This window comes from Joostella atrarenae (assembly GCF_021764745.1).
Taxonomy (GTDB): domain Bacteria; phylum Bacteroidota; class Bacteroidia; order Flavobacteriales; family Flavobacteriaceae; genus Galbibacter; species Galbibacter atrarenae.
Map to the genome: position 1 here is coordinate 57672 of NZ_JAETXX010000012.1, position 48499 is coordinate 106170.

The 48499-nt window shown below is 34.4% G+C and carries 42 protein-coding genes and 3 tRNA genes (1 of these 45 running past the window's edge); 11 read left to right on the top strand and 34 right to left on the bottom strand.

What is annotated here, in order from left to right; translation table 11 throughout:
• A protein-coding gene (locus JM658_RS14880) for a hypothetical protein (RefSeq protein WP_236960075.1) crosses the window boundary here: on the bottom strand, nt 1-421 show its 5' portion. It extends 224 nt beyond the left edge of the window; only the first 421 of its 645 coding nucleotides appear in the window; it begins with the start codon at nt 419-421; its stop codon lies beyond the left edge, outside the window.
• A gap of 164 nt (nt 422-585) precedes the next feature.
• Nucleotides 586-1167: an NUDIX hydrolase gene (locus JM658_RS14885; protein WP_236960076.1), complete on the bottom strand. Its 582-nt coding sequence runs from the start codon at nt 1165-1167 to the stop codon at nt 586-588.
• A gap of 7 nt (nt 1168-1174) precedes the next feature.
• Here JM658_RS14885 and pyrE point away from each other — a divergent pair, with 7 nt between their 5' ends.
• Both pyrE and JM658_RS14895 read left to right on the top strand, forming a co-directional pair.
• On the top strand, nt 1175-1816 hold the full coding sequence (gene pyrE / locus JM658_RS14890; protein ID WP_236960077.1) for an orotate phosphoribosyltransferase: 642 nt from the start codon (nt 1175-1177) through the stop codon (nt 1814-1816).
• 7 nt (nt 1817-1823) lie between these two features.
• Entirely contained in the window at nt 1824-2219 is a 396-nt protein-coding gene (locus tag JM658_RS14895) for an SRPBCC family protein (protein ID WP_236960078.1), read from the top strand.
• A 76-nt stretch (nt 2220-2295) separates the two neighbouring features.
• On the opposite strand, the gene JM658_RS14900 is transcribed toward JM658_RS14895, so the two are convergent.
• The 9 genes from JM658_RS14900 to porV all read right to left on the bottom strand — a co-directional run bounded on the left by JM658_RS14900 (nt 2296) and on the right by porV (nt 11946).
• Nucleotides 2296-3765, bottom strand: a complete 1470-nt coding sequence (locus JM658_RS14900) for a DUF389 domain-containing protein (RefSeq protein ID WP_236960081.1) — start codon at nt 3763-3765, stop codon at nt 2296-2298.
• Nucleotides 3766-3773: 8 nt separating this feature from the next.
• Complete coding sequence (locus JM658_RS14905; protein WP_236960083.1) at nt 3774-4847, bottom strand: mannose-1-phosphate guanylyltransferase; 1074 nt, start codon at nt 4845-4847, stop codon at nt 3774-3776.
• 3 nt (nt 4848-4850) lie between these two features.
• Nucleotides 4851-5450: a SprT-like domain-containing protein gene (locus JM658_RS14910; protein ID WP_236960085.1), complete on the bottom strand. Its 600-nt coding sequence runs from the start codon at nt 5448-5450 to the stop codon at nt 4851-4853.
• A 14-nt stretch (nt 5451-5464) separates the two neighbouring features.
• Nucleotides 5465-6145 (bottom strand): SDR family NAD(P)-dependent oxidoreductase, encoded by a 681-nt coding sequence (locus tag JM658_RS14915; RefSeq protein WP_236960087.1) that lies wholly within the window; start codon nt 6143-6145, stop codon nt 5465-5467.
• Between the two features lie 44 nt (nt 6146-6189).
• On the bottom strand, nt 6190-7158 hold the full coding sequence (locus JM658_RS14920; RefSeq protein WP_236960089.1) for a M28 family metallopeptidase: 969 nt from the start codon (nt 7156-7158) through the stop codon (nt 6190-6192).
• Between the two features lie 180 nt (nt 7159-7338).
• On the bottom strand, nt 7339-8985 hold the full coding sequence (locus JM658_RS14925; RefSeq protein ID WP_236960091.1) for a pyruvate dehydrogenase complex dihydrolipoamide acetyltransferase: 1647 nt from the start codon (nt 8983-8985) through the stop codon (nt 7339-7341).
• Between the two features lie 5 nt (nt 8986-8990).
• Nucleotides 8991-9989, bottom strand: a complete 999-nt coding sequence (gene pdhA, locus JM658_RS14930; protein WP_236960093.1) for a pyruvate dehydrogenase (acetyl-transferring) E1 component subunit alpha — start codon at nt 9987-9989, stop codon at nt 8991-8993.
• A 162-nt stretch (nt 9990-10151) separates the two neighbouring features.
• On the bottom strand, nt 10152-10643 hold the full coding sequence (gene cdd, locus JM658_RS14935; RefSeq protein WP_236960095.1) for a cytidine deaminase: 492 nt from the start codon (nt 10641-10643) through the stop codon (nt 10152-10154).
• A gap of 136 nt (nt 10644-10779) precedes the next feature.
• Nucleotides 10780-11946 carry a type IX secretion system outer membrane channel protein PorV gene (gene porV, locus JM658_RS14940; RefSeq protein ID WP_236960097.1) on the bottom strand — a complete coding sequence of 389 codons (1167 nt, stop codon included), beginning with the start codon at nt 11944-11946 and terminating at the stop codon, nt 10780-10782.
• A gap of 345 nt (nt 11947-12291) precedes the next feature.
• Here porV and gldJ point away from each other — a divergent pair, with 345 nt between their 5' ends.
• Together gldJ and JM658_RS14950 are read left to right on the top strand one after the other, a co-directional pair.
• Nucleotides 12292-13935, top strand: a complete 1644-nt coding sequence (gldJ, locus tag JM658_RS14945) for a gliding motility lipoprotein GldJ (RefSeq protein WP_236960099.1) — start codon at nt 12292-12294, stop codon at nt 13933-13935.
• A 68-nt stretch (nt 13936-14003) separates the two neighbouring features.
• On the top strand, nt 14004-15281 hold the full coding sequence (locus JM658_RS14950; RefSeq protein ID WP_236960101.1) for a UDP-N-acetylmuramoyl-tripeptide--D-alanyl-D-alanine ligase: 1278 nt from the start codon (nt 14004-14006) through the stop codon (nt 15279-15281).
• 58 nt (nt 15282-15339) lie between these two features.
• On the opposite strand, the gene JM658_RS14955 is transcribed toward JM658_RS14950, so the two are convergent.
• The 3 genes from JM658_RS14955 to JM658_RS14965 form a co-directional block, all read right to left on the bottom strand.
• Nucleotides 15340-16170 carry a ferritin-like domain-containing protein gene (locus tag JM658_RS14955; RefSeq protein ID WP_236960103.1) on the bottom strand — a complete coding sequence of 277 codons (831 nt, stop codon included), beginning with the start codon at nt 16168-16170 and terminating at the stop codon, nt 15340-15342.
• Nucleotides 16171-16251: 81 nt separating this feature from the next.
• Nucleotides 16252-16980 (bottom strand): ferritin-like domain-containing protein, encoded by a 729-nt coding sequence (locus JM658_RS14960; RefSeq protein ID WP_236960105.1) that lies wholly within the window; start codon nt 16978-16980, stop codon nt 16252-16254.
• 283 nt (nt 16981-17263) lie between these two features.
• A complete protein-coding gene (locus JM658_RS14965; RefSeq protein WP_236960107.1) occupies nt 17264-19897 on the bottom strand; it encodes an MGH1-like glycoside hydrolase domain-containing protein in 2634 nt (877 codons plus the stop codon).
• A 350-nt stretch (nt 19898-20247) separates the two neighbouring features.
• Here JM658_RS14965 and JM658_RS14970 point away from each other — a divergent pair, with 350 nt between their 5' ends.
• On the top strand, nt 20248-21534 hold the full coding sequence (locus tag JM658_RS14970; protein WP_236960109.1) for a chloride channel protein: 1287 nt from the start codon (nt 20248-20250) through the stop codon (nt 21532-21534).
• A gap of 61 nt (nt 21535-21595) precedes the next feature.
• On the opposite strand, the gene JM658_RS14975 is transcribed toward JM658_RS14970, so the two are convergent.
• From JM658_RS14975 to JM658_RS15020, 10 genes are all read right to left on the bottom strand, one after another.
• Nucleotides 21596-22522 (bottom strand): ketopantoate reductase family protein, encoded by a 927-nt coding sequence (locus JM658_RS14975; protein ID WP_236960111.1) that lies wholly within the window; start codon nt 22520-22522, stop codon nt 21596-21598.
• A gap of 87 nt (nt 22523-22609) precedes the next feature.
• Nucleotides 22610-22687 (bottom strand) — tRNA-Val (locus tag JM658_RS14980).
• A gap of 67 nt (nt 22688-22754) precedes the next feature.
• Nucleotides 22755-22832 (bottom strand) — tRNA-Val (locus JM658_RS14985).
• Between the two features lie 69 nt (nt 22833-22901).
• Complete coding sequence (locus tag JM658_RS14990; RefSeq protein ID WP_236960113.1) at nt 22902-24110, bottom strand: bifunctional folylpolyglutamate synthase/dihydrofolate synthase; 1209 nt, start codon at nt 24108-24110, stop codon at nt 22902-22904.
• Nucleotides 24111-24203: 93 nt separating this feature from the next.
• On the bottom strand, nt 24204-25121 hold the full coding sequence (locus JM658_RS14995; protein WP_236960115.1) for an energy transducer TonB: 918 nt from the start codon (nt 25119-25121) through the stop codon (nt 24204-24206).
• Nucleotides 25122-25123: 2 nt separating this feature from the next.
• Entirely contained in the window at nt 25124-25510 is a 387-nt protein-coding gene (locus JM658_RS15000; protein ID WP_236960117.1) for an ExbD/TolR family protein, read from the bottom strand.
• 175 nt (nt 25511-25685) lie between these two features.
• The gene (locus tag JM658_RS15005; RefSeq protein ID WP_236960119.1) at nt 25686-26375 is read right to left on the bottom strand and encodes a MotA/TolQ/ExbB proton channel family protein; all 690 of its coding nucleotides are present in this window, start codon (nt 26373-26375) and stop codon (nt 25686-25688) included.
• 55 nt (nt 26376-26430) lie between these two features.
• Nucleotides 26431-27795, bottom strand: a complete 1365-nt coding sequence (gene nhaD, locus JM658_RS15010; protein WP_236960121.1) for a sodium:proton antiporter NhaD — start codon at nt 27793-27795, stop codon at nt 26431-26433.
• A gap of 33 nt (nt 27796-27828) precedes the next feature.
• Nucleotides 27829-29055: a Glu/Leu/Phe/Val dehydrogenase dimerization domain-containing protein gene (locus JM658_RS15015; RefSeq protein ID WP_236960123.1), complete on the bottom strand. Its 1227-nt coding sequence runs from the start codon at nt 29053-29055 to the stop codon at nt 27829-27831.
• Between the two features lie 64 nt (nt 29056-29119).
• The gene (locus JM658_RS15020) at nt 29120-30178 is read right to left on the bottom strand and encodes an anhydro-N-acetylmuramic acid kinase (RefSeq protein ID WP_236960125.1); all 1059 of its coding nucleotides are present in this window, start codon (nt 30176-30178) and stop codon (nt 29120-29122) included.
• Between the two features lie 85 nt (nt 30179-30263).
• On the opposite strand from JM658_RS15020, the gene JM658_RS15025 reads away from it, so the two are divergent.
• From JM658_RS15025 to JM658_RS15050, 6 genes are all read left to right on the top strand, one after another.
• The gene (locus JM658_RS15025; protein ID WP_236960128.1) at nt 30264-31406 is read left to right on the top strand and encodes an acyl-CoA dehydrogenase; all 1143 of its coding nucleotides are present in this window, start codon (nt 30264-30266) and stop codon (nt 31404-31406) included.
• 350 nt (nt 31407-31756) lie between these two features.
• Complete coding sequence (gene gltB / locus JM658_RS15030) at nt 31757-36280, top strand: glutamate synthase large subunit (RefSeq protein ID WP_236960136.1); 4524 nt, start codon at nt 31757-31759, stop codon at nt 36278-36280.
• A 1-nt stretch (nt 36281) separates the two neighbouring features.
• Nucleotides 36282-37742: a glutamate synthase subunit beta gene (locus tag JM658_RS15035; RefSeq protein WP_236960138.1), complete on the top strand. Its 1461-nt coding sequence runs from the start codon at nt 36282-36284 to the stop codon at nt 37740-37742.
• A 186-nt stretch (nt 37743-37928) separates the two neighbouring features.
• Entirely contained in the window at nt 37929-38318 is a 390-nt protein-coding gene (locus tag JM658_RS15040; RefSeq protein ID WP_236960139.1) for a hypothetical protein, read from the top strand.
• An 81-nt stretch (nt 38319-38399) separates the two neighbouring features.
• Nucleotides 38400-39665 (top strand): DUF819 family protein, encoded by a 1266-nt coding sequence (locus JM658_RS15045; protein WP_236960141.1) that lies wholly within the window; start codon nt 38400-38402, stop codon nt 39663-39665.
• A 49-nt stretch (nt 39666-39714) separates the two neighbouring features.
• Entirely contained in the window at nt 39715-40449 is a 735-nt protein-coding gene (locus tag JM658_RS15050; RefSeq protein ID WP_236960143.1) for a DUF4369 domain-containing protein, read from the top strand.
• A 37-nt stretch (nt 40450-40486) separates the two neighbouring features.
• Here JM658_RS15050 and JM658_RS15055 read toward each other — a convergent pair whose 3' ends face one another.
• The 10 genes from JM658_RS15055 to JM658_RS15100 form a co-directional block, all read right to left on the bottom strand.
• Entirely contained in the window at nt 40487-40924 is a 438-nt protein-coding gene (locus tag JM658_RS15055) for a hypothetical protein (RefSeq protein ID WP_236960145.1), read from the bottom strand.
• Nucleotides 40925-41000: 76 nt separating this feature from the next.
• On the bottom strand, nt 41001-41438 hold the full coding sequence (locus JM658_RS15060) for a hypothetical protein (protein WP_236960147.1): 438 nt from the start codon (nt 41436-41438) through the stop codon (nt 41001-41003).
• A gap of 147 nt (nt 41439-41585) precedes the next feature.
• A tRNA-Thr gene (locus JM658_RS15065) sits at nt 41586-41662 on the bottom strand.
• A gap of 78 nt (nt 41663-41740) precedes the next feature.
• Complete coding sequence (locus JM658_RS15070) at nt 41741-42016, bottom strand: hypothetical protein (protein ID WP_236960149.1); 276 nt, start codon at nt 42014-42016, stop codon at nt 41741-41743.
• A gap of 34 nt (nt 42017-42050) precedes the next feature.
• On the bottom strand, nt 42051-43019 hold the full coding sequence (locus tag JM658_RS15075) for a type I phosphomannose isomerase catalytic subunit (RefSeq protein ID WP_236960151.1): 969 nt from the start codon (nt 43017-43019) through the stop codon (nt 42051-42053).
• A 57-nt stretch (nt 43020-43076) separates the two neighbouring features.
• The gene (locus tag JM658_RS15080; protein WP_236960153.1) at nt 43077-43484 is read right to left on the bottom strand and encodes a 6-pyruvoyl trahydropterin synthase family protein; all 408 of its coding nucleotides are present in this window, start codon (nt 43482-43484) and stop codon (nt 43077-43079) included.
• A gap of 2 nt (nt 43485-43486) precedes the next feature.
• Entirely contained in the window at nt 43487-44017 is a 531-nt protein-coding gene (idi, locus tag JM658_RS15085; protein WP_236960155.1) for an isopentenyl-diphosphate Delta-isomerase, read from the bottom strand.
• Between the two features lie 157 nt (nt 44018-44174).
• Complete coding sequence (locus JM658_RS15090) at nt 44175-45134, bottom strand: PorP/SprF family type IX secretion system membrane protein (RefSeq protein ID WP_236960157.1); 960 nt, start codon at nt 45132-45134, stop codon at nt 44175-44177.
• Nucleotides 45135-45137: 3 nt separating this feature from the next.
• Entirely contained in the window at nt 45138-47429 is a 2292-nt protein-coding gene (locus tag JM658_RS15095) for an Ig-like domain-containing protein (protein ID WP_236960166.1), read from the bottom strand.
• 30 nt (nt 47430-47459) lie between these two features.
• Nucleotides 47460-48499 (bottom strand): hypothetical protein (locus JM658_RS15100; protein ID WP_236960168.1); only part of this gene is annotated, 1040 nt, incomplete at its 5' end.

Consider the following 48499-nt stretch of genomic DNA (forward strand, 5'->3'; position numbering starts at 1 on the left):
AATTAGAAAAATTTTCAAAGTAAGTAGTGCCTTTATTTAAAGTTTTATCATATGTAAGCTTCAGAACAACTTCCCATTTACTTTTCAGATTTAACCTATCTAAATTATCTCTATAATATCTTTGTCCAAGACAACTACATCCTATCTCATTAATTAATGCCTCATAAAAAGTATTTAACATGACAATTCCTTGAATAGACTTCTTCTGAATATTACTAATCAAAGAAAAAATCTCCTCACCCTTAAAATCAACACTTTCACTGGTAAAAGGATTCTTTATTGTTTTAGAAATGGTCATTAAACTATTATATCTCTTTCTACTTTTCTCTATATTTAAAAAGTTATCAATTACAGCTTCAAGAAATAGTTCTATATTCCCTATTCTAGTTTCTCCACTAAAGTCATTATAAATTTTTGACATAATATTTCTTAAAATTTGTTTTTAATCAATAACAAAGCTAATTTATAAAAATATCATGCCCTTAACATTGATACATGTCATAACCTACTCATTTACCAAGCACTTTCAAGCTCTAAATAACAGTCCTAGGAATAGCATAATAAAAGTATTACTTATTAACTTTTTTAAAACAAGGTTTTTATATTCTCATAGGAGTTTTCCATAAGTTCAGAAAGATCTTTCTCTGGACGCCATTCTGCTAGTTCTATATTTTCTTTACACTGAGGAACGAGTTCCCCCTTGTATTTACTATACATTAAAAACCAATGTGTTTCTTTGAGTTTGTAAACCCCATTCCTTTTAAAAATATGGTATGTTTTTTTTAGAAAAGAATCTATTTTTAGTTTTTTAACTCCCGTCTCCTCTTCTACTTCTCGAACAGCAGCATCTTCAATAGTTTCTCCTTTATCTACTTTACCTTTTGGCAAATCCCATTTCCCATTCCTAAAAATAAATAGAATATCGTCTTTCTTATTCTTAACTAGTCCACCTGCAGCTACTACTAATGGTATTTTTTTTAAAAATTTTTTCAATAACACCTTTTCGTCTTCATAGTAAATATGAGCGCATTTTATCTTCCCCTTGTTTAACTGACTAATGACATCTTCGATATCTACAGTTTCCATTAGGAATAATTTAAAATCCGTTTCTTTTTCGATTCGGTTAGTTAAAATAATACGATGTTCATTTACAAAAACTTCATACATTTGCATCATGGTTTTAGATAAAGATACCGCTAAAAAGACAGCAGAACTTTTATTGCAAATTAATGCAATAAAGTTGAATCCAAAAAATCCTTTTACATGGGCTTCTGGTTGGAAGTCTCCGATTTATTGTGATAACAGAATTGTATTATCCTTTCCTCCTATTAGAAATTACGTTCGGGAGCATATGGCAAAGCAACTTGAAGAACTCTATGGTAAGCCAGATGTAATTGCTGGGGTTGCTACTGGAGCTATCGGAATAGGAATGCTTGTTGCAGAAGTGCTTAGTCTTCCTTTTGTTTATGTTAGGCCTGAGCCTAAAAAACATGGTCGAGGAAACCAAATTGAAGGTTTCCTAGACAAAGGACAGAGCGTAGTGGTTATAGAAGATCTAATTAGCACAGGAAAGAGTAGTTTAAACGCTGTTAAAGCTCTAAAAGAAGAAGGTGCCGTAGTAAAAGGAATGATCGCTATATTTTCTTATGGCTTTGATATCGCCGAAGAAAATTTTAAAGAAAGTAATGTTTCTTTACACACATTGAGTAATTATGAATATTTATTGCAACAAGCAGTAGACACAAATTACATCAATGAGAAAGAATTAAAGACGCTTCAGGATTGGAGAACAGACCCTGGAAATTGGAACAAATAACAATATCATGAAGTTAGAAACAGAAAAAAAATCCGTAAACAAATCTGCTGAAGAATTATATAATTTTTTAGGAGACGTAAAAAACTTTGAAAAATTAATGCCAGAAAGCATTAGTAAATTTGAAGTTTTAGAAGACGATAAGTTTCTTTTTGCTTTAAAAGGAATGCCAGAAATCGTTTTAAAAATGAAAGAAAAGCAACCACATAACAAAATAGTATTGGGAGCAGCAAGCGAAAAATTACCGTTTACACTTACTGCAGATATTGATAGTGTTGGAGAAGATAAAAGTGAAGCTAAATTAACTTTTGAAGGTGAATTTAACGCAATGATGGGAATGATGATAAAAGGCCCTATCACAAACTTCATCAATACACTAACAGATAATATGGGGAAAGTAGCATAATTACCTTCTTTATAACGCATAAAAAGAGGCTATCTATATATTATTTTAGATAGCCTCTTTTTTATTTTCAGGGTAATTAATCTAAATGCTTTACCTCTACTTTTTCATTTTTCATTCTTGCTCGAAGCCACTTTGTTAACTTTTCTGACTCTTCCTTCGTTTTATTAGAAGATAATTTCTTATCCCATCTTACAATAAAAATAGGAACAGTGTCTATCTTTTCAAAGTCTGTTTTTATTTCATTTCCAAAACCAAACTCACTAATATCACTATAGTTAATTTTAACTTCCTTACTAATATCTTCAAAAGGCACTTCGTTATAAGCAAACCTACTTAAACGATGAATCTCCTTTTCTAAAACTTGTATTTTCTCTTCCTTAGTTGCTATTTCTTGTTTCTTAGCCTCATATAGCTCGTTAACATATTGAAATTTATCATCAGAATCGCTTTTCTCACCACCCATCACAACTAACTCAGTTCCTCTAAGTTTAGAATACGATTGCATTTGCATCTTCCAAGTTTCTTCAATATTCTCAGGAATAGCTTCATCCCCCATAAAAACTAATTCTATTTTCGGATTCACCCCTTTATTATATTCAACAGTAGAATATTTATCTAGTAAAAATCCGCCACCAGCAAACTTGTATGTTTTCACCTCTTCAGCAATAAATTTATTTGCCTGATTTTTAAAATTTGACTCTTGAAGTACATCATAAAATGTTTTCCCTGCAGGAATCATCACTAAAATAGCAAATACAGAAGCTATTTGTGCAATACGTTTTCTCTTCTTAGAGTTTACATATTTCACCATTGGGAACTTCAGTATTTTCAATACTAAAAATGTTGCTAAAGCGATAAAAATGGTATTTATAAGGAATAAGTACATGGCCCCTAAAGCATAGTCCATATTTCCTTTTGCCAACCCAAAACCTACTGTACACAAAGGAGGCATTAAAGCTGTAGCAATAGCAACCCCAAAAATAACACTCGCTATTGTCCCCTTTTTAGCTCTCGCTATAACTAAGGCAGTTCCACCAAAAAAGGCTATTAATACATCTCGAATATCTGGTGCTGTTCTAGCCAAAAGTTCAGAAGATTCATCACGCAAAGGGAATATTTTAAAGAACAGAAAAGCGGTTAGAATACTTAATACCACCATTACTGCAAAGTTTTTTAACGACCTTCTTAACGTATCAATATCGTTGATTGCCAAAGACATTCCTATCCCAAGAATAGGACCCATTAATGGCGATATTAACATGGCTCCGATTACAACAGCTGTAGAGTTTGCATTTAACCCTATCGATGCTATAAAAATTGAGCAAATTAAAATCCAAGAAGTGTGCCCTTTAAAAGGAATATCGTTAATGATACTCTCTTTAGTAGCTTCTTGATCTGTATTACTTCTGATATCTAGTAACTCTGAAAAAAATTGTTTTAAACTCCCCATAAACCCAGAGAAGTCTTTCTTCATTTTTTCCTCACTAGAATTATCAGTTGGCGTAATATTATCTTGCCCTAAACCGTTTTTTTTATTTTCTTCCATCTTTTAAACTATATATTACCAAACTTGGTATTCATTTTTTTAAGAAGCTCTTTTATCTCTTGCTCTTTCTTCTTCGGATAAATTAGTAGTTTATCTTTCTCATCAATTACAATATAATTTTTAAGACCTCCAATCACTACTTTTTTATCTTTTGAAGTATGAACTATATTTCCCTTACTGTTTTCTAAAAGCACTTTTCCTTTTACAACAGCGTTTTTATTTTCATCTTTAGGAAGTTCATCATAAAGCGCTCCCCATGTCCCTAAATCATTCCAGTCAAATGATGCTGGCAACACAAAAATATTTTTTGATGGCTCCATAATAGCATAATCTATCGATATATTTTCCATTTCAGGATATGCTACATCTATGAATTGCTTTTCATTAGCGGTATTAAAGTCAGAAAAACCACTTAAAAACTGATTTAACATCTCTGATTGATACCTTTCAAAAGCTTTAATAACACTATTTACATTCCAAATAAAAATTCCTGCATTCCACAAAAAATTTCCCTTTTTTATAAAAGATTTTGCTGTCTTATAATCTGGTTTCTCACAAAACTGAACTACTTCTTTTATCGCGACATCTGCATCTTTTTTATGGTGTATATAACCATAACCTGTATTCGGAAAAGTTGGTTTAATACCTAAGGTAATAAGGACATCCTTATCTTTACAAGTATCAAAACAAAGTACTACATCTTTTATAAAGCTTGCTTCATCTTCAATCCAATGATCACTTGGTGCTACTATTAATGATGCATTAGGATTCTTCTTTTTAATTTTTAGTGATGCATATAAAATGCAAGGTGCTGTATTCCTCATTGCAGGTTCTAAAACAATCTGCTCTTCATTTACATTTGGCAGTTGCTCCATCACTAAATCACCATACTCTTCATTCGTTAAAATAAAGATATTTTCTGTAGGTATAATTTTATTTAACCTATTAAAAGTCTTTTGAATGAGCGTTTCTCCCGTCCCCAGAATATCATGAAATTGCTTAGGCAGTTCGACTGTACTAACAGGCCAAAAGCGAGAGCCAATACCCCCTGCCATCAATATCGCATAGTTATTTTTATTCATCAATCAATCATTTATTAACTCAACCTCTGCATTTGGTTGAAAAAGATACACTCTTCCTGTATTGGCTTCAATACACTCATACCTTTTTACTCTTTTATTTCCTTTCTTAAATACCTTCCCATTATGAATCCTAAAAACGCTTCCTATTGGGAGTTCAAATATATAATTTTTATCGTTTTGAGGATCAAATTCTTTTAGTGCCACAGAAAGATATGCATCGGTATCACTACTAGCTTTCGGGTTTTTAAAATGCCTTGCTAAAACAGGCAATAACGAACTAGGAAACACCTCTGGACGAATAAATGGAAGCATTAATTGCTGAAAAGTATGTTTCCATTCTACTCCGTGAGGTTTTATAGATCTACCATATTTTGTGAAAGCAATTAAATGTGCTATTTCATGCACCAATGTGATAAGGAATCTATATTTATTTAAATTCGCATTCACTGTTATTTGATGGCTTCCATCTGGCATCCTCCTATAATCCCCATGCCTTGTTACCCGCTCATTTACTATCTTTAAATGAACATAATTTAGCTTAATCATTTCAAGACAAGGTGCTACAGCATTTTCTGGTATATATTTCGAAAGAACCTCTCGCATTTCTAGAATTATCTTTAAGGAGTACTATTACTAACTTGTAATAATTTACCGTTATAAAACTTATGTCCATTTAAAGAGAACTCTGCAATATAATCTGCCATTTCCTCTGGAGTTGTAGGAGCTTTAAACCCAGGAAAGGCCTCCTCCAACATTTCCGTCTGAACAGCTCCTAAAGCCAACACATTAAATGAAGGTCCGCTTTCTTTATATTCTTCCGCTAACAACTCCGTTAAAGTTATAACAGCCCCTTTAGAGGAACTATAAGCTGATAATCCGGGGAACTTCATACTTCCTTGAACTCCACCCATACTACTCACAGTAACCACATGACCATTTTCTGACATAAAAGGAATTACAAGTTGTGTTAACCCAACAACACCAAAAACATTTACATCGTAAACATCTCTAAAGTCTTGCATTGTTATCTTACTAAAAGGCTTATTAACTATACTTCCAGCATTATTAATAAGCACATCAACCTTTTGCCACTCCTTTTCTATAAATCTCCTAACTTCCGTTAAGCTATTTTCATTACAAATATCACAATCAAAAGCAGTTACATTATCTAATTCTAATTTGTTTACTGGTCCGCAGTTACGAGAAAGTGCTAAAACTTGATGTCCCTGTTTTGCCAAAAGCTGCACCAATTCATATCCAATTCCTCTACTTGTTCCAGTAACTATTATGTGCTTCATCTCTCTTCTTATTAATATTTTTAAATAAAATAAAACTATTAGTTCTAGTTCATTTTAACTTCTTTGGTTGGAGCATTCGCCAACTTTTCTAAAACAGGAGTCATTGTATTTACCACTTCTGCAATATGATCAAAATCCATTTCACTAGCCTCATCTTTTACATGATGATAATATGGATAGTTTTCAAAGTCGAAAGTACAAATAGTTTGCGCTGGCACTTTAAATTCATTGTAAAAAGGGTAATTATCAGATCTCTTAAAAAGGTTATATTCTCCTGCTTTTGGTAAAAAACCAACTACATTCTCTCCAGCATATCCATTCATAATTTCGGCCATATTACTTTCTTTATAACCTGTAAGATATGTTAACTCCTCTCTTTCCATAGGTACTCCTATCATCTCAAAATTCAACATTGTATAGAGATTAAAATTTTGAGCCTTTAATTTTGCAGCCAGATGCTTTGATCCCAAAAGCCCTTTCTCCTCACCAGAAAATAACACAAAAAGCAAACTTCTCTTATTTGTTTTATGAGTTCCAAAATATTTAGCGAACTCTATAACAGCACTTGTTCCAGAAGCATTATCATTAGCTCCATTTGCAATAATGTCATCTCCATCTGCTTTTCCATTACCTATATGATCATAATGTGCCCCAATAACTACAAATTCATCTTTCAATGCAGCATCATTTCCTTCAACCATCCCAACAATATTATAGGTTGGCTCATCGTAATTTGTTAATGTATCATGGTAGCTTTCAAAATAAGGTTTAACCCCGTTATTCTTAAAAATCGTTTCTATATATGCAGCCGCAGTATTAATCCCTTCTGTTCCAGCTTCTCTACCATTTAATTTATCTGAAGCTAAAAAAGTTAAATTCTTCTCTACGGAGGAAGCACTTGTAATATTTTTTACTGCTGAATTCACTACTGTTGAAGTAGATTCGGAAACTGGGGCTGTAGTAGATTTACAAGAAAGAGCTAATACAGATAAGGCTAAAATATATTTTTTCATATGATTAATTTTCAAAAGTGAATGAAGCTCATAAGGAGAGTTTCACATGTTGGATAGATAAAAATTGATTAAACGATTACTAATAAACACCTCTAAGGATCGCTCGGAAGTAGTTTGTTTTAAATATACCAAAAATCCCGCATATAGCGGGATTTTGATACAATATAACAATAGATTTTCCTACGCTAACATAGTCACAGGATTCTCTAAAAATGCTTTTAATGTTTGTAAAAACTGAGCTCCAGTTGCACCATCAACAGTTCTGTGATCACAAGCTAAAGTCAACTTCATTGTATTCCCTACAACGATCTCACCATTCTTAACAACTGGCTTCTGTGTAATTGCTCCCACAGATAAAATTGCTGAGTTTGGTTGGTTTATGATAGAAGTAAAAGATTCTATCCCATAATTACCAAGATTAGAAACTGTAAAAGTACTACCCTCCATTTCTTTAGGCGTAATTTTCTTACTTCTAGCTTTACCAGCTAAATCTCTTACCTGAGCACCAATTTGGGTCATACTCATTTGGTCTGTAAATTTCAATACAGGAACTAAAAGACCTTCATCGATAGCCACTGCAACCCCTACATGAACATGGTGGTTGTATACAGTAGCATCATCTTTCCATGAAGTATTTACTTGAGGATGCTTTTTCAATGCCATCGCACAAGCTTTTACAATCATATCATTATAAGATATTTTAGTATCTGGCAATGCGTTTATATGACCTCTAGAAGCAATTGCATTATCCATATCTATCTCTACATTTAAATAATAATGTGGAGCTGAGAATTTAGATTCTGATAATCTTCTAGCAATAGTTTTACGCATTTGAGAATTCTTCTTCTCTTCGCTACTCTCTTCACCGGCAGCTACAAATGGCATTGCTGTATTTTGAGGAGCGTCTTGAGCAGGAGCTGCCGCTGAAGTTTTAGCTTCTGCTGGCTGCTGCTTATAATTCTCTATATCTTTCTTAACAATTCTACCATTCTCTCCTGATCCAGTTACGTTAGCTAATTCGATCCCCTTATCCTCAGCCATTTTCTTAGCCAATGGAGATGCAAAAATTCTTCCGTCTGTAGCAGTTTTATTGGTAGTTTCTTTCTTTTCTTCTGGTTTTGCTGTTTCCTTTTCAGTAGCTTTCTCTTCAGAAGCTTCTTTTTTAGCAGGAGCAGCCCCACCACCTTTAGAGGCAGCTAATACAGCATCAACATCCGTTCCTTCAGGACCGATAATTGCTAATATATCATCAACAGGAGCAGAAGAACCTTCTTCAAGTCCTATGTAAAGTAATTTCCCACTGTAGAAAGATTCGAATTCCATTGTCGCCTTATCTGTTTCGATTTCAGCTAAAATTTCACCTTCTTCTACATCATCACCTACACTTTTAAGCCAAGAAGCAACAGTACCTTCTTCCATAGTATCACTAAGGCGTGGCATTGTTACTACCTCAACTCCTTCTGGAATCTCAGCAGCTTCAGTCTCACCTTCTTCTACTTTCTCTTCTTTTTTAGGCGCCTCTTTAGCGTCCTCTTTTTTAGAATCAGCAGAAGCACTAGCTCCATCTATAAGTCCAGAAATATCTTCGCCTTCTTCTCCAATAATCGCTAATAGCGAATCTACTGGGGCTCCATCGCCTTCTTCTATCCCAATATAAAGTAAAGTCCCTTCTTGAAAAGACTCAAACTCCATTGTTGCTTTATCAGTTTCGATTTCAGCTAAAATATCGCCTTCTTCTATTTTGTCTCCTACTTTCTTTAACCACTTTGCAACGACTCCTTCTTCCATGGTGTCGCTCAAACGCGGCATGTTAATGATTTCTGCCATTATCTTTAAAGTTTATGCTGTAAAAATGGGTAATCTTCTTGATCGTAAACTACGTCGTACATAACATTCTTGTCAGGGAAATCTGACTCCTCAGCGAATTTCTCACATTCCTTAACTAAATCTTTAACTCGTTTATCGATTTTACTAATATCGTCCTCTTTCGCGTATTTCTTATCTAAAATAATACTTTTCACCTGAGAAATAGGATCTATTTTTTTGTACTCTTCTACTTCATCTTTTGTTCTGTAGTGTTGAGCATCAGACATAGAGTGACCTCTATATCTATATGTTTTCATTTCTAAGAAAGTTGGACCTCCACCAGAACGAGCTCTTTCTACTGCTTCACTTACAGCTTCTGCTACTTTAACTGGATTCATTCCGTCTACAGGACCACAAGGCATATCAAAACCAAGTCCTAACTTCCAAATTTCTTGTTCTTTAGATGTTCTTGCTACTGAAGTTCCCATTGCATATCCGTTATTCTCACAGATAAAAACTACAGGTAAGTTCCATAACATTGCAAGGTTAAAAGTTTCGTGTAAAGATCCTTGACGAACTGCTCCATCTCCCATATAACACAAAGTAACACCATCTCTTTTGAAGAATTTATCTGCAAATGCAAGTCCAGCTCCTAGAGGAATCTGACCTCCAACAATACCGTGACCTCCATAAAAATTATGCTCTTTTGAAAAGATATGCATAGAACCTCCTAAACCTTGAGACGTTCCTGTTGCTTTACCATATAGTTCTGCCATTACTTTTCTAGGATCTACTCCCATTCCGATTGGCTGAACGTGATTACGGTATGCAGTAATCAGTTTATCCTTTTTAGGATCTATTGCATGTAAAGTACCTGCTAAAACAGCTTCCTGTCCGTTATAAAGGTGAAGAAAACCTCTTACCTTTTGCTGGATATAAACAGCTGCCAGCTTATCTTCAAACTTTCTCCAAAATAGCATGTCTTCATACCATTTCAAGTAAACTTCTTTTGTAACTTTTTTCATCTATATTTTTCTTTTTGCCAAAAAATTCGAATGTCCACACTTAACAAGTTTAACACAAATACAAACCTGACTACTAAGTAATGTTTTTTTCTAACGAAATACAAAAGTAGCGTTTTAAGTAAAAGTGTAAAAATGAAAAAGTGCTTTTATATAAGATTTTTGTTAAATATTATTCAAAGTAGCTTTTCCAAAGGTAAGAGGCAACAAATCCTTTACAGAATCTGCCTTTACAACTTTCCCTGTTTCTCCCATAAAATAGATTTCTATAGGACGTTGCAAATTCTCTTCATATTCAAACATAGACTGCCTACAAGCGCCACAAGGTGGGATAGGAGTAATAACATTAAATATGTCTGAAGAAGCAGAAATCGCCATCATTTTAATGGGTTCTTTTGGATATAAAGCTCCAGCCTGATAAATTGCCACACGCTCTGCGCATAATCCTGAAGGGTAAACAGCATTTTCTTGATTATTCCCAACAACAATTTCTTCATTTTCCAACTGAAGTGCTGCTCCCACTCTAAATTTTGAATAAGGGGCATATGCATTTTTTCTAGCACCAATAGCTTTCATCATCAATTCTTTTACTTCCAACGGAAGCTCTTCAATAGTATCATAAACCGAAAGCGTGGTGGTTATTTCAATTTTCTTCATATAATATTCTACACATTTAGTAATGTATATGCAAAATACAATAATTATATGAATATCTAATGAGCATTAAATCCTTCAGAAGAAACAATAGAAGACAGCTCTAAAACAATTACTAAAAGCAAATAAACCCGTAAACTTAATTTACATATTCATCTCCCAAATTAAAAGTTAGCGAGAATCGCAAAGTATTTTCTAATGGATTCTTAACTTTAGATGTAGAGAATAAATATGAGAAATCTATGTTGGTTGATTTAAAACTAAATCCTGCTCCAAGAGTAAAAAACTTACGAGAACCTTTTTCTTCACTTTCATGGAAATAACCTGTTCGCAGTGCAAAAGAGTCATTATATACATACTCCGCTCCCAAAGCCCAAGTTATCTCTTTAAGCTCTTCACTTAATCCATCTGGTGCATCAGCAAAAGAAGTAAACATTCCTGTAAAAAAACTTTCTGTATAAAAATCATCTTGAGTATCAATAACACCATCTCCATTAGAATCACTAGGAGTAGGAACTAATAGTTTATTAAACTCTGCATTTAAGGAAAGTTTGTTCAAGGCATCAAAAATAAAATCAAATCCTCCTCCAACTTTAAGGTTTGTTGGCAGCGGACTTTCTCTTCCTTCTTCGTCATACTTAATTTTAGGTCCAATATTAGAAATATTAAATCCAGCTTTCCATACACCATTAAAATTATTATAAACAAGCTCTTTAGAAGTATAAAAACCTGCCACATCTACGGCAAAAGAACTTGCAGCAGAAGCATCTATACTCTCACTAGGGATTTTTAAATCTGACCTTAAATACCTTCCTGCGACGGCCATTGAGAAAGTTTCGCTTAATTTCAATGAATAAGAAGCATCAATAGCCAATTCATTAGGGCGTTCTATTATAGGTGCTAAACCTTGAAGCGCTTCATTCTCTGTAATTGTTTCTATATCTCCTAAACTAAAATAACGAATACTTGTTGCCCAAGCACTTCTTTCATTAATCCGACTATAAAAAGTTGCATTTATCAAAGCTATATCATTAACTAACTGACTTAAATATGGCGTGTAGCTGATTCCAACTCCATATTGTCTACTAGCAAAAGCATATTTAGCGGGATTCCATTGTTGAGAAAATACATCTGTAGAAGTAGTAGCCCCAAGTTCTCCCATTCCTCCTCCTCGCGCATCCGAAGCTATTGATAGAAAAGGGACAGCAGTAGTTATTACTCTATAATCTTCTGGTGCCGACTGCGCCACCAATGAGCCTGAAAAAAGCAGAAATAAAAAAATAGTAGGGTAAGAAAATAATTTCATTATTAGCTTGGGTTGATTTATAAACAAATATAATTTATTATTATAATTCGACAACATCTGTAAACTCTAATTGTGACAATACAGCATTAACGAATCGTTAACAAATATAGTATATAGAAGAGTTGATTTTTAATAAAAAAATAGAAAATGGTTTAAATGAAATGATTTTTTTCGCTAAGATTCGCAAAAATCCAAAGCCATAAATAATAAAATTGGCATTTAAGCGTTTTACAACAGCGCAGTAGACTTTGACAACATTATACGCACAATTTCTATGAAAAAAATTGAATTAAAATACTTAATTACTATATTGCACACTTATTTAAGACAACTCAAATCTTAACTATGAAGAAGTATCTTTTTAACCCATATGTATTATGCTTGGTTGCGTTTGCGAGTTTTACTAGCTGTAACAACTCTTCTAAAAACACTTCCAGAGCTACAGGTTGGGAAATCAACTCTAAAGAAGGTGGTTTCCAATACAATACAAATTTCAAGGAGCAAGAAACGGCTCCTGGCCTTGTATTTCTAGAAGGTGGTACCTTTACTAGAGGTAAGGTACAAGATGATGTAATGCACGACTGGAACAACACACCTACACAACAACACGTTCAGTCTTTTTACATGGATGAAACAGAGGTTACAAACAAGATGTACATGGAGTACCTTGATTACCTCAAAAGTGTATATCCTCCAGACGATCCAGCTTATGCCAACATATACAAAGGCGCTCTTCCAGACACATTGGTTTGGAGAAATAGACTGGGTTACAACGAAGTAATGACCAATAACTACCTAAGACATCCTGCATACGCAGAATATCCTGTTGTTGGTGTTAACTGGGTTCAAGCTGTTCAATTTTCTGAATGGAGAACAGACCGTGTTAATGAATTACTTTTAGAACGTGAAGGGTATCTAGCCAAAAACAGCAAATACTCTGCTGTAAATGGAGAAAGCGATGGGACTTTTAGTACAGAGACCTATTTAAATAGTCCTGAAAATGTTTATGGCGGTCAAATAGATTCTTTACAAGGGAAGGTAAAAAGAGATTCTACTAATGTTTTTGCTAAAAGATCGAGCGGTGTTATTATGCCATCTTATAGATTACCTACAGAAACAGAATGGGAATATGCTGCTGCTGCTCTTGTTGGAACTAGAGAATACAACAACTATAGAGGTAGAAAAAAATATCCTTGGGAAGGTGAATACACTAGATCTGGGAAAAGAAAAAACCGTGGAGATCAACTTGCTAACTTTAAGCAAGGAAAAGGAGATTACGGTGGTATTGCAGGTTGGTCTGATGATAGCGCAGATATTACAGCTCAAGTAAAATCTTATGCTCCAAACGATTGGGGATTATATGATATGGCTGGAAATGTTGCAGAATGGGTTGCCGATGTATATAGACCGATTGTAGATGATGAAGCAAACGATTTTAACTACTACCGAGGAAATGTATACATGAAGACTTCTATTGGAGAAGACGGAAAAGTACAGATTGTTGGTAGAGACGGAATTAAATACGACACTCTAAGTAACGGTAGAATTGTTGCGCGTGATCTTCCTGGAGAAATCGCTATGGTTCCTATCGATAATAACGACACTTACCTAAGAACAAACTTTGACACTAGTGATAACAGAAATTATCGTGATGGTGATAAAGGTTCTACAAGATATTACGATATGTTCAGTGATGAAGATAGTGAGGATGATTCTAAGAGAATGTATAACGCTCCTAAAAATAAAATCGTTAGAGATTCTTTAGGAAACATTATGAAACAAATAGATGACTCTAATACAAGAACTACTCTTATTAACGACGAAGTTAGAGTTTACAAAGGAGGTTCTTGGAAAGATAGAGCTTATTGGTTAGATCCCGCACAAAGAAGATATTTACCGCAATATATGGCTACAGATTACATCGGTTTCCGTTGCGCAATGTCTAGAGTTGGTTCTAAAGCAAAAGAAAAAAAGACACCAAGACACTAAAAAAGTCTACACAATATTTTAATAAAAAAGCTCTGAAAATTTCAGAGCTTTTTTTATACTTTTAATTTATGAAAATAGAAGAACTACACAGCATATTCCTAACTACATCTGGAGTTGTTACAGACACAAGAAAAATCGAAGACAATTCTATATTTTTTGCTTTAAAAGGCGAAAATTTTAACGGTAATTCTTTTGCTGAAGAAGCCTTAAAAAAAGGTGCATCTTATGCTGTTGTAGATGAAAAAGAACACAAAACTTCTGACGCTATAATCCTAGTCGAAAATTGCCTAAAGACACTTCAAGAACTAGCAAAATTCCATAGGAATTATTTAAACATTCCAATAATATCACTTACTGGAAGTAATGGAAAAACAACAACTAAGGAATTAATCAATGCTGTTTTATCTAAAAAATTTAAAACAGTTGCTACAAAAGGAAACCTAAATAATCATATTGGTGTTCCGCTCACCTTATTATCTATGGATAAAACCACAGAGATAGGGATTGTGGAAATGGGCGCCAATCATTTAAAAGAGATTGAAAACCTCTGTAAGATAGCCCTTCCAGATTATGGATACATCACGAACTTTGGGAAGGCACATTTAGAAGGATTTGGAGGAGTTCAAGGAGTGATAAAAGGAAAAAGTGAGCTTTATAATTTCTTAATCGAAAACAGTAAAACTATATTTTTTAACGGAGATGATCCGATACAAGTTGAAAAGCTTGATACATACAGTAAAAAGATTGGATTTAGTGATTCTAACAATACTACTTATAAAATTTCATTAGAAAGCGCTGCCCCATTTGTATCTGTTAACTACAAAAACCTCAGCATCAATTCTAATTTAATTGGCACATACAACTTTACCAACATTGCAATTGCTGTCACTATTGGGAGTCATTTTGAAATAACCCCTGAAGCTATTAAAGAAGCTATAGAAAAATATACCCCTAGCAATAATAGATCTCAAATAATAAAAACTAAAGATCATCAAATTATTTTAGATGCATATAATGCAAACCCTTCGAGCATGAAGGTTGCCTTAGAAAATTTTGATCAATTAAAGGAGTCTTCTAAATTAGTTATTCTAGGAGACATGTTCGAGCTTGGAAATGAAGCTGAAGAAGAGCATCAATACATAGCTGAGCTTGCAGAAAAACTAAGTTTTAATACCATCATTCTAGTTGGCGAGAATTTTTATCAAACAGAGACTAAAGCCTTAAAATTTAAATCCTTCGAAGACCTTAAGGAGTACGTAAAAACTCACAAACCTTCAGAAAAGCATCTCTTAATAAAAGGGTCGCGAGGAATGGCTTTAGAAAGAACATTAGACTATTTGGCATAAAAAAAGGTCGTTTAAGGAATTGCACTCCCTAAACGACCTAAACAACCAACTTAAAAAATTATTCTTCTACTATAAATAAGCTAGCGATAGACACTGCATCATCTCCAGATAATGCTTCGTCGTATGCTTCTGTTGAAGCATCCATACCAAAAGCAGCTCCTGTTCCTAATGTAGTAACATCCAATCCACCTTGCATTACATTATCCTCTCCATTATAAACTGCTTGTGTAGCCTCTGGCATTCCTGCACCTCTTTCATTTCCAGTAATCCATCCTTTTAAGCCTCTTAACCTTCTAATTTCTGAAGCATGCCTAGCTTCGACAGAATGAATCTGTAAGGCTGCAGTTAAAAACGGGGAACCTAATAAATTTCCTGCTTGCCCTTTGTAAGCTCTCACCCCTGTATCTTCAAAAGCTTGCGCTAATGCCAATAACTGTGCGTAAGCTGTTTCTTGCCCTACTCCATTATCATTAAAAGGATCGAAAGCGCCGCCTACAGTAAAATCAAACGTTGGTTTTGATACTGGAGTAACTCCTGCTCCTTCTAATCCTGCTATTAAGAAATCTACGTGTGCTTGTTCATGTTTAGAAATCTGCATATAAACTGTTTCTGGCCTACCTGAAGGCAATACTCCAGATTGTAATGCTAGATCGTAAAATTCATCTTCTAAATATTCTAAGGTTAATGCCAATTGTAAAGCTCCAACTGGATCTGTATCCATAGATTGTGCGTAAGTTTTTTTAGGCATTGCTGCCAATCCAAAAGGCACAGCTGCTATAGCTGCTTTTTTTCCTAAATTACCTAATGTTCCAAATATATCTCGTCTTGATGATGTTCCTTCTAAAATATTACTAGTAGTAAAATCATCTAAAAAATTTATAATATTCATAGTTTTCAATTTTAAAGTTAAGTCAGCTTTTTACTGCTGAAAATAAATTATGTTATTTATCAATGTGTGAAGTCCTTATAATTAAGGCAAGTTATTAGCTGTAAATTCAGTTTTAATAAACCCAGTTTCACCTACCGCTGCCAAAATCTCTGATGGGCTTAGTGCAGCGTCCAATCCTGTATCTACAGTTACAACATCATCTCCTGCAAAATCTGCAGAACCAGGATTAATCAATGTTCTTATCGCTGATGCATGTCTAGCTTCAACGGAAACAATTTTTCCTGCTATTAATAAATAATCTGGATTAGAAATTAAACTTCCAGCACCATTATAAGCTGCAACTCCAGTATCTTCCAACACCTTTGCAGTTCCTAAAACTTGATCTCTGTTATTAAAATCTAAACCTCCATAATCAAACTCTAAAGTTGGTAGTATAAGTTCTGTATTTCCATCTACAGCAGCAGAAATTGCAGCTTGGAAAAAATCTCTATGATTTACCTCATGGTAATATAAATCTGTAAGCACTTGTCTCTCTTCGTCAGAAATATTAGCATAAAAAGAATTAACAACCTTGGTATAAAAATCTGCTTCTAGCTGCTCTAATGCATAAGCATAATTTAAAACTCCAAGATCACCTTCTCCAAGATCGAATATACCATCGGTAGGCGGCATCATCATATCTTGATCGTCATCGTTATTACAAGCTAATAATAACCCTGTACCCGCGACAGCCAATCCACTCAATTTTAAAAATTGTCTTCTTTTATTAAAGCTCTTTGGCTGATGAACTTTTATTATCTCTTTTTTCATAATTGATGTTTTAATGATTAATCTTCACCTATACTAACGAAGAAAAAAGGAGAGCGGTTTTCTTAAAGCTGTGTTAAATTCATTTTATATGATATTCATATGATGATTTGCAACCCAAAAAATCTGTAAAACCCTATAAAACATAGGATTATAGGAAAAATATTTTTTGAAAATAAAAAATCCACGCTTAGGAAAAAGATTCCCAAGCATGGATTTATAGTCACTTTATTTTATAAATAATCAATCGTTATTTCAGCGAAACTGAAGTCATAAAAACGACTAACTAAGATATATCGTCTATTAAATTTGCTACTAAACTTGTCCAACCCGTCTGATGAGAAGCACCCAAACCACGTCCGTTATCTCCATCAAAATACTCATAAAACAAAATCAATTCATCAAATAGAGGATCCTTATATTTCTCTGGATGATTTGCATTTATTGGTCGGTTTCCATTTTCATCCTTTTCAAACATTTTAATTAAACGCTCACTGAGGTCATTGGTGATATGAGAAAGCTCTTTTTTAACCCCACTCCCACTAGGAAACTCAAAGCTTAAAGCCCCCATATTATGACTTTCATATTCTTTTAAAGCTTGTATGAATAAAAAATTAATTGGCATCCAAATTGGACCTCTCCAATTAGAATTCCCTCCAAAGAGATGAACTGTAGATTCTGCTGGCTCATAATTAATGCTATAATCTATATTTTCGATACGAATATGATAAGGCTCTTCATGTGCTTTGGATAGCGATCTAATTCCATAATCGCTTAAAAATTCTTTTTCATCTAAAAAACTTTTCATTAACACCAATAAACGATCTTGTGGGACTAACGATAATAACAAATCCTCTCCATCTACAAAAGACTGGATTACTGGATATTTAAATGTCTCCTTCCTATATTCTTTAAACCAATTAACACTACGTTCAAATTTTGGAAGCTTACTCAACACCTCCTTTTTAATATTTAACACCGCAGTCATCGATAACAATCCTGCTATAGAACGCACTTTTATGGGCGTAGATTCTCCAGAAGGAAGCGTTAATTTATCATAGAAAAAACCTTCTTCCTCATCCCAAGTTCCCTTAGAATCAATATTAATTTTATTTAAAGCTTCAGCAATAAAAATAAAATGTCCAAAATATTTTACTGCCATATCCTCAAAAGCATCATCCTGTAAAGAAACTTCAAGACTCATCTCAAGCATACTCAAACAATATAGCGCCATCCATGAAGTACCATCAACCTGTTCTAATTTCCCATTCCCTGGAACGCCATAACTTCTATCAAAAACACCTATATTATCTAAGCCTAAAAACCCACCTTCAAAAATATTATTGTTATTGCTATCCAATCTATTAACCCACCACGTAAAATTTAAAGCGAGCTTATTTAACATCTGCTTTAAAAATTTTATATCTCCAGCACCATTTTCTTTCTTATCTAATTTATAAACTTGCATTGCCGCCCAAGCTTGGACTGGAGGATTAACATCACTAAAAGACCATTCGTATGCTGGAATCTGACCGTTTGGCGCCATATACCATTCTTTAGTAAAAAGAATAAGTTGATTTTTAGCAAATTCTGGATCCACCTTTGCAAAAGACACACAATGAAAAGCAGAGTCCCAAGATGCATACCAAGGATACTCCCATTTATCTGGCATCGACATTATATCGTGATTACGTAAAGTTTTCCAATTATTATTTCTTCCTGAAAGTCGCTCGACAGGTGGAATAGAGACTTCTGAATCTCCTTTAAGCCAAGTTTCTACTTCGTAATTATAGTACTGCTTTGTCCATAACAACCCAGAATATGCTTGTCGCTGAATAGATTTACGCTCTGGTGTGCTCCCTTTGGTTACCGAATCATAAAAATGATCACACTCCGCTATTCTTTTATCAAAAACAACATTAAACTGCCCTCCAAATGGATCTTGCAATCGATCTTTACTGAGTCTTAATTTTATAGTCCTCGATTCTCCTCCTTGAAGGTTTAATTTATAAACAGGAGCAAATTTAGTACCCTCACTTTTTGCGGATGCTAATGAAAGATCACCGTTAATTAAAGAGGTATGAAAGAGGTCCTTTTTATAAGGATGATTGTTTTTTTTATTATAAAGCACCTCATCATTGGTTTCATTTTCCGTAAAAAATAATAGATCAGCCTCTTCAAAATACAAATTATATTTACCCACATAAATATGATCTATAGACACAAAATCCCCACTTTGACTATGCTCTTTTTTTATGGAAGGTTTCTCTTCCATATCTACAAAACTCCAAAAATTACGAATCCAAAGCGTAGGTAACAAATGTACTGACGCTTCTTTATCAGCTACATTCTGTACCGTAATTTTAATAAGCATATCTTCATTATCTGCCTTTGCGTACTCTGTAGTAACATCAAAATATTCGTTGTTTTTAAAAGCATCAGAATCTAATATTTTATATTCGAGTTCGTGCAGTCCTCGTTTCCTATTTTCTTCTACAATCTTTTTATAGGGAAATTCATTCTGTGGATATTTATAAAGATGTTTCATATAAGAATGAGAAGGTGTATTTTCCAAATAATAATACAGCTCCTTTACATCTTCACCATGATTTCCTTCAGGACCTGTTAATCCAAAAAGTCTTTCTTTTAAGATGGAATCTTTTCCATTCCATAGAGAAATTCCAAAACATATATTACAATAACGGTCGCTAATTCCTGCAATTCCATCTTCCCCCCAGCGGTACGTCCTACTTCGAGCATTATCGTGTGTAAAATAACCCCATGCATCACCATTAGCACTATAATCTTCACGAACTGTCCCCCATTGCCTCTCACTCAAGTAAGGCCCCCACTTAAGCCAATCTTTCTTCTCTGAATAATTTTCTTGTAATCGCTCGTGTTCTTTAGTATTAACCTTCATATGCTAAAAAATTTCTATTATAATTTAATGCTTTTATAACTACTGAAAAAGCCCCTTGACCTACAGACTCATAAAACACTAAATTTCAAGTAAATAAAATTATTGAATATAAAGCACACTATGCAAATTTTGGATTGTTTTATCATGGAGCACTCTTGATTTTTGATGATTTTTCAAAAAGAAGCTATTAATTAATTCAAATTAGAGGTTAAATCAAAAAAATAAGAGAGTTAAACAATAACATTGTATTATAAAAGCAAAAGGCAGTAATTATGATTTTATGAGATCTACAGCTTTATTTTTTATAATTTTGCATCCTTAAATTTAGTTGAAGAGAGGAAGTTAACTCCATGAAAAAAGAAACCATTAAAAAAAGTTACTACGGATTAATTACAGGATCAATTATTGTCGGACTCCTTGCTACAGCTTTAGGTTATACTCTGAAATTAATTACTGAGCTTTTTGAAGAACATCTTTTTGAAGGTCTCAAGAAACTACCCATACTTTATATTATAGTGCCTTCAATTGGAATTACACTTATCTATTTTACTCGAAAATATCTTTTCAGAGGAAAGAAAAATAAAGGTATTGCTGAAATCTTTCACACTTTAGACCATAGAAAAGACGAACTCCCTTTTTACAAAGTTCCGTCCCATTATATTAACGGATTTCTCACTGTTATTTTTGGCGGCTCTACAGGGATTGAAGTATCTACAGTAGTAGCTACGGCTGCTATAGGAGCTTCTGTCCACAGAAAGGATGGCGTTGCAAACATCTATAAAACGGAACTAATTTGTGCAGGAGTAGCTGCTGGTATAACCGTTTTGTTTGGAAGCCCTATTGCTGGAATCCTTTTTTCTATTGAAGTAATCTCAAGAAAAGTAACCAAAACTATTCTTTTAAGTTGTAGCATTACTGCTTTATTAGCTTGGACTTTTGTGCATTTTTTTGATAAAGGACCTCTTTTTAACTTAGAAGTTTCTTTTTGGAATACAAGCGCTATTCCTTTTATGATTATACTGAGTATCCTTGCTGGATTAATGGCTGTTTATTTCACTAAAAGCGTCATTTTTATAAAAGAAAAATTCTCTAAAATTGAAAATAATTTTATCCGTGTAAATCTTGGTGCACTGCTCGTTGGGATTTCTATTTTCTTCTTCCCAGCATTATATGGAGATAGTTATCACGGGGTAATAGAACTATTAGCCCCCGACCATTATATCCAGTTTTCATTAGGATTTATTGCTACACTATTTTCCATTATCATCCTCAAACCATTGGCGGCGTCCTTAACTTTAGGCGCAGGTGGTGATGGTGGAGTTTTTGCTCCTAGCATTGTTACAGGTGCTATTCTTGGTATTTTTGTTGCTACCTTTTGTAATCATTATCTGCATACCGATTTAATCGTATTGAATTTTGCCTTAATTGGTGCTGGAGCTATGCTAAGTGCTGCAATCCACGCTCCTTTAACCTCGTTATTCTTAACATGTGCTATTGTAGGTGGAGGTTTTCAACTATTTATTCCTATATTGATTGGTGTGTTTATCGCTAAATATGTTGCTAAATATTTATGTAATTACACCGTATATACTTATCAACGTAAAAAAAGCAAGCTATCTATTCAATTAAAACGTTAGTTAGAGCTTTATTTTCAATAGAAAGAAAACAACTACCGATACAATTTCTTACCAAAAACTATCATTTACTTCTGGATTTTGTTTCCATAGGCTTCAAACATTCATAAATAAATTCATTTACTGGTGTAGCCACGTTTAAACGAGCTCCTTCTTTAACTATATACCCATTAAAATTTTCAAGCTCTGAAGGTTTTCCTTCCATAATATCACGTTGTGTAGAGGCTGTACTTTGTGGATCTAGTTTATCTATTGTTTTAAATACATTTTCTACATCTTTAACTGTCAAATTTATTTGTTTTGCTTGTGCTACATGCAAAATCTCATTCGCAATCTCTTCCATTTTCTTATACAAATACGGACTTGATCTAATTGCTCCAATAGGCACGCGAGTAAGTCCCCCAATGGCGCTTATGGTAGCTATAAACATAAATTTTTTCCAAATTTCACGATGAATGTCATCAGCAATAAAACTTACAATTCCAGCTTCATTAAAAACTGCATTTATAGCATTCACTCTATCTGACTTATTATTATCAATCTCTCCAAAAGTTAGGGTTGGATGAATCGCAAAATGACAAATTACTCCCGGAGATTCAATATAACTTATTAAATTACAAAGACCCGTTAATACTTGCTTCTCAGACAAACATTTTAAAAGCTTACCGTGGTTATCTGCTCCATTCTGCAACGGTAAAACTGCTGTGGTCTCTTTTAAAAAAGGGTTGATTGCTAAAGCAGCTTCTTCCAACTGCCAACTTTTTACTCCCAGCAAAACTAAATCTGGCGTAGGAATATCTTCCAAACTATTTGTTGCAATATCTGGATATACTTTAAAATCTCCTTCAAAACTTTTTACTTGAAGTCCATTCTCTTGGATTGCCTTTAGGTGTGAACCTCTACCATAGAAACTAATGTGGTGATCTGTTGCTGCCAGTTTTCCTCCAAAATAGCCTCCAACACCACCAATTCCGTAAATTAAAATATTCATGATTAAGATTTAATAACATAAAATTACGAAAAGAGAATCTAGAAGAAAACAAAAAAGCCACTCAGTTTCCTGAATGGCTTGATATAATGGTGGGCGATACTGGATTCGAACCAGTGACCCCCTGCTTGTAAGGCAGGTGCTCTGAACCAACTGAGCTAATCGCCCTCTATAGGGAATCAAGTAAATGAAAGCTTGTTATAAAAAAAGACTCCCGTCAAGGAAGTCTCAAAATTGGTGGGCGATACTGGATTCGAACCAGTGACCCCCTGCTTGTAAGGCAGGTGCTCTGAACCAACTGAGCTAATCGCCCTTCATTTGCTTGATTGCGGTTGCAAATATAGAACAGTTTTTCATTTCAACAAAGAAAAAGATGAAAAATTTAGAGTATTTCAGCAACCACAAAAGTACTACCTCCTACATATATAAAATCTCTTTCTTGAGCACTCTCTTTAGCCGCACTAAAAGCATCTGAAACTGAACTATATACAAACCCCTCCAAGCCATAAGCACTTGCATTCTCTTGTAAAACTAAAGCATCTAAGCCTCTAGAAATTTCTGGCTTACAAAAGTAATAAGTAGCTTCTTTTGGTAATATTGGAAGTATATCTGTCAGTTTTTTGTCTTTAACAAAGCCTAAAACAATATGTAAATCGTTATATTTTTGTTTTGAAAGCTGATCCATAACAATAGAAAGTCCTTCTTTATTATGGGCCGTATCACAAACAATTGTCGGATTAATTCCTAATTGCTGCCACCTCCCCATCAAGCCAGTATTTCGAACCGTATTTTTTAATCCGTTAATCAAATTATCTTCTGTAATTGTAAAACCTTCTAATTGCTTTAAGGCACAGACAACCGCTTTTATATTTTTTTCCTGATACGCTCCTAACAAATCGCTTTTATAGCTTACATCCAAATGAGCAGCCAAGGTTAATGATGTATTACATTCTTTAGCGACCTCTTCAAAAACAGGATATGTTTCTGGATGATATTCACTGATTACAACAGGCACATTCGGTTTTATTATACCCGCTTTCTCCCATGCAATTTTAGGCAACGTATCTCCGAGCATATCTGTATGATCTAACCCGATATTCGTTATTAAAGAGATTTCTGGAGTTATGATATTTGTAGAGTCGTATCTCCCTCCTAATCCTACCTCAATAATGGCGATGTCTACTTTTTCAGCTGAAAAATAATGAAACGCCATCCCTACAGTCATTTCAAAAAAGGAAAGTGTATTTACCTCTAAAAAATTCTTGTTTTCTGAAATAAAATCGATCACAAATTTCTCTGAAACCTCTTCTCCGTTAATTTTTATACGCTCACGAAAATCCTTTAAATGGGGAGAAGTATACAAACCAACTTTATAGCCTGCCTCTTGAAGCACAGATGCTAACATATGACTCGTAGACCCCTTTCCATTAGTTCCAGCTACATGAATAGATTTAAAATTCTCATGGGGATTATTAAGATGTTCTATTAAAGCAACGGTGTTGGTTAACTTAGGCTTAAAAGCCGATTGCCCTTGTTTCTGATACATGGGCAATCTACCAAACATCCAATCTAGGGTTTGCTCGTAAGTCATATTATATAAATAAGGCTATTAAATATGTAGTTTGTGTATTGTAAACTTCTAGTAAGCAATAAATTTTCAGGTGTAAATAGCTCGAAGTAAATGTTATTCTCCTAATTTAAAATTAACGACCACAAAGCCAACTTGTCGAGATGGTGCATTTGGATCGGAGTTCCATTTATACGAACGCGCAGTTTTACTAGCTGCTTCTTTTAAACAAGGTGCTGTATTTGTGGTCCCTCTCACTCCAGGAGTAGCATTAATAACTTTTCCTGAGCGATCAACTTCAATCTTCACAACCACTGTACCCGATTCATTACAATCTTGAACAAATTTATCTCCCGACTGTAATTTACGTCCATTTAGGCCATATCCTGAACCTCCTGAACCAGATCCTCCATCACCAAAATAACTAGTGGCATATGGATCGCCATCCGGCTGTCCTTTATCTCCTGCACGGTTATCATCACCTTCACTTCCAGTAGCTGTACCATCGGAACTATTCAGCCCACCCATCATAGCATCAAGATTCTTCTTTTTAGCTTCTTGTTCCTTTTTAATACGCTCTTCTTCCGCTTTTCGTGCTAATTCTTTACGTTCAGCCTCTGCTTCTGCCTTTTTCTTAGCTTCCGCTTCGGCTTTCTTCTTAGCATCGGCTGCTTTCTTAGCTTCAGCGGCTTCCTTTTGTTTTTTTATTACAACAGACTCTTCGTTGTTTTGAGTAACAACATCTTCAGCTTTACTAGGAGCTGATTCTGCAGGAGCTGTAGGCTCTGGTGGAGTCGCTTCCACTGGAGTTTCTTCAACAACAGGCTTCTTAACTGGTGTACTTTTTATTTTTTCTTTTGGTTGTACATTTCCACTACCATAATTTGTAGTTCCGAAATTTACCGAAATACCATTTTCTATTGGTGGATCGAGATAACTTAACCCAATATAAAACATCAGAAATAGCAGTATCGACAACAAAACTGTTGTTACTGTAAAGGATTTCTTTTTATGTTGGGTATCTAAAAGCGACATCTCTATTTAGGTCTTACTGCTAAAATTACTTTATAATTATTCTGATTCGCAATATCCATAATATTCACGGCATTATCGATAGGAACACTTTTCTCTGCACGTAAAATAATTGTAGGCTCATCTACTCCTTTTAATCTACGTTTTAACTCTGTTTCTACAAATTCAGATTTCACTTTTACATTATCAACATAAATATCTAAATCTTTATTAATACTTACGGATACGTTTTGTGTATTTGTAGACTTCCCTTTAGCTTTTGGTAAAAGTAAATCTAAGGCATTTGGAGAATTTGAGGTAAGCATAAAGAACACCAAGAGCAGAAAAACAATATCAGTCATGGAGCTCATACTGAACTCTGGAGACACTTTGTTTCTTCCTTTTAATTTCATCTGTTACTGTTTAATAATTCTTTAATAGTCAGATGGAATACCAAAGTTTCAACTAGAACGATCTAGTTTCTTTAAGTATTTCATAATCTAATATTTCAGTGTTTCTAATTACAAAATAGATAGTCTGATAAAAACAAACTATCTATTTTGTATTAAAGTTTATAGTTATTTAAAACTACATAGGTTCTTCAAGAAGATCTAAAAACTCTACAGCATTAGCCTCCATATTATGTACTACCTTATCGGTTTTTACTACCAAATGGTTATAACCAATATAAGCTATAATACCTACAACAAGACCAGCAACAGTAGTTGTCATGGCTGTATAAATACCACTTGCCAATTGTCCCATTTCTGCTTGACCTCCGCTAGTTGCCATTTGATGAAATGCAATAATCATTCCTATTACAGTTCCTAAGAAACCAATCATTGGAGCAGCTCCAGCAACAGTAGCTAGAACACTAACATTCTTTTCTAACTTGTAAACTTCTAATGTACCTGCATTCTCAATAGCCTTATTTATATCTTCCAAAGGCTTCCCTATTCTAGAGATTCCCTTTTCTGTTAATCTTGCTACTGGAGAATCTGTTTGTGCACACAGTATTTTAGCTGCTTCCAGTTTACCATTAGATACATGGTCTTTAATTTGAAGCATAAAATTTTTATCAATTTTTGAAGCTGCTTTTATGGCAAAGATTCTTTCGAAATAAATGTAAAGTGCTACAAATAACAATACAAAAAGCACTGCTATTATCAGCATACTAGCTGTACCTCCATTCAAAATCAAATCTATCACTGAAAGCGTTTTCTCTTCAGAAATAACCTCTTGAGCGACTTCTTGAGTTGCTTCTTGAAATAATATCATATATTATTATTTAAACTTATTGGGTTTGATTTATAACGTCCTTTTAGATATAAAATTATACGTTTAACACGAAATTTCTTAGCAGTACAAAAACAACAGCTCCAGATAAGAATCCTATTAACGCTAACCAAGCTATTTTTTTCAAATACCAGAAAAAGTCAATTTTTTCCATTCCCATTGCTACTACACCAGCAGCAGAACCGATAATAAGCATACTTCCTCCTGTACCTGCTGAATAAGCAATAAAATGCCAAACAGGATCATCTACACCAACTGAGAACATCCCCATACTAGCTGCTACTAACGGAACATTATCAATAACCGCTGAACCTACTCCTAAAATAAGAACTACTAAATCTGATACTTTCTCTCCTGCAGACTCTGTTCCTAACATAGGCATTACAGCGTCCATCTTTTCAGCAAAATGGAATAACATTCCAAGAGATTCTAAAGCAGCTACCGCCATTAATATCCCTAAGAAGAATAAGATACTTGGAAGCTCAATTCTTGCAAGCGAGTGGTGCACTGGACTATGGTGTCCTTCAAAATCTCCACTATCTTCATTTACTCCAGAGATTGCGAATTTTTTATTACTGTAAATCTCAGCAAAAGTTGCTACTACTGCCAAAGAAAGCATCATACCAACATATGGAGGCAAATGTGTTACTGTTTTAAAAAGAGGAACAAAAACGATCATCCCTAAACCTAAATACAACATAATTGTACCGTATTTAGATTTCGATCCAGTGTCTGAAAAATCACCTTCAATGTTCCCTTTAAATATTTTTAATCTTGAAGCAATTAAAACTGGCACTACCATACAGAAAATTGATGGTATTAAAACGTGCTCTATTAATAATGCAGCAGATACTTTATGCCCTATCCATAACATGGTAGTTGTAACATCTCCAATTGGTGACCATGCACCTCCAGCATTGGCTGCTATAATAATAATACCCGCAAACCAAAGACGAAGTTCTCTATCTTTTATTACTTTTTGAAGTATTGTTATTAATACAATTGTAGCAGTAAGATTATCTATTATTGCTGATAAAACAAAAGCAAGAATACTAAAGATCCATAATAACTTACGCTTACTTCTAGCTTTTATATAACCTTTTATAGTTGCAAAACCATCGAAATAATCGATTATCTCAACAATTGTCATCGCTCCTAATAAGAAAACAAGAATCTCTGCTGTTTTTCCTAAGTGATGGAGCAATATTTCGTCAATATGCGTTGCTTCTAATTCTTTTAGCTCCGCATTAACTTCAAAAACATCCATGTGTGTTAATGCGATTATTGCCCATAAAAGAGCCATCATCCCTAAAGCGGGAATCAATTTGTCAATTTTTAAATTATGTTCTAAGGTGATTGCCAAATAACCGAGAACAAATACAATGATAATTATGCTTTCCATAGTACTTTATAGTTGTTAGTATATAATTTGCGTCTAAATTAATTGTTTTAATGCTATTTCAAAAGCGGTACTGCTAATATTTATTTTATCAGCATTATGTTCATACGTGTTTTGTAATGCTTTTCTGATAGTATTAGAAGTGTCTTCGAAGATTGCTTCGTCCGTCATTTCTGTTCTTCGCTCCATAAAATAAGCAAAAACTCTTGCCATTCCACAGTTCGAAATGAAATCTGGAATTAGACTTATTCTTTGATCTGTATATTCCATTATAGGTCCAAAAAATATTTCTTTATCAGAAAAAGGAACATTGGCACCACATGAAACCACTTCTAAACCAGTTGCGATTAACTGAGAAATTTGTTCTTTTTTAATAAGTCTTGATGCCGCACAAGGTAAAAATATCTCTGCTTGGAGATTCCAAATACGATCGTTCATCTCCTCAAAAGGAATCATATCTGGAAGATCTAAGGTATTCCCTTTTTTATCTAAAAAGAATCCTTTTATAGTTTCGAAAGTAAACCCTTCTTCATTGATAACCCCTCCGTTAATATCTATGATACCAACAATTTTCACTCCCATTTGAGACAAATAATAAGCTGCTGCAGCTCCTACATTCCCAAAACCTTGAACAATTGCTCTCTTTTCAGTAATGTTACCTCCATAAATATCATAATAGTGTTTTACAGACTCTGCAACTCCATAACCGGTAATCATATCTGCTACCGTATATTTCTGTTTTGTATCTGGAGAGAAGTTATTATTTTCTAAAACTTTAATAACACCTTGCCTTAGCTGTCCAATTCTATTAATTTTATCAGCTTCAGATGGCTTAAAATGTCCATTAAAAACACCTTCTTGAGGATGCCAAACACCACAATTCTCGGTAATAGGAATCACTTCGTGTATTTCATCTACATTTAAATCTCCTCCGGTACCGTAGTAACTTTTAAGTAAAGGCGATACTGCCTTATACCAACGCTCTAAAACACCTTTTTTTCTAGGATCTTTAGGATCAAAATTAATTCCTGATTTTGCTCCTCCAATTGCTGGACCAGAAACTGTAAATTTAACTTCCATTGTTTTTGCTAGCGAAAGTACCTCATTTGCATCGAGTCCAACTCTCATTCGAGTTCCTCCTCCAGCAGCTCCCCCACGAAGGGAATTAATAACCGTCCACCCTTCAGCATCCGTTTCAGAATCTTTCCAATTAAAAATTATTTCGGGGGACTTATTTTCGTATTGTTTAAGTAATTCTTTCATTAATTTATTTAAGTATTCACAAATATATAAAACTAAAAAATCTGACCTCGATTTTTATACTTTTTTAAGGATTGTATATTTTTCCGCTGCTATGATCTTTTGACGCGCCTGTGATAGCCTTCAAGCAGTTTACTTCTCCTCTGTCTTTTAAAACGCCTAATAATCCAAAAATTATAGCTTCTTTAAATTCTATTATTTCATTTTCAGGAAGAAAAATATCCGCACCACTATATGCTTTCAATTTATCAATAAAAAAAGTATTGTAAGCCCCTCCGCCAGTAACTAAGACTGAGGAAGATTTTTTTAAAACTGCGGCTGTTTGATATGCAGAATGCTCTACATATGTTCTCAATATATCTTCAGGAGCAATTTTATAGCCATCTATAATAGGAAGCACATCACTCTCCACCCATTCTATTCCTAATGACTTAGGAAATGTTTTCTTGTAAAACGGGAGATTATTTAACTCTTCAAGCAACTCACTATTTAGAGTACCTGAAGAAGCAATTTTACCACCATCATCGTAATCAAACCCCAATTGATGAACATAATGATTCAACACATTATTCACTGCACAAATATCAAAAGCCCTATAAACTCCATCATCCATAACAGATACATTTGCAAAACCTCCTAAGTTCAAGCAATAATCATAATCAGAAAAAAGCAGCTTATCTCCAATAGGAACTAACGGAGCTCCTTGCCCTCCTAATTGAACATCTTGCACCCGAAAATCGCATATCACCTTATTAGATAACTTTTCAGCAATAAAAGGCATATTTCCTATCTGATATGTTTCCCCAATTTCAGGTTTATGAAAAATAGTGTGTCCATGAGAAGCTACAAAGTCTATTTCTTTAATATTATTTTTCTGAATAAACTTATCGATTATTTCAGCTAAAAAAATAGTATACCTTTCATCCAAATCATTAAGCGCCTCTTTATCTATATGAATAGCATTTTTAAGCGTTCGCTTCCAATCAGCACTATATCCATATGTTTCGGCGTTTATAACTTCAAAGGTCCAGTTTTTTTCATATGTGAAACGAATATTCACAAGATCGATTCCGTCTAATGATGTTCCAGACATCACCCCTATAACGTTGTAGTTTTCCTGTTTCATTGAAGTAAAAATAAACAAGAATCATTGAAAATGTTACATTTTAAAATTATATTTGAAGAACTTTATAAAAATATCACAAAATAGGATGGATTTTAAACTTTCTGAAGAACAATTACTGATAAAAGAGGCTGCAAGAGATTTTGCTAAAACTGAATTATTACCTGGAGTAATAGAGAGAGATGAAAAGCAAGAATTCCCTACGGAGCAAGTGAAGAAAATGGCGGAGCTTGGTTTTTTAGGAATGATGACTTCTCCTGAATATGGAGGAAGTGGAATGGATACCGTTTCTTATGTTATGGTAATGGAAGAGCTTTCTAAAATTGATGCTTCTGCTTCTGTGATTGTTAGTGTAAATAACTCTTTAGTATGCTGGGGTTTAGAGCATTACGGAACTGAAGAACAAAAACAAAAATATTTAAAACCACTAGCTTCTGGAGAAATTATTGGTGCTTTTTGCTTATCAGAGCCTGAAGCTGGTAGTGATGCTACCTCTCAAAAAACTACTGCAATAGATAAAGGAGATCACTATATAGTTAACGGAACTAAGAATTGGATTACAAATGGTAATTCTGCGGATGTATATCTTGTTATCGCACAAACACATCCCGAGAAAAAACATAAAGGTATAAATGCCCTTATTCTTGAAAAAGGAATGCCTGGTTTTGAAGTAGGACCAAAAGAGCAAAAATTAGGAATTAGAGGAAGTGATACGCATTCTTTAATTTTTAACGATGTTAAAGTTCCTAAAGAAAACCGAATCGGAGAAGATGGATTTGGATTTAAATTCGCCATGAAAACATTAGCTGGTGGTAGAATCGGAATTGCAGCTCAAGCACTTGGAATTGCCTCTGGAGCCTACGAGCTTGCAAAAAGCTATTCTAAAATAAGAAAATCTTTCGGCACGGAAATATGTAATCATCAAGCCATTGCTTTTAAACTTGCAGATATGCATACCCAAATTGAAGCAGCTAGACACCTTGTTTTAAAAGCAGCTTGGGACAAAGACAATGGAAATGACTACGACCTTTCTGGCGCTATCGCAAAACTACACGCCTCTACAACAGCTATGAATGTAGCAGTAGAAGCAGTACAAATTCATGGTGGAAATGGGTATGTTAAGGAATACCATGTAGAACGACTTATGAGAGATGCTAAGATTACTCAAATTTATGAAGGGACTTCAGAAATTCAAAAAATTGTAATTTCAAGAAGCATTTTAGCCGACTAAACCCCTCTTAAAAAAAAGAGTTTATCATAAAAAACACACTAAAAAACCAATTACCCCTATTAAAAATAGGGGTAATTGGTTTTTTTTATGCAAAAATACGACTACACCCCCGTATATAATAAAATTTAACAGTCTATTTACACAAATAATCACTTAGACCCCTCTTAAAAATAGGGATTAACATTATTATGTCTTTAAATTAACGATTTGATAATTTGAGCATACTCAGAATTACGATATTACATTTTTCTCAGGGTTTATTTCCGAACGATTGATTAATTTCATCTTTAACATCAAAACGTTGACAAATATGCATCTTTCTTGGTAGATTTGTGGAAACCACGTAATTTATGAAACCACAACAACAAGGACTATACTCCCCGGAGTTTGAACACGATAATTGCGGTGCAGGTTTTATCTGTAACCTAAACGGAGTTAGAACAAACGACATTATACATAAAGCACTAGACATTCTAATACGTTTAGAACATAGAGGTGCGGTAAGTGCAGATGGAAAAACAGGAGATGGTGCCGGAATACTTATAGAAATTCCTCACGCCTTTTTTAAACAAGCTTGTAAATTCGAAATTCCCGAACCTAAAGAATATGCGGTAGGAATGTTATTTCTACCTAAATCTAAGAATCAGTCTCAAATATGCATTAATATCTTTGAAGAGAACATTAAAAAGCAAGGCCTAGAAATTATTGGGTGGCGTGATGTTCCAGTAGATCATGCATGTATCGGGGAAATTGCTGCAGAGACAGAACCATATATCAAACAAGTATTTATTGGTAAAAACAACCAAGAACTTTCTGAAACAGAATTCAATGCTAAACTTTTTGCTGGTAGAAAAATTGCCGAGCACGCCATTTTAGATTCTAATCTATCAGAAGCAGAGTTCTTTTATTTCTCAAGTCTTTCTACCAATACAATTATATATAAAGGACTTTTAATGCCTCAAGACATCAGTGCTTATTACAGAGACCTGATGCAACCTGAAGTAGTAACAAAGTTAGCTTTAGTACACCAACGATTCTCTACAAACACATTCCCTACATGGGATCTTGCACAACCTTTCCGTTTAATGTGTCATAATGGAGAGATTAATACACTAAGGGGAAACCTTAGTAGAATGAAAGCTAGAGAAGAGCTTTTCAAAACTGAAATTTTCGGAGATAGCATTAAAGATATTCCACCTATCGTTTTAGAAGGAAAATCTGATTCTGCATCAATGGATATGGTTTTAGAACTCCTATTACAAACTGGACGTTCATTACCAGAAGCAATGATGATGATGGTTCCAGAAGCTTGGGAAAAACACCAATCTATGTCGGATTCTAAAAAAGCTTTCTATGAGTACAATTCTTGTATTATGGAACCTTGGGATGGCCCAGCTTCGATTCCTTTTACTGACGGAAATTACATTGGAGCTCTTTTAGACCGTAATGGTTTAAGACCTTCTAGATATACTGTTACTAAAGATGGTTACGTAATTATGTCTTCTGAAACAGGAGTTATTGATGTAGCTCCTGAAAATGTGGAGCATCACGGACGATTAGAACCGGGTAGAATGTTCTTAGTAGACATGAATGAAGGACGTATTATTGGCGATGAAGAGGTAAAAGAGAGTATTGCAAGCAAAAGACCTTACAGAAAATGGTTAAACGAAAACTTATTACAACTTTCTAGCATTTCATATACAGGAAACAAAACTCCTATTGAAAAAGAACCATTTGTAACGCGTCAAAAATTATTTGGATACACAAAAGAAGATATAAAAACACTTATTACACCAATGGCAACTCTTGGAAAAGAAGCCATCGGATCTATGGGTACAGACACCCCTCTTGCTGTATTATCAGACAAGCCTCAGTTGCTTTTCAATTATTTCAAGCAACTTTTCGCACAGGTTACTAACCCACCATTGGATGGGATCCGTGAGGAAATTGTAACAGACATTAGCTTATCAATTGGTGGAGACAGAAACATCTTCGATATTGTTCCTGAGCAATGTAAAAAACTTAAAATCCAAAATCCAGTTATCTCAAATGAAGACTTGGATAAGATTAAATATATTAACCACCCGGACTTTAAGGCCGTTTCAATTTCAATCCTTTATGATATAAATAAAGGGTTGAATGGCCTTGAAGCACGTTTAGATGAAATGGTAAGAGAAATTTCTGACGCCATTGACGAAGGGTGTAACACCATTATTCTTTCAGACAGAAATGTCTCTAGTACAATGGCTCCTATTCCTTCTGCTTTAGCATGTTCTCATGTACACCATTCACTTAAAAGAGAAGAAAAAAGATCTGCAATAGGTATTGTAATAGAATCTGCCGAACCAAGAGAACCTCACCACTTTGCAATGTTATTTGGATATGGCGCTAGCGCGATTAATCCATACATGGTAAATGAAATTATTGAGAAGGCAATTGCAGATGGAGATATCAAAAATACGTTCGACGAGGCCATTGTAAATTACAACAAAGCTATCGGAAAAGGTATTGTTAAGATCATGAACAAAATCGGAATCTCAACTTTACACTCATACAGAGGTTCACAAATTTTTGAAGCTTTAGGATTAAATAAAAAGTTTGTAAATAAATACTTCTGTAACACTACCAGTCGTATTGAAGGTATCGGGATCTATGAAATCGAAAAAGAAATTCAGAATCGAATTGTTAAGGCTTATACTGACAGTGAAGCTTTATCAGATTTAGATTTAGAAATTGGTGGTGATTATCGTTGGAGAAGAAATGGGGAAAGACATATGTTTAACCCAACAACTGTTTCCAAACTACAACAAGCGGTAAGAACTAATAAATTTGATAGTTACAAGGAATACTCTAAAATGATCAACGAGCAAACAGAACGCTTGATGACACTTAGAGGAATGTTTAAATTCAAACAGCTAAATCCAATTCCTATTGAAGAAGTAGAACCTTGGACAGATATTGTAAAACGCTTTAAAACTGGAGCGATGTCTTTCGGCTCTATCAGTAAGGAAGCACATGAGAATTTAGCAATTGCCATGAATAGAATTCAAGGTAAGAGTAATTCTGGTGAAGGTGGAGAAGATCCAGATCGTTTCCATAAAGACCTTAACGGTAACTGGAGAAACAGCGCCATTAAGCAAGTTGCATCTGGACGTTTTGGAGTTTCTATAAACTACCTTACCAATGCTAGAGAAATACAAATTAAAATGGCTCAGGGAGCAAAACCTGGTGAAGGAGGACAATTACCAGGGCCAAAAGTAAACCCTTCTATTGCCAAAACTAGAAATTCTACTCCTTATGTAGGATTGATATCACCTCCTCCGCATCACGATATTTATTCTATTGAAGATTTAGCACAGCTAATTTTCGATTTAAAAAATGCAAATCGTGAAGCTAGAGTAAATGTAAAATTAGTTTCTGAAGTAGGTGTAGGAACTATTGCTGCCGGTGTTGCCAAAGCAAAAGCAGATGTAGTGCTTATTTCTGGTTTTGATGGTGGTACGGGAGCATCTCCATTAACATCACTTCGCCACGCAGGATTACCATGGGAGCTTGGTATCGCAGAAGCACAGCAAACTCTTGTTCTTAATGATTTAAGAGGAAGAATTGTAATGGAATGTGACGGACAATTAAAAACTGGTCGTGATGTGGCTATTGCTTGCTTATTAGGAGCTGAAGAATTCGGTTTCGCAACCGCTCCATTAGTAGCTTCAGGTTGTATTATGATGCGTGCTTGCCACCTTAATACATGCCCTGTAGGTATCGCTACGCAAGATCCTGAATTACGTAAGAACTTTAACGGAAAACCAGAGCATGTAATTAACTTCATGTATTTCATTGCTCAGGAACTACGCCAAATAATGGCAGACCTTGGGTTCAGAACTATTGAAGAAATGGTAGGTCAAAGTCAGAAATTAGATATGGATAAAGCCATTAAGCACTATAAAGCGCAAGGGGTAGATCTTTCTAATATTCTTTATAAACCAAGAGTTCCAGAACACGTTAAACTTCATAATACAGAAAAACAAGATCATCAATTAGAGAAAGTTTTAGATTTCGATATTCTAAATCTTGCTCACCCTGCGGTATACCGTAAAGAGAAAATGACTTTAGATTTCCCTATCAATAATATGAATCGTACTACAGGTGCTATTCTTAGTAATGAGATTTCTAAAATCCATGGTGAAGATGGGCTTCCTGAAGATACGCTTACCTTAAATTTTGAAGGTTCTGCCGGACAAAGTTTTGGGGCTTTTGCAACAAAAGGACTTACACTTCAAGTGAATGGAAATACTAATGACTACTTCGGAAAAGGATTATCTGGAGCTAAATTAGTCGTAAAAGCACCTGAAAAGGCTACTTTCAAACCTGAAGACAATGTTATTATTGGTAACGTTGCCATGTATGGAGCTATAAATGGAGAAGCATATATTAACGGTATTGCTGGAGAGCGTTTCTTAGTTAGAAACTCTGGAGCTAAAGCTGTTGTAGAAGGGATTGGAGATCACGGTTGTGAATATATGACTGGTGGTGTAGCTGTAATTCTAGGACAAATAGGAAGAAATTTCGCCGCAGGAATGAGTGGTGGTATTGCTTACATCTATAATCCAGAGAATAAACTAGACACCAATAACTTTAACATGGAAATGATTGAATTGGAAGATCTTGATGATAATGATCAAGACCAATTACAAGCACTGATTGCTGAACATGTAAAATATACTGATAGTCCGCTTGCAAAACGAGTGTTAGCCGACTGGGAAAGTAACAGCAATAAGTTTGTTAAGGTGATGCCTACGGAATACAAAAAAGCTTTAGCATTTCTTGCTAAGGAAAAAGAAGAAATTAAGAATAAAGAATTAACAACAGCATAAAATGGGAAAACTAAGAGGATTTTTAGAATACGAAAGACGCGGCGAAGACAATATTGCTGTTGAAGAACGTGTAAAAAATTACAACGAGTTTACCAAAGAACTCGAAACTGAAGAATTAAATGAGCAAGGTGGAAGATGCATGGATTGCGGAATTCCTTTTTGCCACAGTGGATGCCCATTAGGGAACTTAATCCCAGATTTTAATGACGCAGTATATAAAAATGACTGGAGTAAAGCATTACGCTTGTTACATGCTACCAATAATTTCCCTGAATTTACAGGGAGATTATGCCCAGCACCTTGTGAATCTGCTTGTGTACTAGGGATTATACAACCTCCTGTTTCTATTGAACTTATTGAGAAATATATTGTAGAACGCGGATTTAAAGAAGGATGGATTAAAGCAAATCCTCCAAAAAAACGTACTGGAAAAACAATTGCCGTTGTAGGTTCTGGTCCTTCTGGACTAGCTGCAGCACAACAATTAAATCGTGCTGGACACACAGTTACAGTTTTTGAACGTGATAAAAAGGTAGGTGGTTTACTTCGTTATGGAATTCCAGATTTCAAATTAGAAAAGAAAGTAATCGATCGTCGAGTTGCTATCTTAGAAGAAGAAGGTATCGAATTTAAAACCAATGTACACGTAGGAAAAAACTACGATGTAGCACAGTTAAACGATTTTGATGCTGTTGTTCTTTGTGGAGGAGCTACACAACGCAGAAAATTACCAATTCCAGGAGCTGATGCTAGCGGAGTTGTTCAAGCTATGGATTTCTTAAAACGTAACAACCAAGTTGTTGATGGCCTTGAAGAAACTACAGAATCTCTTCATGCTGCTGGAAAAAATGTAATTGTTATTGGTGGTGGAGATACAGGTTCCGACTGTGTTGGAACATCTAACCGTCATGGAGCAAAATCGGTTACTAACTTTGAGATTATGCCGATTCCAGCCACTTCAAGAACTGACGAAAACCCATGGCCATATTGGCCTTTTACACTAAAAACTACTTCTTCTCATGAGGAAGGTGTAGAACGTAATTGGAGCATATTAACCAAAGAGTTTGTAAAAGACGAAAAAGGAAATTTAAAAGCCATTAAAACTGTTGAAGTAAAATGGGTTAAAATACCTGGTGAGCGCCCTCAATTAAAAGAAGTTGAAGGTTCCGAAAAAGAATGGCCATGCGAACTTGCTTTATTAGCACTTGGGTTTACAGGCCCTGAAGCGACATTAAGCGAGCAACTAGGACTGCATACAGACGATAGAAGCAATATAAAAGGTAACAATAAGTATCAAACTAATGTGCCACACATTTTTACTGCTGGAGATATGCGCAGAGGACAATCATTGATTGTTTGGGCTATTTCTGAAGGTAGAGAAGCTGCACACCACGTAGACACCTATTTAATGGGATCTTCATCACTTCCTGTAAAAGAAAAAGGAGATTTACCAGCTGCTTAAAAATTTAAAAAGAAACATTTATTTTAATTTGTTTAATAGCCGTTATCAAAACTTTTGATAGCGGTTATTTTTTTATTGACACGCCTACTCTAGTGCAAAAGAGCGCATCACTTTAAGTTGAAAATTCTTATATTTACTATCATATGTAGTTCAAGCAACATTAAAGCGACCCTGAAAGTGAGTGATATGATCATTGTTTTTCTTCTGAAACTTCAAAATTCAGTTTCAAAACAATCTCTTGTAGTCTTAATAATGCTCGTAACTACCATAGGTTTTTCTCAAAACAACAGCAAGCAAGACAGCCTCCTCTTAGGAACATATAGTACTACTACACAAAGTAACGAATGCGATTTCAATCCGTTTGTTTACGCCGACAAATTAGAAACTCAACTTTCTCCACACATTATTAGAACATATAATATTGATGAAATTAGAAATGGAGAACTCACTACTTACAATTCAGATTTGGATAAACTATACTTTAAAAATTCAAATAAGTTTTTTCATGATGATTTAGATAAATTCATCCCAAAGCCACCAGACTTCAACTCACATTACCTTCCACTTACAGAATAAGCGACACTGACTTTATTTAAAACGTCTTATTCATTGTGATTCTTTATTTACATTTTTGTATTTTCCCGAAAATTTTTTTTGATGCAAGAAACGCCCATTTTCACAAGCGATACCATTGTATTAGGTATCATCATGTTATGTTTAGGATTCGTATTTTATACTTCAGCAATAAAATCTGGATTTTGGAGTAAGTTTTACAAAATAGTGCCTTCTGTACTTATGTGCTATTTACTCCCTTCTTTATTCAACTCATTCGGTGTTATTTCTGATGAAACTTCCAACTTATATTACGTTGCAAGTAGATATTTATTACCAGCCTCATTAGTTTTAATGACATTGAGTATCGATTTAAAAGCAGTATTTAACTTAGGTCCTAAAGCCTTAATCATGTTTTTTACAGGTACAATAGGAATTGTAATTGGTGGACCTTTAGCTATCTTACTTATTTCTGCTATTTCTCCTGAAACTGTTGGCGGCGTTGGACCAGATGCAGTATGGAGAGGACTTGCCACACTTGCTGGAAGTTGGATTGGAGGTGGTGCAAACCAAGCTGCCATGTTGGAGATCTTCAAATACAATCCGGAAAAATACGGGGGTATGGTCTTAGTAGATATTGTTGTTGCAAATTTATGGATGGCAATAGTTCTTCTTGGCGTTGGTAAAAGTGATAAAATTGATAAATGGCTAAAAGCAGACAACAGCGCTATCGATGACTTAAAAAACAAGATGAAAGCTTTTGCTGAAAAAGTTACAAGAACTCCTACCCTCACCGACTATATGATGATTTTATCTATCGCATTTGTTGCTGTAGGAATTGCACATTTTGGAGCTAATAATATTTCCGATTTTTTAACTAGTAACTTTGATGCTGTAAGCGATAAAAAGAGTGCGCTCTCTTCTTTTGGATCGCAGTTCTTTTGGATGATTACTATTGCTACATTAATTGGAATCTCATTATCGTTCACCAAATTCAAAAATTATGAAGGTGCTGGCGCTAGTAAATTCGGTTCCATCTGTATCTATATTTTGGTAGCTACTATTGGAATGAAAATGGATATCTTTAAAATATTTGAAAATCCTGGACTTATTGCAATCGGTCTTGTTTGGATGACTATTCATGCGGTATTATTAATTATAGTTGCTAAAATCATCAAAGCTCCATACTTCTTTTTAGCTGTTGGAAGTCAAGCAAACGTTGGTGGAGCTGCCTCTGCACCAGTTGTGGCAGCAGAATTTCATCCGTCATTAGCTACTGTGGGAGTGCTTTTAGCTGTATTTGGTTATGCTGTTGGAACCTATGGCGCTATTTTCTGTGCTTATTTAATGGAATTAGCCTCAAAAATGTAGCAATTAAAATAAGAATTACGCATATTTGCCCTTCAGAAAAAAACAACTTATGTATAGATTATTAGCACCTTTATTACTGGTTTTAGTACTTGCTTCCTGCGGAAAGAATAATGATAACATGACTGTTAAAGGAACCGTTGAAGGTTTACGCAAAGGAACATTATATTTTCAGAAAATAGAAGATAGTACAATGGTTACGATAGATTCATTGGAGATTGATGGAAATTCGGATTTTAATTTTTCTACATATATTGAAAGTCCAGAAGTTTTCACGCTTTATCTAGATAAAAACGACGGAAACCTCCTAAACGATCGTCTTGATTTCTTTGGAGAACCAGGGATTATCACCATCAATACTACTAGAGATTATTTTGCTCCAGAAGCTAAAATAGAAGGATCAAAAAGTAATGATACATGGTCAGAATATAAAAGTATTCTTTCTAAATTTTCTGGAAAAAACTTAGACCTTATTAAAGAAAGTATTGAAGCTGAGAAAAAGGGAGATCAAAAGTTAGTAGATTCACTAAATCAAGTTTCAGAAAAAAATTCAACACGCAGTTATTTATACACGCTTAATTTTATATTAAACAATAAAGATTCCTACGCTGCTCCTTATATTACACTTGCAAACGCATATAACACTAATGCAAAATATTTAGACTCTATAAACAACTCATTAACTCCAGAAGTTGCAGCATCTAAATATGGAAAAATGCTAGATACATTTGTAAAGGAAGTAAAAGAAAAAGAGCAAACTGCAGCAACAGAGGAGATCACTGAATAACATCTGTTTCTAAATTATATATTTAGGTTGGTTGATATTATTTCAACCAACCTTTTTTTATACTTTTTCCTGAAAATATTATAAGGTAGGCTGCAATTACTATAATCATTATTGGCATTAAATAAGCTCCAGGCCCATAAACTTCAAGAGAGGAAGCAATTAAAAAATTATATCCCATTTGAATCAGAATTGCAATAAACGAAATTATAAAAACTAGTTTCGCTGTCTTCACTCTAAATATTAATAGAATACATCCTAATGCACCTCCAATAACAGCAATACCGTATGCAGCTTTAACCCATATAGGATTATTAAGATACAAATCTTGTTGTGCTTTTGGCAGAGCCTGAATAGCTTCATCTGTAATAGTCATATCAGCAATAAATGCACCCACGCCCATTAAATTCCATAGCAATGCAACTATGGTAACAAGCCAAAACCACCACGGGATTTTAGTAGAAAATTGATCATCCATAATAAATTAAGTTAGTTGGTTAGTTTTTAGAAAATCACAACTCTATATAGAGCTAAAAAATATTTTAATTGGCAGTTTAATCAAGCCAATTCCTTTTGATACTATAGTTTGAAAAAAACACGTAAAACAATCCTGAAAACATAATAAAAATAGGGAGAATTACTGCTTCTGGACTAAAGTTTTCTAGAGAAGTAATCGATATTAAATTATAGCTCATTTGCACGACGATTGCAACAAGGGAAAGAATGAATAAAGGTTTTGCCCATTTCTTCCTTAAAAGCAGACCTAAGCTTCCTAAAATACCTGCAAAAACCACTACTGCATAGACTACTTCTAGCCAAGTAGGATATTCTTTTAATAACTCTTGTTCTGGAACAGGAAAAGCTAATAAAGAAGTTTGAGAAAAACTCATTTGCCCTACAAAGGCACCTATAGCGGTTAAGTTCCATATAAGGGAGAATATCGCAATCATCCAAAACCAAATAGGAACTCTAAATGTATCTCTTTTACTCATAACACTATGTATTTTAAGATATTACACCCTCTAAGATACATTTTTATTGAAGAATTAAAAAATAAGGATACTGCTGTTCATAAAACTCAACACTCTGTAGGACAAGTTATAGGCATAAAAAAAGCCTCTCATTTTTGAGAGGCTTTTTGGAGCCGATGGAGGGACTCGAACCCACGACCTGCTGATTACAAATCAGCTGCTCTAGCCAGCTGAGCTACATCGGCGTTTCGGTTAAAAAGTGTGCAAATATAATATTGAAAACTAAACCTGCAAACTTTTTTACCAAAAAAATATTTTTTTTCTTAAGCAGCAGAAAGCTTGTTTAATTTCTCAACCAAAGAAGTCGCTTTTTCTTCAAGTTCTTTGTTCACTTCCTTTAAATGAGCTTTTCTATTATCAACACTTTTATCATTAACCTTAGCGATTAAATCATCAAAAGTTTTAATAGCTTCATCTATTATTTTATCTCCTTCTTTAGAATTTGGAGTTTGGGTGCTTATCTCCCAGATATATACTGCTTCTATAATATCTCCTAAAACGAAGTTTATATCTCTCTTTAAATCTCTAATATTAGCCATAGTATTTTATTTTGCTGCAAAAGTACACCTTTTTTTAAATATGTACCTCTAATATTTTAGCATCCTTTGCACTAATAATTACTTCGTTTATAGCCGCTGGAATTAAAATTGTATCCCCTTTTACTAACTTCTCGCTATTTTCTCCTACAGTAACCTGCGCTTGGCCATCTACACATATGTAGATTGTAAAAGAATCTCTATTTACTAATTGCTTAACAAAAGTCCCTACAACATTTAGATAATTGGTTACAAAATAATCACAATTAACCATATTATTAGAAGAGTTATAAGTTGTCTCATAACTAGTTTTAAAATCGTCTTTCTTCTGATAATCGATAGCATCTACGGCTTGTTCTGTATGCAATTCTCGTGTATTACCATCCTTATCTTTACGCTCATAATCATAAATACGATATGTAACGTCGGATGTCTGTTGGATTTCCGCTAAAAGGATTCCCGCACCGATAGCATGTACTTTCCCTGTATTTATAAAGTAAGTATCTCCAGCAGTTACTTCTTCCTGATTAAGAATTTCAAGCAACTTTCCATTTTTTAGATGCTCTAAATATGTTTCCTTTGTCAGCGTTTCATTAAAACCTACAATAAGTTTCGATCCTGGATCTGCCTGCATAACATACCACATCTCCGTTTTCCCGAAAGAATTATGTCGTTCTTTTGCAAGAGCATCATTTGGATGAAGCTGAACAGATAAGTCTAATTTTGCATCTATAAACTTAATTAGAATTGGAAACTTATTTCCAAAGCGATTATAAACATCCTTCCCTAGAAACTCTTCTTTATAGGTGTCTATTAATTCTTGTAACGTATTTCCTTTTAATTCACCATTACTTACTACGGACACATTCCCTTCTACTCCAGATAATTCCCAACTTTCAGAAGCTGTTTCTGTCTTAACGTCTTTGCCTAACACTTCTTTAAGCTTTGTTCCTCCCCACAAATATTCTTTAAATATTGGGTTAAATTTGATTGGATATAATTTCATCTTCTATTATATAATTTTAATAAAAACCGTACTGTTTTTAGTTACTCCCAAAGAGTACTACGCTCCAGTATAGGTTACATAATTTCTTGGTGTTTCATACAATACAACTTCTAAGTCGAATTGCTCTAAAAAGGGTTTTAAGCGATTGTAAATAACAATTGCTATATTTTCTACAGTTGGATTTAACGATGCAAATTCTGGAACTTCTATATTTAGGTTTTTATGATCCAAATGATCTTCTACCTCTTTCTCTATAAGTTCTTTTAAGATTTTTAAATCGATTACGAATCCTGTTTCTGGGTCTATTGGTCCAGAAACACTAACAATCAATTCATAATTATGGCCATGATAATTTGGATTACTACACTTACCAAAAACCTCTTTATTTTTCTGATCGTCCCAATCTTTACGGAACAATCTATGGGCGGCATTAAAATGTGCCTTCCTACTTACTTTCAATTTCATAATTATGTGGTGGATTGTTCTTCAATATGAATATAAAACTTTTCAAAAATAATCTTGAACCAAGCAGTATATAAATCTGGATTTTCTTGCATGTCTTTTTTAATATCTTTTAAAGACATCCATTTCCAACTAGCAACTTCGTCAGGATTAATATTAGGTTCTTCATTAAATTTACCCACTAAAATATGATCATATTCATGCTCTGTTAAACCATTATCAAATGGAGCATGATATATAAAAGACAATACTTCTTCTAGTTCCGTCGTAAAGCCCATTTCTTCTTGTAAACGACGTTTTCCAGCATCGATATTACTCTCTCCCTCTCTTTGGTGACTACAACATGTATTTGTCCATAAACCAGGAGAATGATACTTATGAGCTGCTCTTTGCTGAATCATAGTCTCACCAGCATCATTAAAAACGAAAACAGAAAAAGCTCTATGAAGTAATGCCTTTTCATGTGCTTCTATTTTTTCCATCAGTCCAATTTGCTGATCATTGGAATCCACCAAAATAACTTTTTCTTTTTCCATTTAGTTTTTTTCTTTCAACAATATATTCTATTACTATCAATAGATTTGTAAAATAGTACAACAAACTTACAAAAATGGTTAACCATATCATAAAACAAAAAAATCTCGCCATAAAGCGAGATTTTCACATTGAATGTTCTAAACCTATTGCTATTGCTTAGAAAAATCTTGGACCGGTTACACGTCGATAATTCCTTGAAAACTCATATCTAAGAAATATCTCCACGGTACCGTTATTAAATTGTGTACCTCCTAAGGCTGTTACCTCGCGATCGTATGCTAAACCAACTGCTAAGGCTTCATTAAGTTGAAAACCAACCATACCCGTTACTGCTGCTCCAAACCTATACCCAACACCAAAAGTCACACTTTCATCATACATAAAATTAGCAGACATATCTACCTGTAAAGGTGCTCCTGAAACGTATTTTGTTAATAGTGTAGGCTTAAACTTCCATCTATAGTCAAGATCAAAAACATATCCTCCCATAAGGTAATAATGTACACGAGAGGCAGCTACATAAGATGTGCTACTATTAGAGTTATTAGACGTATCAAAATGATCTGTTGTAAGCATATTAGGAACAGAAAAACCTATATAGTACTTATCGGCATGGTAATAAATTCCAGCTCCAATATTAGGAGAAAACTTATTATCAATATTATTCTGACCAGTAAGCTCAACATCATCATATTGATTCAGTTTTGTAAAATCTATATTTAATAAACTCCCTCCTACTTTTAATCCAAAGGAAAGATTTCCTTGGTAAGAAGTTTGAATGGTATAGGAAATATCAGCATCAAAGAACGTCTCCTGCGTTACACCTTCCCCTAATTGATCGTTTATTATTGACAAACCAACTCCCAGTCTACTATATTTAATCGGCGCATGCACATTTACTGTCTGCGTTTGCGGAGCTCCATCTAAACCCAACCATTGATTTCTATATAAAGCCGTAGCGCTAAGCATGCCTCTACTACCGGCATAAGCTGGATTTATACTCATTGTATTGTACATATATTGAGTGTACTGTGCATCTTGTTGAGAAAAAACTGAATTTATCCCAATCAAAATAAACAATATCACTAATAATCTATAATTCTTCACTTCATTCATATCTTAATAATTGAGATAGATATATCCTGCCATACTTTTTCTAGTCTCCTCCTTAATATATTCAATGGTATAATAATAGGTTCCCACAGGCAATTTATTTCTCTGTCCAACGGTTACTCTACCTTCAGAATACCCTCTAAATGTATTGCTACTTTGACCATATCCTTCTGTTTCATAAACTAAAACTCCCCATCTATTAAAAATCTTAACCGTATTATCTGGATAGTCTTCTATCCCGTAGATTTTCAACTCATCATTCCTTCCATCACCATTAGCAGTAATTAACTGATGTACTCTTAAATCCTCTTCTGGCGCTGGCGGAGCTGGTGGAGGACTTAATGGCGAAGCGTTTACAGTAATAATACCTTGTTGTTCATTCCTTCCAGTTCCATCTTCATGAATAACTCTTACTATATATGCAAAAATATCTGGCCCTTCAAAACCAGGGTTTACAACATATGAGATTGTATTATCTGGATTAACTGTTATCGTTCCGTTTAAAGGATCCGAAACACTCACCATCTCTAATTTAGTGTCTTCATTAAATGTATCATTTCCTAAAACATTAAAAATCACTTCTGAAGGATAAGAAGAATCAACATCATAGAAATCATCTTCCACATCATTAACAGGCGTTACTTGAATACTAACAAAAGCAGATGAAGAATCTTGATTTCCAGTTAGATCTGTATAATTAATACTATATGGAAAAGTAATGGGCCCTACAAAATCTGGATGAGGAGTAAAAACAATTTCATTATTAGTATTTACATATGCTGAACCATTTGTAATAGCAGGCTCTACTTCCACTTCGTAATCAGTAATTCCCCCTAAATCATCATTTGCAAGAACATTTATTGTCAGTACTGTATCCTCTTCCATTTCCCCTTCATCATTTTCTGCTAACACTCCTTTGCCATCTCCTTCTCCAACAGTAATACAAACTTCTGCAGTATCGCTACCACCATTACCATCACTTACTGTATATTCAAAACAATCTTGACCTACAAATCCAGGCTCTGGTGTATACGTTAAAATTCCAGGTGTATTCTCTTCCACTAGTCCATGATCAGAAAGAGCAGTATAATCCGAAACAGATAATGGATCTCCATCAATATCGGTATCATTTATAAGCACATCTATCGATACAATATCTCCATTGGTACTTTTTACATCATCTACCGCAATAGGATCATCATTTATTGGAGTAACTTGTACAGATACCGTAGCAGAAACTTCATTCCCAGCTGCATCTGTTAATGTATAGATGAAAAAATCAAGACCATTAAAATTCTCATTCGGAATATATTCAAACACCCCATCTGAAACTTCTGTTACCGTTCCATTTACTGGCGCTGTAGCAAGTGCGTAATCATCTCCACCACTTCCATTACCTCCAATATTATCATTATCACTAACATCAATCTGATTATCATTACCAGTTTGACTGTCTTCTAACACTGTTAACTTATCATTAGCAGCATGTATAAGATCAATAGTTACAGTTGCAGAATTCGTTTGCTCGACATTATATTGATCTAACATACTAAGTTGATATGTAAACTCATCATATCCCACAAATGATGTTCCTGGAGTATAAACAAAATAATCATCATTAGGATCCAACGTTTCTTGACCAAATAATTCTATTGTACCATGGCTCGGATTTGTATAATCAAACACTCCCATAGATGGTAAAGAAATATCATTCTCTGTCATTTTAATAATTGTCTTTCCTGTTGGATTATCATCCAAAACTGCTACAATATCATCTACTAATTCGAATTGCTCTCCGAAGCAAGCAACAAAAAAAGTAGGCAATTCAATTAAATTACCTGCCTTGGTAACAGTAGCTTCATATTTCTGTTTAGTATTATCAGCAATAACTTTAGGAGCTTTATTTACACCCAACGAACTATTATTCCAACTCACGGTAGCATTACTACTCACGCTACTAGAAATATCTAATGTAACCTCGTTCTCTGGAGAACTACAATAAGTTAGTATAAAATAATCACTCGTGTTTTTACCACATATAGTACCATCATACACTGCATAATACACTCCTGGTAAAAATACCTCAAGTGTATTATCTGTTTCAGACTCTTTTAATAAAACTGCATCACTGGCATTATCGGAAGAACCGTCTTGCACAAACCAACGATAGTTACTAATAGTACCATCTGTTGAATTTGTAACAGGGGCTTCTAGAACAAATTGCGCACTCGCTTGATAGGAAAGTAGCAAAAGCAATCCTATTGCAAATTGTTTGATATGTTTATTTTGATGTTTCAAAATGATTTCTTTTTAGATGATATCAAACAATTATTTTACTACGAATACCACGTTGATAAGTGAGTTGTAATCTGCTGGAGATGCAATTACATCATAAGTCATAACTCCTGTATCACTAATCTTCACATTTGCAAAAACTTTAGGATCATAATAAGTAACATAGTAATACAATTCATTTGCAGCATATGTAGGTATTGCCTTTGGAGCATTTGTACTAAATGCTGAAGTAGCAGTATTTGCAAGTGTAAATTGATCAACATATTGCTGATATAAATCGATTTCAAAATTTCCATTTACTGAAGCATCTATAGCAATTGAAGGCGGATAAAAAATTCTAGCTGCTTTAGATATTGTATTAACTTCTTCAGTCACTGCCTGAGTTGCAGTATTTACTTCATCTATTGCTGCTTGGGTGTTTTCAGCTGTTAACCCTGATGTAGAATTCTCGTATGGTACTTCTGTTGCTGTTTGATCGTCGGTGCTATTTGTATTCAATTCCTCCAATGCTCCCTGAACTGTTGATGAAGTAAGACCACTAATTGTAGTGATATCTACCTCTGTCGCTGTCTGATCATCGGTACTTCCTGCTGCCAACTCATCAATAGCTGCTTGCGCATTTTCTGCTGTTAACCCTGATGTAGTATTCTCGTATGCTACTTCTGTTGCTGATAATGTTTTATACGATACATTTCCTGATCCATCAGCAACTGGAACCTGTCCTGCTGTTGATCCTACAGAGCTTAATTTGACTGCTGTGATTGCACCATCTTTAACCTCCAAACTAACATCATTAAATACGGAATTAGCACCCCCAGTAACTGTTAGGTCTGTAGAGGTTATATCTCCATCCCCCTCGATAGCAGTTACATCTACTTCTAACGCTCCACTTGTGGCATTTTGAATTAATCCTGCGCCCGCAACATCATTATTTATATGTTTAGCTTCAACTGCATCTGCTAAAATCTTATACGGATTAATCGCTCCATCAGCAATATCTACTTCTGTAATTGTCTTATCAGCTATCTTCTCTGAAGTGATTGCACCAACAGCTAAATCTGCTGTTACAATAG

What these genes read in the sequence shown, in the direction of transcription:
- JM658_RS14885 (WP_236960076.1), bottom strand. Translation starts at nt 1,167, where the DNA reads ATGTATGAAGTTTTTGTAAATGAACATCGTATTATTTTAACTAACCGA.
- pyrE (WP_236960077.1), top strand. Translation starts at nt 1,175, where the DNA reads ATGGTTTTAGATAAAGATACCGCTAAAAAGACAGCAGAACTTTTATTG.
- JM658_RS14895 (WP_236960078.1), top strand. Translation starts at nt 1,824, where the DNA reads ATGAAGTTAGAAACAGAAAAAAAATCCGTAAACAAATCTGCTGAAGAA.
- JM658_RS14900 (WP_236960081.1), bottom strand. Translation starts at nt 3,765, where the DNA reads ATGGAAGAAAATAAAAAAAACGGTTTAGGGCAAGATAATATTACGCCA.
- JM658_RS14905 (WP_236960083.1), bottom strand. Translation starts at nt 4,847, where the DNA reads ATGAATAAAAATAACTATGCGATATTGATGGCAGGGGGTATTGGCTCT.
- JM658_RS14910 (WP_236960085.1), bottom strand. Translation starts at nt 5,450, where the DNA reads ATGCGAGAGGTTCTTTCGAAATATATACCAGAAAATGCTGTAGCACCT.
- JM658_RS14915 (WP_236960087.1), bottom strand. Translation starts at nt 6,145, where the DNA reads ATGAAGCACATAATAGTTACTGGAACAAGTAGAGGAATTGGATATGAA.
- JM658_RS14920 (WP_236960089.1), bottom strand. Translation starts at nt 7,158, where the DNA reads ATGAAAAAATATATTTTAGCCTTATCTGTATTAGCTCTTTCTTGTAAA.
- JM658_RS14925 (WP_236960091.1), bottom strand. Translation starts at nt 8,985, where the DNA reads ATGGCAGAAATCATTAACATGCCGCGTTTGAGCGACACCATGGAAGAA.
- pdhA (WP_236960093.1), bottom strand. Translation starts at nt 9,989, where the DNA reads ATGAAAAAAGTTACAAAAGAAGTTTACTTGAAATGGTATGAAGACATG.
- cdd (WP_236960095.1), bottom strand. Translation starts at nt 10,643, where the DNA reads ATGAAGAAAATTGAAATAACCACCACGCTTTCGGTTTATGATACTATT.
- porV (WP_236960097.1), bottom strand. Translation starts at nt 11,946, where the DNA reads ATGAAATTATTTTCTTACCCTACTATTTTTTTATTTCTGCTTTTTTCA.
- gldJ (WP_236960099.1), top strand. Translation starts at nt 12,292, where the DNA reads ATGAAGAAGTATCTTTTTAACCCATATGTATTATGCTTGGTTGCGTTT.
- JM658_RS14950 (WP_236960101.1), top strand. Translation starts at nt 14,004, where the DNA reads ATGAAAATAGAAGAACTACACAGCATATTCCTAACTACATCTGGAGTT.
- JM658_RS14955 (WP_236960103.1), bottom strand. Translation starts at nt 16,170, where the DNA reads ATGAATATTATAAATTTTTTAGATGATTTTACTACTAGTAATATTTTA.
- JM658_RS14960 (WP_236960105.1), bottom strand. Translation starts at nt 16,980, where the DNA reads ATGAAAAAAGAGATAATAAAAGTTCATCAGCCAAAGAGCTTTAATAAA.
- JM658_RS14965 (WP_236960107.1), bottom strand. Translation starts at nt 19,897, where the DNA reads ATGAAGGTTAATACTAAAGAACACGAGCGATTACAAGAAAATTATTCA.
- JM658_RS14970 (WP_236960109.1), top strand. Translation starts at nt 20,248, where the DNA reads ATGAAAAAAGAAACCATTAAAAAAAGTTACTACGGATTAATTACAGGA.
- JM658_RS14975 (WP_236960111.1), bottom strand. Translation starts at nt 22,522, where the DNA reads ATGAATATTTTAATTTACGGAATTGGTGGTGTTGGAGGCTATTTTGGA.
- JM658_RS14990 (WP_236960113.1), bottom strand. Translation starts at nt 24,110, where the DNA reads ATGACTTACGAGCAAACCCTAGATTGGATGTTTGGTAGATTGCCCATG.
- JM658_RS14995 (WP_236960115.1), bottom strand. Translation starts at nt 25,121, where the DNA reads ATGTCGCTTTTAGATACCCAACATAAAAAGAAATCCTTTACAGTAACA.
- JM658_RS15000 (WP_236960117.1), bottom strand. Translation starts at nt 25,510, where the DNA reads ATGAAATTAAAAGGAAGAAACAAAGTGTCTCCAGAGTTCAGTATGAGC.
- JM658_RS15005 (WP_236960119.1), bottom strand. Translation starts at nt 26,375, where the DNA reads ATGATATTATTTCAAGAAGCAACTCAAGAAGTCGCTCAAGAGGTTATT.
- nhaD (WP_236960121.1), bottom strand. Translation starts at nt 27,795, where the DNA reads ATGGAAAGCATAATTATCATTGTATTTGTTCTCGGTTATTTGGCAATC.
- JM658_RS15015 (WP_236960123.1), bottom strand. Translation starts at nt 29,055, where the DNA reads ATGAAAGAATTACTTAAACAATACGAAAATAAGTCCCCCGAAATAATT.
- JM658_RS15020 (WP_236960125.1), bottom strand. Translation starts at nt 30,178, where the DNA reads ATGAAACAGGAAAACTACAACGTTATAGGGGTGATGTCTGGAACATCA.
- JM658_RS15025 (WP_236960128.1), top strand. Translation starts at nt 30,264, where the DNA reads ATGGATTTTAAACTTTCTGAAGAACAATTACTGATAAAAGAGGCTGCA.
- gltB (WP_236960136.1), top strand. Translation starts at nt 31,757, where the DNA reads ATGAAACCACAACAACAAGGACTATACTCCCCGGAGTTTGAACACGAT.
- JM658_RS15035 (WP_236960138.1), top strand. Translation starts at nt 36,282, where the DNA reads ATGGGAAAACTAAGAGGATTTTTAGAATACGAAAGACGCGGCGAAGAC.
- JM658_RS15040 (WP_236960139.1), top strand. Translation starts at nt 37,929, where the DNA reads ATGATCATTGTTTTTCTTCTGAAACTTCAAAATTCAGTTTCAAAACAA.
- JM658_RS15045 (WP_236960141.1), top strand. Translation starts at nt 38,400, where the DNA reads ATGCAAGAAACGCCCATTTTCACAAGCGATACCATTGTATTAGGTATC.
- JM658_RS15050 (WP_236960143.1), top strand. Translation starts at nt 39,715, where the DNA reads ATGTATAGATTATTAGCACCTTTATTACTGGTTTTAGTACTTGCTTCC.
- JM658_RS15055 (WP_236960145.1), bottom strand. Translation starts at nt 40,924, where the DNA reads ATGGATGATCAATTTTCTACTAAAATCCCGTGGTGGTTTTGGCTTGTT.
- JM658_RS15060 (WP_236960147.1), bottom strand. Translation starts at nt 41,438, where the DNA reads ATGAGTAAAAGAGATACATTTAGAGTTCCTATTTGGTTTTGGATGATT.
- JM658_RS15070 (WP_236960149.1), bottom strand. Translation starts at nt 42,016, where the DNA reads ATGGCTAATATTAGAGATTTAAAGAGAGATATAAACTTCGTTTTAGGA.
- JM658_RS15075 (WP_236960151.1), bottom strand. Translation starts at nt 43,019, where the DNA reads ATGAAATTATATCCAATCAAATTTAACCCAATATTTAAAGAATATTTG.
- JM658_RS15080 (WP_236960153.1), bottom strand. Translation starts at nt 43,484, where the DNA reads ATGAAATTGAAAGTAAGTAGGAAGGCACATTTTAATGCCGCCCATAGA.
- idi (WP_236960155.1), bottom strand. Translation starts at nt 44,017, where the DNA reads ATGGAAAAAGAAAAAGTTATTTTGGTGGATTCCAATGATCAGCAAATT.
- JM658_RS15090 (WP_236960157.1), bottom strand. Translation starts at nt 45,134, where the DNA reads ATGAATGAAGTGAAGAATTATAGATTATTAGTGATATTGTTTATTTTG.